This window comes from Stenotrophomonas sp. 10L48 (assembly GCF_056395105.1).
This window is the reverse complement of sequence record NZ_JBFTIX010000008.1, coordinates 282,449-338,312: the sequence shown is the minus strand read 5'-3', so window position 1 is coordinate 338,312 and position 55,864 is coordinate 282,449. Positions and strand designations below refer to the sequence as shown.

Here is a 55,864-nt window from a genome sequence, read left to right as displayed (position 1 = left end):
GCCGACCACCTGAGCCTGGGACTGCACTGAGGACACCCCATGAGTAGTCACGCAACCGCAAACCGTTCCTCTTCCGTGGCTTCCCGCCCGGCCCTGCTCGATGCCGCCGGCCTGCGCCGCGCGCTCATCGAGGCCGTACGCAAGCTGTCGCCGATGCATCTGGTGCGCAGCCCGGTGATGGCGGTGGTGATGGCCGGCACGATCGTCGCCGCGATCATCACCCTGACCGGCAATGCACCACTGGGCTTCGGCCTGGCGGTGACCGCGATCCTGCTGGTCACCGTGCTGTTCGGCAATTTCGCCGAGGCCGTGGCCGAAGCACGTGGCCGTGGCCAGGCCGCCTCGCTGCGCCGCGCCCGCCAGGACCTGGTGGCGCGTCGCCTGGCGTCGGCGCAGGCCGGTGCCAGCGAGACCCAGGTGCCCGCCGCGGAACTGCGCCCCGGTGATCATGTGATCGTCAGTGCCGGCGAGCTGGTGCCGGCCGACGGCGAGATCGTGCAGGGCCTGGCCACCATCAACGAAGCGGCGGTGACCGGCGAGTCGGCACCGGTGCTGCGCGAGGCGGGTACTGATCGCTCCGGCGTGATCGGCGGCACCAAGGTGCTGTCCGACCAGATCGTCGTGCGCATCACTGCCGAGCCGGGACACAGCTTCCTGGACCGCATGATCGCGCTGGTGGAAGGCGCCAACCGTCAGAAGACCCCGAATGAAATCGCGCTGACCCTGCTGCTGGCGGCGATGACGCTGACCTTCCTGGTGGTGGTGGCGACGCTGCCGGCGATCGGTGCGTCGGTGGGCGTCAAGGTGGATCCGCTGCTGCTGATCGCGCTGCTGGTGTGCCTGATCCCGACCACCATCGGTGGCCTGCTGCCGGCCATCGGCATCGCCGGCATGAACCGCGCGCTGGCGGCCAACGTGCTGGCCAAGTCGGGCAAGGCGGTGGAAGTGGCCGGTGACGTCGACGTGCTGCTGCTCGACAAGACCGGCACCATCACCTACGGCGACCGCCAGGCCAGCCACTTCCACGCACTGGCCGGAATCGACGCCGACCAGCTGCGTGAGGCGGCGCTGCTGTCATCGCTGGCCGACCCGACCCCGGAAGGCAAGTCGATCGTGCGCCTGGCCCGCGAACAGGGCTGCACCACCGCCGAGCCGGACCAGGCCGACTACCTGGCCTTCAGTGCGCAGACCCGCATGTCCGGTGTCGACCTGATGCACGGCCGGCAGATCCGCAAGGGCGCTGCCGATGCGATCCGCGCCCATGTGCAGGCGCTCGGCGGCACCGTACCGGCCGAACTGGCCGGGCGCGTGGACCAGGTCGCGCGCAACGGTGCCACGCCGCTGGTAGTGGCCGAGGGTCGCCATGTGCTGGGCGTGATCGAGCTGTCGGACGTGGTCAAGCACGGCATGCGCGAGAAGTTCGCACAGCTGCGGGCGATGGGCATCCGCACGGTGATGATCACCGGTGACAACCCGCTGACGGCTGCTGCGATCGCCGCCGAAGCCGGCGTGGATGACTACATCGCCGAGGCACGGCCCGAGGACAAGCTGGCCCGCATCCGTGCCGAGCAGGCCGGTGGCCGCCTGGTGGCGATGGTCGGCGACGGTACCAACGATGCGCCGGCGCTGGCCCAGGCCGACATCGGCCTGGCGATGAATTCGGGCACGCAGGCGGCCAAGGAAGCCGGCAACATGGTCGATCTGGATTCGGATCCGGCCAAGCTGCTGGCGGTGGTGGAGGTGGGCAAGCAGCAGCTGATCACCCGCGGCGCGCTGACCACGTTCTCGCTGGCCAACGATGTGTCCAAGTACTTCGCGATCCTGCCGGCGTTGTTTGCCGCCACCGTGCCTGCGATGGCCGCGCTGAACGTGATGCAGCTGTCGAGCCCGCGCAACGCGGTGCTTGCGGCGCTGATCTTCAATGCCCTGGTGATTCCCGCCCTGATCCCGCTGGCGTTGCGCGGTGTGCGCTTCCGCCCGGCCACCGCAACGGCGCTGCTGCGCCGGAACATGCTGGTGTACGGCCTGGGTGGCGTGCTGCTGCCGTTCGCGGCGATCAAGTTGATCGACCTCCTTCTTGTCCTGGTATTCGGCGCATGAACCGTTCTGACTCCCCTTCCCTTTCCCGCGAGCTGAAGCGCGAGGCGCGCGTGGCCACGCTGCAGGATGGCGCCAGCTGGCGCCCGGCCATCGGCCTGGGCGTGGCCACCCTGCTGCTGGCCGGTGCGGTCTACGCCGGCATCGCCACCGGTTTTGCCGGCCTGTCCTTCCCGGCGCAGGCCGAAGGCAGCCTGCTGCGCGATGGCCGCGGCCAGGTGCGTGCGTCGGCATGGCTGTCGCAGCCGTTCACCGGCGATGGCTACTTCCAGGCGCGACCGTCGGCCGCCAACTACGACCCGATGGCGGCGGCCGGCTCCAACCTGGCCCGCAGCAACCCGGCGCTGGCCGAGCGTGTGGCGGCGAGCACCGCAGCAGTGGCCGCGCGCGAAGGCGTCACGCCCGCGCAGGTGCCTGCCGATCTGGTCACCCAGTCCGGCGGCGGGCTGGATCCGCAGTTGTCGCCGGCGGCAGCGCAGCTGCAGGTGGCCCGGGTGGCGCGTGCGCGTGGCCTGCCCGTCGAGCAGGTGCAGGCACTGGTGAAGGCCAACACGCAGGGCCGGCAATGGGGCGTATTCGGCCAGCCACGGGTGAACGTGGTGACGCTGAACTTCGCACTGGACCACGCGGCACGCGCGCCGTGATGCAGGGCTGCACCCGCTGCGCGCACAATGGCGGCCATGACAGCGGCTCCCATGACTGATCTGCGGACCCGCCAGGCCAACGCCCTGGTGGAAGGACTGCAACGCGAAGCCGGTGGCAAGCTCACCGTGTTCCTGGGCGCTGCGCCCGGCGTCGGCAAGACCTACGCCATGCTGACCCGCGCGCAGGAACAGCTGCGCCGTGGCGTGGACCTGGTGGTCGGGCTGGTGGAGACCCACGGCCGTGCCGATACCCAGGCCCTGCTGGAAGGCCTGCCACGGCTGCCGCTGAAGGACGTGGCCTACCATGGCCACGACCTGCAGGAGATGGACCTGGACGCCGTGCTGGCGAGAAAACCAGCGCTGGTGCTGGTGGACGAGCTGGCCCATCGCAATGCGCCGGGCAGCCGCCACGAACGGCGCTGGCAGGACGTGATGGAACTGCTGGACGCCGGCATCGACGTCTGGACCACGGTCAACATCCAGCATCTGGAAAGCCTCAACGATGTGGTGATGCGCATCACCGGCGTGCGTGTCAGCGAGACCGTGCCCGATGGCGTGCTCGACCGCCTGCATGACATCGTGCTGGTCGACCTGCCGCCGCGCGAACTGATCGCGCGCCTGCAGCAGGGCAAGGTGTACGTGCCCGAGCAGGCCGCGCAGGCCCTGCAGGCGTTCTTCTCGCCGGCCAACCTGACCGCATTGCGCGAGCTGGCGATGCAGGAGGCCGCCGACCGTGTCGACAGCAGCCTGCGCGAAGCCCGCGCCGCGCGCGGCGAGAGCAATCTGCCGTTGCGGCGTGGCGTGCTGGTGGCGATCGACGGCGGTGGCCAGAGCGAATACCTGGTGCGGGTGGCACGGCGCATCGCCGAACGCCGCGATGCACCGTGGACGGTGGTGACGGTGCAGGGGCGCCGCCAGGACGAAGCGACCCGGCGCGAGATCGATGCTGCGTTCGCGCTGGCCCGCCGCCTCGGCGGCGAAGCCGAGCTGCTGCATGGTTCAAGCATCGCCGATGCATTGCTCGACCACGCCGCGCACAACGGCGTATCGACGCTGGTGCTGGGGCGTACCCGCGAACGGCCGCTGGCGCGGATGTTCAACCGCACCCTGACCCAGCAGCTGATCCAGCGCGGCGCGCACTACGAGATCACCATCATCAGCACGCCGCAGGCGCGTGCGCGTTCCCGTCGAGAGGGGCTGCTGCCACCGATGCGCGGGGTCAGCCACGAGCCGTTGCAGGCCCTGATCGCCACCGCCCTTGCCTGCGCGGTGGCGTGGCTGGTCGAACGCTGGGTGGGCATGGCCGATCTGTCGATGGTGTTCATCGTGGCGGTGGTGCTGGTGGCTGCACGTACCCGCGCCAGCGTCGCGGTGATGGCGGCGATCCTGTGTTTTCTCGCTTACAACTTCCTGTTCATCGCGCCGCGCTTCACCTTCGCCATCGGCGCGCGGCAGGGCGTGATCACCGTGTTCCTGTTCCTGGCGGCGGCGCTGGTGGCCGGACGCCTGGCGTCGCGCCTGCGCATGCAGGTGATCGCACTGCGCGCGGCCAACCGCCATGCACGCGCACGCCAGCAGCTGGGCCGGCAGCTGGCCAGCGCGGCCGGCAATGGTGAAGTGGCACAGGCCGGCCGGCATGCGCTGGAACAGGCCATGGACGTACCGGCCTGGCTGCGGATCGGCGCCGATACCGCCGCCGGTGGCCGCAGCCTGCCCGGTGATACCGATCTGGCGGCGGCCGACTGGGCCCTGCGCCATGGCCAGCCCAGTGGCCGCTTCACCGATACCCTGGCCGGCGCGCAATGGTGGTTCCTGCCGCTGCTGGACGGCGAAGACCGCGCGATCGGCGTGGCCGGCCTGTACCTGCCGGGTGCGCAGGCGCGGCTGCTGCCCGAACAGCGCCAGCTGGCCGAAGCGATGGTCGACGACATCGCCCAGGCCGCGTTGCGCACGCGCCTGGTGGCCGAGCTGGAACAGGCGCATGTGAGCAACGAGACCGAGCGGCTGCGCTCTGCCCTGCTTTCCTCGGTGTCGCACGACCTGCGTTCGCCGCTGGCAGCGATGATCGGCTCGGCCGACAGCCTGGCCAGCTACGGTACGGCGATGGATCTGGCCGACCGCCGCGCGTTGCTGGACACCATCCTGGTCGAAGGCGAGCGCCTGGACCGCTACATCCAGAACCTGCTGGACATGACCCGGTTGGGCCACGAGGGCCTGAAGATCAACCGCGACTGGATAGGCGTGGACGAGCTGATCGGTTCGGCCGCCCGACGCCTGCAGCGCTACCAGCCGAAGGTGCGGCTGGAGCTGGATATTCCGGCAACGCTGGCACCGATATGGGTGCATCCGGCACTGGTGGAACAGGCGGTGTTCAACGTGATGGAGAACGCTGCCAAGTTCTCGCCAGCCGATGCCGCCGTGCAGGTGCTGGCGCGCGAACTGGACGGTCAGCTGCGCATCGACGTGATCGATGCCGGCCCCGGCATTCCCGACGACGAGCGCGCGCGCATCTTCGACATGTTCTACAGCGTCGAACGCGGCGACCGCGGCCGCCACGGCACCGGCCTGGGCCTGACCATCTGCCAGGGCATGATCGGCGCACACGGCGGCAGCGTGCAGGCGCTGCCCGGGCGCGACGGTCGCGGTACCCTGATCCGCATTACCCTGCCCCTGCTCAAGCCAGCCTCCCACGATGAGTCCGACCCCGACTGATGCCAGCGCGCCGGCCCCGCGCGTGCTGGTGATCGACGATGAAACACAGATCCGCCGGTTCCTGGACATCAGCCTGCGCGCGCAGGGCTACCAGGTGCGCCAGGCCGCGACCGGCCAGGAAGGCCTGCAGATGGCTGCCAGCGAGGACATGGACCTGGTGATCCTGGACATCGGCCTGCCGGACATGGAAGGCCACGAGGTACTGGAGCAGCTGCGGCAGTGGAGCCAGGTGCCGGTGATCATGCTGACCGTGCGTGCCGGCGAAACCGAGAAAGTGCGTGCACTGGACAACGGCGCCAACGACTATGTGACCAAGCCCTTCGGCACCCAGGAACTGATGGCGCGGGTGCGGGCGCTGCTGCGCACACGCAGCGTGCCGACCGATGGCACGCCGCCGGTGTTCGACGATGGCCACCTGCACGTGGACCTGGTGCGCCGTGAAGTGGCGATCGATGGCGAGCTGGTGGCATTGACCCGCAAGGAGTACGCATTGCTGTCGCTGCTGCTGCGCAATGCCGGGCGGGTGGTCACCCAGCCACAGATCCTGCAGGAAATCTGGGGGCCCACCCACCAGCACGACACCCACTACCTGCGCATCCTGGTCGGCAAGCTGCGGCACAAGCTGGGCGACTCGGCGCTGGATTCGCGCTACCTGTTCACCGAACCGGGCGTGGGGCTGCGGTTCAAGGGGTGAGGCGTGCCGACCCTCGGTCGGCACCCACCAGACAAGTAGATCCACGCCATGCGTGGATGGACATCATCGAAGAGCATCCACGCTTGGCGTGGATCTACTGTGTCGACCAAGGTCGACACCCACCAACAGCACCGGGAAATTGTCAGAGGTGGGGCGGTGTCGGAGTGCGGGGTGTCAGCCGCATGGATGCGGCTGCCAAGCCTACAAGGACGTACTTGCGGCGTCCCCGCACTCCGACACCGCTCCACCAACCCACGGAGTGCCCGCTGTTGCTGTTGAGGTTGCCGGCCAGCGGCCGGCACTACCGCGGGTGCCGGGCGCAGCCCGGCCTCACCTCAGAACCCCAGCGGGGTGTCGCCCAGCACCGGCTGCAGCTGGCTGCGGAACAGCGCCTGGATACGCTCCAGTGCTGCTTCGTCGTTGCCTTCGAAACGTAGCACCAGCACCGGCGTGGTGTTGGAGGCGCGAACCAGGCCCCAGCCGTCGGCGAAGTCCACCCGCAGGCCGTCGATGGTCGACAGGCGGCCGCCGACATACGGGTTGTCCGGCGACTGCGCAGCGGCCACCAGCATCGCCACCAACGCATGCGGGGTGCCCTCGGCCACCGGCACCTTCAGCTCCGGCGTCGCCACCATTTCCGGCAGTTCGGCCAGCACTTCGTCCGGCGTTTCCTCGCGCTGGGCCAGGATCTCCAGCAGGCGTGCAGCGGCATACAGGCCATCGTCAAAGCCGAACCAGCGTTCCTTGAAGAAGAAGTGGCCGCTCATCTCGCCCGCCAGTTCGGCGTCGGTCTCGCGCATCTTCGCCTTCATCAGCGAGTGCCCGGTCTTCCACATCAACGGGCTGCCGCCGTTGCGCAGCACGTGATCGGACAACCTGCCGGTGCACTTCACGTCGTAGATCACCATCGCGCCCGGGTTGCGCATCAGCACGTCGGCGGCGAACAGCATCAGCAGACGGTCGGCGTAGATGATCTTGCCTTCACTGGTGACCACGCCAAGGCGATCGCCATCACCATCGAACGCCACGCCGAGGTCGGCGCCAAAGCGCTTGACCGTCTGCACCAGGTCTTCCAGGTTGGCCGGCTCGCTGGGATCGGGGTGGTGGTTGGGGAAGGTGCCGTCGACATCGCAGTACAACGGGATGACTTCTGCGCCGATCGCTTCCAGCAGCTGCGGGGCGAAGGCACCGGCCACGCCGTTGCCCGCGTCGGCCACCACTTTCAGTGGTCGGTCCAGCTGCACGTCATCGGCAATACGCTGGATGTAATCGGCGGCGACCTCGCGCTGCTGGTAATCACCCGGCTCCGCAGCCTGCACCAGACGGCCTTCGACAATGCGCTGGTAAAGGTCGGTGATCGCATCGCCGGACAGGGTCTCACCACCGATGACGATCTTGAAACCGTTGTAGTCCGGCGGATTGTGGCTGCCGGTGACCGCTACACAGGTACCGGTGCGCAGATGGAAGGCGGCGAAATACACCACCGGGGTCGGCGCCAGGCCGATATCGATGACCGCACAGCCGGCACGCCGCAGGCCTTCGGCAAGACCGGCCGACAGTTCGGGACCGGACAAGCGCCCATCGCGACCGATCACCACCTCGCGCAGGCCCTGCTCAAGGGCGACGGTGCCGATGGCCTGGCCGATCAGCGCGGCGGTGCGCGCCGTCAGCTGGCTGCCCACGACGCCGCGGATGTCGTAGGCGCGGAAGATGCCTGCAGCCAGCTCGTCGGCCGGAACCGGTGGCGGTGGAGGTGGCGCAGCCTCGGCCACCGTCTCGCCGGGCACAGTTGGCGGGACCATCTGCAGGCTTTCGCGCAGGGTCGGGCCGTGATCGGCGTCGGCCACCGCGCTGCGCCGGCTGGGCAGCGGCAGTGATTTCGGCAGCCGGCCACGACCTACCACCAGCAGTACCGCGATGAAGCCCAGCAGCAGGGCGACAATCGCGCTGGCGAGGGCTCCCAGCCCCAGCGGGCCGGGTTCCACATTGGGCACCCCGGCGGCCAGCCGCAACGGCGTTCCCGCCACCGGGCGCGCCATTGCTTCGGCGCTCTCGGACAGGCCGGTATCGCCCTGCACCACGATGTTGTGTGCTCCCTGGCGCAGCGCCAGGAAGCCATTGCCGGGGGCGCTCACCTGATCCAGCGGCGCGGTCAACCGCAGCAGCGGCTGGCGGACATACACCACCGCCGGCCCGACACCGGCCAGTTGCACCGGCGCGGCCAGACCCAGGCGGTTGCCGCCGCCATCGTGGACCACGCGCAGGGTTGCCTTGCCTTCGGCCAGCGCAGATTCCAGCAGGGCCAGGCGTGCGAATCCAAAAGTGGCCGCATCGGCATAGCCTGCGGCCAGGTCAGCGCCCAGCACCTCCACCTGCTCGACGCCGGTCCAGCTTTCCCGCAGCGCCAGCGCGGCGCCGGCGGCATCACCGGCCTGCAGCGCCTGCTGCACGCGGTCGCCCTTCAACTGCTGCTGCAGCTGCTGCAACTGGCCGGAGGCAGCCTGCTGCAGCCCTTGCACGGCCTGGTCGCGCGCCTGTTCCAGCGCGTCCCCGCTGGCGGCCTGCCGCCACTGCTGCACCGCGCTCCAGCCGAACCAGGCGGCCAGCAGTACCAGCAGCACGCCCAGCAATGGCGCGCTGCGTCCCAACGTCGTTCCCCGCTGTGCTTCCCCGATGCCGCTCATCGATGTCCCCTGTCAACGCACCCCGGTATGGCCGAATCCACCCGTTCCCCGCACGCTGTCGGTGAAAGTATCCACCACCTGCAGGCTGACGCGGGCAATCGGCACGATCACCAACTGGGCGATGCGATCGCCCGGCTCGATGGTGAAGGCCTCGCGGCCACGGTTCCAGACACTGATCAGCAGCGGCCCCTGGTAGTCGGCGTCGATCAGGCCGGTGCCGTTGCCGAGCACGATGCCATGGCGATGGCCCAGGCCCGAACGCGGCAGGATCACTGCGCACAGATGAGGATCGGCGATATGGATGGCCAGGCCGCTGGGAACCAGTGCGGTATCGCCCGGCTGGAGGGTCAGCGCGGTTTCCAGCGCCGCGCGCAGATCCATGCCGGCGCTGGCTTCGGTGGCATAGGCCGGCAGCGGCCAGCTGTCGCCGAAGCGGGGGTCGAGCAGCTTTACCTGCAACGGTTGCGGGGAGAGTCCGTGGGTGTTGCTTGCCTGGGTCATGCCTGAAGCCTCCGCGCGATCAGCGCCAGCAGTTGTTCGGCCAGCTCACGCTTGGAAGTAGCCGGGAATACCTGTTCGCCATCCTGCCAGAAGGCCGTGGCGGCATTGTTGTCGCTTTCGAAACCACCGCCGCTGATGCCCACCTGGTTGGCGATCACCAGGTCCAGGCGCTTGTCGACCAGCTTGCCGCGCGCATATTTCTCCACATCGTGGGTCTCGGCGGCAAAGCCGACCACCAGCTTCAACGACTGCGTCTGCGCGGCAACCTCGGCCAGGATGTCCGGGGTGCGCACCAACTCGATCACCAGCGACTGGCTGTCGGCGGTCTTCTTCAGCTTCTGCGCGGCCACCTGGCGCGGGGTGTAGTCGGAAACGGCGGCAGCACCGATGTAGATGTCGGCCGGCAGCGCATCCAGCACCGCTTCGCGCATCTGCGCGGCAGAGCGCACATCGATGCGCTGCACGCCGGGCGGCGTCGGCAGCTGCACCGGGCCGCTGACCAGCACCACCTGGGCACCGAGCCCGGCGGCAGCGGCGGCCAGCGCGTAGCCCATCTTGCCGCTGCTGCGGTTGCCCACGTAACGCACCGGATCGATGTCTTCATAGGTCGGGCCAGCGCTGATCAGCAGTCGCAGGCCCTGCAGGGCGCGCGTTTCCGGCGCTGCGGCAGCGGCAGCGCCGTTGGCGGCCAGGGCGGCGACGATGTCGGCCGGCTCGGCCAAACGACCGGGGCCGGATTCGCCTTCGGCCAGCGGCCCATCGACCGGACCGATCACCTGCGCGCCGCGCTGGCGCAGCAGGGCGATATTGGCCTGGGTGGCCGGATGCAGCCACATCCGATGGTTCATCGCCGGGCACACGGTCAGCGGTGCGGTGCTGGCCAGGCACAAGGTGCTGACCAGGTCGTCGGCGTGGCCCTGGGCCAGGCGGGCCAGCAGGTCGGCGGTGCCTGGCGCGATCACGATGCGATCGGCCCAGCGTGCCAGTTCAATGTGGCCCATGGCCTGTTCGGCGGCGCTGTCCCACAAGGTAGTGCGGGTCGGCTGGCCGGAAAGGGCCTGGAAGCTGAGTGGGGTGACGAACTGCTGGGCGCCGGCCGTCATCGCCACCTGCACCAGCGCACCGGCATCACGCAGGCGTCGAACCAGTTCCAGGGCCTTGTAGGCCGCGATCCCGCCACCGACACACAAGAGCAGTTTCTGGCCTTCCAGCGCGCGGGTCCGCGTCGGGGAAGCGTTGGGAGAATCAGCCACCTGGAATTCCTGTGCAAACGAGGGCGTTAGCTTACCCGAAGGCCAGCAACCTCCCGGTGCACGCGGCACATAGCGGGCGGCTATCAGCACATGGGCGGGGGCCGATGGAGTTTTCCGGGTTTGCTGCGCGCCGATTCGGAACTTTCCTATACCTCTTCGCGTCCCCGCTTTGCAGAATCATTGCTGGCCACCGAGGTGTGCCGTTCGATTTCCCAGGAGTTCCCCGTGCAACCGCGCATCATCATTGCCGACGACCATCCGGTCGTCCTGCACGGCATCCGAATCGTGCTTGAGCGTCACCAGATGGACGTGGCCGGTGCCGCTGCCGACGGTGCCGGACTGCTGCAGCTGCTGGTCCAGCAGCCCTGCCACGCCGTACTCACCGACCTGTCCATGCCCGGCCCCGGCCCGGACGGCCCTGAACTGCTGGCCGAGCTGCGCCAACGCCATCCCGACCTTCCCGTGGTAGTGCTGACCGGGGCCAGGCACCCGGGCTTGCTCGATGGCCTGCTGCGCGATGGCGTACACGGCCTTGTCGACAAGAGCGCCGACTTCGCCGAACTACCGCAGGCCCTGCATGCCGCCATGGCCGGGCAGGTGTTCGTTTCCGACCAGCTGCGGCGCCACCTGCAGGCCCGCGATCTGCTGTTCCCCCATCCACCGGCTGCGTTGTCGACACGCGAACTGGAAGTGCTGCAACTGCTGACCGATGGCCTGAACATCAATGCCATCGCCGACCGCAGCGGGCGCAGCCCGAAGACGATCAGCCGGCAGAAGGCCGAAGCCATGCGCAAGCTGGGCCTGCAGACCAACCAGGAACTCTACGACTACCTGCAGACCCGGCGCGACTGAGGGCTTGGCCGACCCGCAGGTGCGGCAAGGGCTTATGGGAGCGGTCGGCGATGATCGCCATGATGGGTGCCATGCCCATCCATGAATGGCCCGAAGAAGAGCGCCCCCGCGAGAAGCTGCTGGCCCGCGGTCCCACTTCACTGTCCGACGCCGAACTGCTGGCCCTGTTCCTGGGTTCCGGCATTGGCGGCCGGGACGCCGTACAGACCGCGCGCGACCTGTTGCTCGCCCACGGCCCGTTGCGCGTGCTGCTGGACCGCTCCGCCCGCGAACTATCGAAACTCCCCGGGTTGGGGCCGGCTCGCAGCTGCACGCTGGCCGCAGGGCTGGAGCTGGCCCACCGCTACCTGGCCGCTGAACTGCAACAGGGCGAAGCGGTCGGCAACAACCCTGCCGCCGTCGGCCGTTACCTGCAGCACCGTCTGCGTGGGCAGGCACGGGAACTGTTCGTGGTCCTGTTCCTGGACAACCGCCACCGCCTGATCGCCTGCGAGGAACTGTTCGCCGGTACCATCAACGCGGCCCCGGTCTACCCCCGTGAAGTAGTGCGCAGAGCCCTGCTGCACAACGCCGCCGCGGTCATCCTCAGCCATAACCATCCCTCTGGCGACCCGGAACCCTCGGCCGCCGACGCGCAGATCACCGAGGAACTGCAACGGGCCTTGGCACTGGTCGACATCCGCCTGCTGGACCACTTCGTGGTCGGCGAGGGGCGTCCGGTTTCGTTTGCTGAACGGGGTCTTCTGCCACCGCTCCAGGCCCGCCTGGTCGGATGAGCCCCGCAGCAGCACGCCGCGACGCGTGCCCTGGCAGGCAGGCCCCGGTCAGCGTTGAGGCCGGCATCTGCGCTAAAATGGGCGATTCCGCCGCTCATTCTCACAGCAGGCCTCGTGAAAAATCTCCTCCGCGCCCTGATCAGCCAAGGCATCGAAGCCTTGCGCGCCAATGGCACCCTGCCCGTCGACTCCCTGCCGCCGGACTTCGTGGTCGAGCGCCCGAAGACCCGCGACCATGGCGACTTCGCCACCAACGCCGCGATGCTGCTGGCCAAGGCCGCGCGCAGCAATCCGCGCGCACTGGCACAGGCGCTGGTCGAGGCACTGCCGCGCAGCGAAGACGTCAGCAAGGTCGAGATCGCCGGCCCCGGCTTCATCAATTTCCACCTGGCGCCGGCCGCGTACCAGCGTGAAGCCGTCACCGTCATCAAGGAAGGCGCCGATTACGGCCGCAACCTGTCCGGCAATGGCCGCACGGTAGGCGTGGAGTATGTGTCGGCCAACCCGACCGGTCCGCTGCATGTCGGCCACGGCCGCGCCGCGGCCATCGGCGACTGCGTGGCACGCGTGCTCGATGCCAACGGCTGGAATGCCAAGCGCGAGTTCTACTACAACGATGCCGGCGTGCAGATCGAGAACCTGGCGCTGTCGACCCAGGCCCGGGTGAAGGGCATTGCCCCGGACCAGGAAGGCTGGCCGGAAGGCGGCTACCGCGGCGACTACATCGCCGACGTGGCACGTGCCTACATGTCCGGCGCCAGCGTCGACCTGGAAGGCACCCTGGTGGTCGGCGCCAAGGACCCGGACGACCTGCAGGCGATCCGCCGCTTCGCCGTGGCCTACCTGCGCAACGAGCAGAACCTGGACCTGGCCGCGTTCGGCGTGGATTTCGACATCTACTTCCTGGAAAGCTCGCTGTACGCCGATGGCAAGGTCGCCGAGGCAGTGGCCAAGCTGCAGGCGTCGGGCCATACCTATGAGGAAGGCGGCGCGCTGTGGCTGCGCAGCACCGACTTCGGTGACGACAAGGACCGCGTGATGCGCAAGTCCGACGGCACCTTCACCTACTTCGTGCCGGACGTGGCCTACCACCTGTCGAAGTGGCAGCGCGGCTACGAGCGCGCGATCACCGAACTGGGCGCGGACCACCACGGTTCACTGGCGCGCGTGCGTGCCGGCCTGCAGGCCATGGAAGTGGGCATCCCGCAGGGCTGGCCTGAATACGTGCTGCACCAGATGGTCACCGTCATGCGCGGCGGCGAGGAAGTGAAGCTGTCCAAGCGTGCCGGCAGCTACTTCACCCTGCGCGACCTCATCGAAGAAGCCGGCCGCGACGCGACCCGCTGGTTCCTGATCGCACGCAAGCCCGATTCACAGCTGACCTTCGACATCGACCTGGCCCGTCAGCAGAGCAACGACAACCCGGTGTTCTACGTGCAGTACGCACATGCCCGTGTCTGCAGCCTGCTGCGCCAGGCGCAGGAGAAGGGTCTGGTCTACGAACAGGGCACCGGCCTGTCCAATCTGGGCCGCCTGGCCGATGACGCATCGCTGGCCCTGATGAACGAGATCTCGCGTTATCCGGAAGTGGTGGAAGCGGCCGGCGTGGCGCTGGAACCGCATCTGGTCGCGCAGTACCTGCGCGAATTGGCGCACGCCTTCCACACGTGGTATCACGGGACGCCGGTGCTGGTGGACGACGCGACCGATCGCAATGCCAAGTTGACCCTGGCCTGCGCGGCGCGCCAGGTACTGGCCAACGGCCTCGACCTCCTGGGCGTTTCCGCCCCGGAAAAAATGTAAGCCTCAGGAGACGCAGTAGACATGGCAGCACGACGCGGCAAGACACAGGCTCGGCGCAACAGCAGCCAAGGCACGCCCGGATGGGTGTGGCTGGTTGCCGGCGTGGCGATCGCCGCCGTGGTGTTCCTGGCGGCGCCGAACCTGTTCAAGGGCGAGGGCGATGGCTTCCTGCGCGCCGGTCCGCAGCCGAACCCGAACGCGCAGCCGGCGCCGGTGGCCGATGGCGAAGGCGATGTCGGCACCCAGCCGGCCGCACAGCCGGTCACGCCGAAACCGGCTGAGCCGGAAAAGCCGGCCGCCACCCAGTACGACTTCTACACCCTGCTGCCTGGCAAGGAAGTGGAGATGTCCGACGCCGAACTGGCCGCCAGCGCGCGCGCCGAGGAACAGCGCCGGAGCAAGGCCGAAGCGCAGCGCGCGCAGGCCGCACTGGAAGGCAAGCCCGTGCCGGCGGCGGTTGCGGCCGCAGCCCCTGCGGCGACGGCGAGCGTTGCCAGCACCGCGCCGGTGACCGCCACCAGCCGTCCGCTGCCGACGCCGGTGAGTGAACGCCCGACGACCGCCGCGCCAGCGGCCACCACCGCGCCGGCCAGCACCAGCACCGTTGCCGCCGCTCCTGCGGCACGCAGCGAAACCGCGCCGGCCACCGCCAGCACTGCAGCAGCCCCGGCACCGGCCGACAACGCCCGCTACATCCTGCAGGCCGGTGCGTTCGGCGCGTCCGGCGATGCCGAAGCGACCAAGGCCAAGCTGGCGATGATGGGCCTGGCCGCACGCGTGGAGTCGGCGCAGATCAACGGCAAGACCGTGTACCGCGTACGCATGGGGCCCTATGGCACCGCCGGTGAGCTTTCCGAAGCCAAGCAGAAGCTGGATGGCACCGGCCTGCAGGCGATGGCGATCAAGGCGCAGTAAGCGTGCAGGCATAATGAAAAAAGCCGGGCATTGCCCGGCTTTTTTTTTGCCCGTGCAGCGCCGGGCTCGACGCTGCAGACAGCGGATCAGCTCTCGCGGGCAACCTGGAAACCGGCGAACGACTGGCTGACCGGCATCAGTTCCAGGCGATTGATGTTCAGGTGCGGGGGCAGGCTCGCCACCCAGAAGATCTGCTCGGCGATGTCTTCGGCGGTCATCGGGTTGGCGCCGGTGTACAGCTTGTCCGACGCAACCTGGTCGCCATGGGTGCGGACCACGGTGAACTCGGTTTCGGCCATGCCCGGCTCGATGGTGGTCACGCGTACACCGGTACCGTGCAGGTCCGAACGCAGGCCCAGCGAGAACTGGCTGACGAACGCCTTGGTGCCGCCATAGGCGTTGCCGCCCGGATACGGATAGACACCGGCCACCGACGAAATGTTGATGATGGCGCCCTTGCGCTCCACCAGCTGCGGCAACAGGCGATGGGTCAGGGTGACCAGCGCGGTGATGTTGGTGTCGATCATCGTCGTCCAGTCCTTCAGACTGGCGCTCTGCGCCGGCGCGGTGCCCTGGGCCAGACCGGCATTGTTGACCAGCAGATCGATGTCACCGAAGGCCGGCGGCAGCGCCAGCAGTGCCGCTTCCATCGCGACCGGATCACGCACGTCGAACACGGCCGCGTGCACCACCTCCTTGCCGTAGCGCTCGACCAGCGGCTGCAGGCGTTCGCTGCGACGGCCGGTGGCGATCACTTTCCAGCCCGCCTGGGCGAAGCGGTGTACGGCAGCGGCGCCGAAGCCGGAAGTGGCGCCGGTAATCAGGACGGTTCGGGTCATCAGACAACTCCGTGGGAAACCAGACCGCCATTCTGGCACCGTCGGCCCACGGCTGCGTTGCCTGATCGGCCCGCTGCGGTGCGCGCGGTCAGCGCAGGCGGAACACGCGTGCCTTCGGCAGATCTTCGTCGACCTGCAGGAACCAGCGTCCGGCGATACCCGGAATCACCTCGATCTGCGGTGCCTGCAGGGTCTTGCGCAGCTTCATCTGGCCCTTCATCACCTGCCACTGCTGACCGTTGTCGAGGGTGAACACCGAGCCCGGCTGCCAACCCGCGACGTCGCCGACCACGCGCGCGCTGACTGGCCCCTCTTCCAGGCCCAGGTGCATCGCCGCCGGGGCGGGAACGTTGGCCGGCAACGGCGCGCCGGTGTTGGCCGCAACCGCCGCCCGCGTGGGTACGGGCGTAGATGCCTCGGCCTCGCGCAGCACGCGGTTCAGGGTCTGCAGCTGGGTCGCGTCCAGGCCCACTTCGGCCAGCTGGGCCGCGCTGAGACGCTGCTCCACGGGCACGAAACGGTCCTGGGCGGTGGCGGCGAAGCTGCTGGCGGCCAGCAGAACGGAAAGGAGGTACCGGCGCATCGGAGAGGGTCTCTGCAGAACAGCGCTCACGATGCTGCAATCCGGTGACAGTCCGGTTACAGCCGCAGGGCCGGTACAATGGGCCATGATCAATAATGATGTACTGCGCAGCGTGCGCTACTCCCTGGACCTCGGCGACCACCACGTGGTGACCCTGTGCCAGATGGCCGATCCGGCGTTCGAAGTGGATGTCGACCAGGCCAAGGCCTGGCTGCTGCGTGAAGACGAGCCGGGTTTCCAGCCGATGAGCGACAGTGCGCTGGCGCACTTCCTCGATGGCCTGATCCTGCACCTGCGCGGTCACGATGAGGGCCAGGCGCCGCGCGCGGTGGAAACCCGCATCGACAACAACCTGGTGTTGAAGAAGCTGCGCGTGGCCTTCCAGCTGCGCGATGTCGACATGATGGAGATCTTCACCAGCATCGGCTTCAACGTCTCCAAATCCGAACTCGGCGCGCTGTTCCGCCAGCCCGGCCACAAGAACTACCGGCGCTGCCTGGACCAGATGCTGCGCAACTTCCTCAAGGGCCTGAGCCTGCGCCTGCGCAGCTGAGCACGGCGTCGACGAAGGCGCGTGCGGCCGGCGTCGGCAGGCGCTGCCAGACCAGATGTACGCGCCGGGTCGGGGTCGGTTGCAGCGGCACCTGCACCACCCCTTCAAAACCGTCGGCGATCCGCACTGGCACGATGCCCACCGCAAGGCCGTGGCGGACGAAGCGCTCGACCAGTTCCATCAGGTTGACCTCGAAACGCACCTGATGCGGCAGGCCCGCTGCGGCGAACGCATCATCGGTCTGCCGGCGCGCGCCGGTCCCCCGCGGGAAATCGACCAGGGCCTCATCCTGCAGCGCCGCCAACGGCAACCGCTGGCGCGTGGCCAGCCGATGCTGCGGCGCCAGCACGGCCACCAGATCCTCTTCCTGCAGCATCTGGTGGCAGACGCCCTCCAGATGGGCCGACGGCGCCAGCCCCACCAGCGCCACGTCCAGTGCGCGCGACTGCACCTGCTGCAGCAGGGTCTCGCTCTTGTCCACCCGCAACTGGAACTCCACCTGCGGGTGCTGCTGCTGGAAGGCAGCCAGCATGGCCACCACGTCGACGCCGGTCAGCGACGAGATCTGCCCGATCGCCAGCAGTCCGCGCACGTCACCACTGACGGCAGCGACGTCGGCACGCAGGTGGCGCAGGCTGGCCAGCACCTGCCGGGCGTGCACCAGCAACGCCTCTCCCGCCGCGGTGGCGCGCACCTGGCGCGGCAGCCGCTCGAACAACACCGTGCCCAGCTCCTGCTCCAGATGGGCAATCTGATGGCTCAGGGCCGACTGCACGACGTGGCAGCGCGCGGCCGCACGGGTGAAGTTGCCCTCTTCAGCCAGGGCCACGGCGAACTCGAGCTGCTTCAGGTTCACACCCGTATCTCAATTCCAGATGACAGCGATGATGATGATTCATTTCCATCATGACCGCAGCAGGCAGACACTGTGCTGCCCTGCTTCACGGAACATCGCGTGTCTCCTTCCCTTCCTCCCCTGCAGCGCTGGCAGATCCTGTTGATGTCGGTCGCCACCGGCGTCGCGGTGGCCAGCAATTACTACGCGCAGCCGTTGCTGCATACCATCGCCGATGCCTTCGGCGTGCCTTTCGGCCAGGTCGGCATGGTGGTGACCGCTGCGCAGTTGAGCTACGCCGCTGGCCTGATCCTGCTGGTGCCGTTGGGTGACCTGTTCGAGCGCCGCCGGCTGATCGTGGTGATGACGTTGCTGTCGGCCAGCGGGCTGGTGATCAGCGCGTGCGCGCCGTCGTTGCCATGGCTGCTGGCCGGTACCGCGATCACCGGGTTGTTCTCGGTGGTGGCGCAGGTGCTGGTGCCGTTCGCCGCCACCCTGGCCGCACCGGAGCATCGCGGCCGCGTGGTCGGCACGCTGATGAGCGGGCTGCTGCTGGGCATCCTGCTGGCACGCACCGTGGCCGGGCTGCTGTCGAGCCTGGGCGACTGGCGCCTGGTCTATGCGATCGCTGCAGGAACGCTGGTGCTGACCGCGCTGGCCCTGCAGCGCGGCCTGCCGCGTTTCCACCACAGCGCCGGGCTGAGCTACTTCGCGCTGCTGCGCTCGATCGGCACGCTGTTCGTGCAGGAACCGGTGCTGTGCCAGCGCACGCTGCTCGGCGCGTGCAGCTTTGCGATGTTCGCGATCTTCTGGACGCCACTGGCCTTCCTGCTGGCGCAGCCGCCGTATGCCTACAGCGACGCCACCATCGGCCTGTTCGGGCTGGTCGGTGCCGCCGGTACGCTGGCTGCCGGCCTTGCCGGGCGCATGTCGGATCGTGGCCAGACCGGCCGGGCCACGGCCATTGCGCTGGTGCTGTTGCTGCTGTCCTGGCTGCCTCTGGGGCTGTCGGCGTATTCGCTGCTGGCGCTGCTGGTCGGCGTGGTGGTGCTGGACCTGGCCGCGCAGCTGCTGCATGTCAGCAACCAGAACCTGATCTACGCACTGCAGCCGGAGGCACGCAACCGCCTCAATGCCGGTTACATGACCGGCTATTTCATCGGGGGTTCGCTGGGCTCGCTGCTGTCGGCACAGGTCTACCAGCGTTTCGGCTGGACCGGCGTGTGCGTGGCCGGTACCGCGGTGGCGGTACTGGCCCTGCTGGTGTGGCTGCCCAGTGCCTGGCGCGCACGCCAGGCCGCGTCGGCCGACTAGAAGCTGCCCTGCAGCGCCAGTTCCCAGCGTCCACCGGCATTGCCCGGGAACAGACGCTTGGCGGCGCTGTCGGTGTCATGCACGGTGGCGCGCAGTTCCCAGGCCGGCGTCAACGTGGCAATGGCACTGAGCTGGCCATGCAGGTAGTCCGGCCCCTGCGCGGTGGCCAGCCAGTACTGCCCCACCGCCGCTTCCAACCGCACGCGCTCGTTCAACGGCACCCGCACGCCCAGCTGTGCGTAGGTGCCGCGACGGCCGCCGGCCAGGGCATCGTTGGAGTGGGCAACCTGCAGCCAGGCGCGTTGCTTCCAGGTGGTGGTGACATTGAGTTCGGTCCAGTCCAGTGCGCGGCCAGTGCCCGGATAGACATACCGGGTGAGGTTCGCATCCAGGCTCCAGTCCGGCGACAGCGCGCCGGACCAGCCGGCGACGAGATCGAACTCGCTGCGTGCCCCGCTGTCCGGCGTGAACGAGACATTCGATCCCCATGCGCTGGCATACCAGCCCGAACCCACCGTCACCTTTGCCCCCACCTGCGCGGCCGGATCGCCCTCGCTCTGCGAACTGCCGCGCCAGACATAGTCGCTGGTCAATGCCGCCGTGCCACTCACCTGCACCTGCGCCTGCACGCTGCCGGCGCACAGCAGCCCCGCCAGTGCGGCCGCGCTGGCCATGATCATCCCCTTGCTCTTCACTGCACTCACTTCCTCGTCGAAGGCGGTCTGTCCGCCGGGACGGCAGTGTCGATGGCAGGGCCGTAACGGTTCGATGGCGATGCTGCCGTGCCAGCGCAAATTCAGCGTAAATCCGCGCTGCGGTGGGCGCGGTATCATGCGGGCCTATTTCCAGGAACCAACCACGTGGACGCCATCCTGACCCCGGTATCGATCGGCGAGCTGATCGACAAGATCACCATTCTCGAGATCAAGGCCGAGCGCATCGACGATGCGACCAAGCTGGCCAACGTGCGCACCGAGCTTGACGGCCTGCTGCCGCTGCTGCAGCAGCAGCTTGACGCGCAGCCGGCACTGGCCGCGCTGAAGACGCAGTTGAAGGCCATCAACGAGCGCATGTGGGAGATCCAGGACCAGCTGCGCGACAAGGAAGCGGCGCAGGTATTCGACGAGGCGTTCATCCAGCTGGCGCGCGGCGTGTACGGCACCAACGGCGAACGCGTACAGGTGAAGAACGAGATCAACCGTGTTGCCGGTTCGGCGTTGGTCGAGGAAAAGCAGTACCAGGGCGAGTAAGCGCGCCCGTCAGCCACACTCCAGCAGGTGGCGGATGCGGAACAGTTCGACATCGCTGCGGATGCCGAGCTTCTGGTAGGCCGCTTTCTTCTGCGTGCTGATCGTGCTGGCCGAGCGCTGGAAGCGCCGGGCCACTTCGCCGGTGCTGCACCCCTGCAGCACCAGCCGCAGCACTTCGCGTTCACGCCGGCTCAGTGGCGTCAGGCTGGGCGCCGACATGCGCCGCGCGCGCGATCGATTCAGCTGCGTGCGCAGCTCCGGGGGCACGAACCGCCCACCGCGGGCCACCACGTCCACCGCGCGCAGCAGCATTTCCGGCGTGGTCGCCTTGGACAGGAAGCCGCGTGCGCCGGCCTGCATCGTCGTGGCCACGGTGCTGGCATTGCAGTGCGCCGACAGCACCAGTATCGGCAGGCTGGGCCAGCGCCGGGACAATCCGCGCAGCAGCTGCAACCCGTCGCCAAGATCCCCCAGCGGCAGCGCATCGATCACCAGCAGGTCAACGCAGCCGGGTTCGCGTTGCAGCAGTTCCACCAGGTCATCTTCGTTGGCGTAGCTGCCGCGCACGTGCACGCCGCTGTGCTGGTGCAGCAGCACTTCCACCCCCAGCCGCAGCACCGGATGCGGATCCAGCAGCGCCAGACGGCGCGGCCGGTCGGGGAGCAGCGGTGGGAGTACGGGCGGCATCGCGGTGTATCCGGCAGCACGGGATATCCACCGTAGGCCGCCACTGGCGGTGGCGGAATCCAATTCATTGCAATGCAACATGACGCCGCGCATCGCAGTCAGACTCTGTTCTGATTCCCACAACGCAACAGGCCCGGCAATGCCGGGCCTGTTTCAGCACGAACAGCGCGCGGGCGCGCCGTAGATGCAATTACCAGCTGAAGCGCGGGCCGACGGTGTATTCCTTGTCGCCGTGGCGGTTCATCTTCAGCTCGCCGTTCAGGCCCCAGTTCTGGTTCAGCTTGACCTGACCACCCAGACGGCCGTACCACTGGCTGTCGATGTCGACGCCGTGCTTCTTCGAATAATCTTCGTAACCGACCAGGCCGTAGACCTCAGCGTGGGCACCGAACGCGGTACGGATACCGGCTTCAGCGCTGTAGCCGTTGAAATCCAGGCCGTGCTTCTGGTCGAACTTCTGGTAGGCGACGCGGGCAACGAAGTCGGTCGACGGAGCGATTTCGACGTTGTAGCCGGCACCGACCTTCCACTGGTCAACCTTGATGTTGGTGTGGTCGACTTCCTGACGGCTGTACTCGCCGAAAGCGTGGAAGTTCGGCAGGAAGCCGTAGGAACCCTTCACGCCCCAGCCATCAGCCTTGATGCCGTCAACGTCGGTCTTGGCGTAGTCAGCCTCGGCGTAGTTGTAGGACAGGTTCTCGGCGGCCGAAGCGGTGAACGGCAGGGCAGCGGCCAGAGCCAGAGCAATCAGCGAATTCTTCATGGGGGTACACCTTTACTTTCTTATGGTGTGCAGCAGCGCCAGGGCGCCATCGCATCGGGAATGTAAATTCTCCGTTATTCGCCACAACGCTCCCTGAAAACAGCGGTCTTCGCATTGCTGAATTTTTTGCATTGATTCAGCAAGGCTCAGGCATACGCGCGCGGTACGCGCACGCGCTTCGATTCAATGGCGCGGCAATCGATGTCGATTTGCCGCGCCCTGAAGCGTCGACTCAATGAAGGCCGTGCACCTGGCACGGTCCATTCCGGAGGCAAGCGATGAGCTACATCGATGGTTTCGTCCTGGCGGTGCCCACCGCCAACAAGGAGAAGTTCCTCGCCCACGCGCGCAGCGGCGACGTGGTGTTCCTCGAACACGGCGCGCTGCGCGTGGTCGAGTGCTGGGGCGATGACGTGCCGCACGGCAAGACCACCGACTTCTTCGGCGCGGTGAAAGCCACGGCGGAGGAGACCGTGGTGTTTTCCTGGATCGAGTGGCCGGACAAGGCCACCCGCGATGCAGGCATGCAGAAAATGATGGAAGACCCGCGGTTGGACCCGTCGAAGAATCCCATGCCGTTCGACGGTGCACGGATGATCTACGGCGGATTCGAGCCGATCTTCGAACTCAAGCGCTGACCCGGGCGGGCGTCCTCAGCGGGCGCCCGCTTCATCCTCACCGGCCGCGTGGCCGGCACCCAGCGCAGCACCGGCACCAACACCCAGCCCGCCCATTCCGGCACCCATGCCGCCGCCACCGCCGCCACCTCCACCGGTGCGACCGCCCTTGGCGTCGCCCTCGTTGCGGCCCTTGCCACTTCCGCCACCGCTGCCCGCAGGGCGGGTAGGCCCTTGGCGCGGGATCTCCAGGTCGGCCGGTACCGGCGCAAGGTCCAGCGCCTCGCGGACGAAGTCGCGCAGCGAGATCACCAGTTCGTGTGTGTGCACCGCACGCCCCTGTGCCAGTTCACTGGCAGCGCGCGCGGCCAGCCGTACCTGCTCGTCGGTGCCCAGCAGCAGGATGTCCGACAAGGCCGCTTCGACCGCATCGCGGATGCGCCGGGCCCGATCCGAGCCCGGCTCGGCGATGCCTTCTTCGTGGGCCCGCTGGCGCAGGTCGCGCAGGTGGGTTGGATCGACCCCCAGCTCACCGGTGAAGGAGCCGCCCAGCGTCTTGTAGGCCGCCATCAAGGTACGCAGCCGCTCATTGATCTGCCGATTCTCTCGTTCGCGGCGCTGCTGCAGGGTCTGCATCACCAGCAGGCGGATGCCCACGCCGAGCAGGGTGATCAGGACCAACCCGGCCAGGGTGGACAGCACGCCCTGCCAGGAACTGAAATCGATGCCGCGCATGGTCAGGGCTCCTGCGGAAGACCTTCATCTTGCCCCAGGCTGCTGCCGCAGATCCACGCCAGGCAATGATCAGTCCCCCCCCCCGAAAACGCAGAAGGCCCTCCCGCCCGATGAGCGGAAGGGCCTTCAAACCACGCGCGATTACTTGCGCTTGGCAGCCTTGCGCACGGCCTTCTTGGCCGGAGCCTTCTTGGCCACGGCCTTCTTCAGCGGTGCAGCCTTCTTGGCGACCGTCTTGCGGGTAGCAGCGACCTTCTTGCCGACAACCTTCTTGGCAGCAGCGGTCTTCTTGCCGACAACCTTCTTGGCAGTGGCGGTCTTCTTGCCGACGACCTTCTTGGCAGCGACGGTCTTCTTGCCGACGACCTTCTTGGCAGCGACGGTCTTCTTGCCGACGACCTTCTTGGCAGCGACAGTCTTCTTGCCGACGACCTTCTTGGCAGCGACGGTCTTCTTGGCCGCAGCCTTCTTGGCGGTAGCGACCTTCTTGCCGACGACCGTCCTGGCGGCCACGGTCTTCTTGGCCACAGCCTTCTTGGCGGTAGCGACCTTCTTGCCGACAACCTTCTTGGCAGCAGCGGTCTTCTTGGCCACAGCCTTCTTGGCGGTCGCAACCTTCTTGGTGGCGGCCTTCTTCACGGTAGCGACCTTCTTGCCGGCAGCCTTGGTGGTCTTCTTGGCAGCAGCAACCTTCTTGGTCACGGTCTTGCCGGCAGCCGCCTTCTTCTTGGCCACTTCCTTCTTCAGGGCAGCAGCTTCGGCCTTGGCGTTCTTCTTGGCCGCTTCCAGCTTCTTCTTGGCGTTGGCAACGGTCTTGCCGACCGACTTGGCAGCCTTCTCGGCCTTCTTGGCAACGGTCTTCTCGACCTTGGCCACGACCTTCTTGGCCTTGGCGACGCGGGTGGTGGCAGCCTTGCGGGCGCGCTTGACGGTCTTCTTGACCGACTTCACTGCGTCTTCGGCGGCGTGGGCGATGGTCTCGCCGACGTTGGTGGCGGTTTCTTTCACGTTCTCGACGGCGTCGGTCACGACCGACACACCATTACCGTTGCTCATGTTGCCCTCCTAGGGGCCTGGATTGTCAAAACGGGGCGATGCTATACCGACAATGGCTATCGTGGAACGGGCACGGCCGGCCAATCGCATCCTGTGCGACGCAACTGGAGTAAGCGATAGCGGCGGCGGACGTGCCCCGCAGTCAGGAAATCCCTTTTTTTAAGCAGTGTGCTGCGCAGCCTGCCTGCTGCTGGCGTGCCGATGCAGGCACTGGCAGCAGCCACACATCCGCGCAGCACTGAGCGTCATCGCAAGGTCGGGATGCGCGGAACTGCGCAAGTGTCGCGGTGTATCAGGGCGCTGCCGGCGTGCCTTGCGGCACTCGCTCGCGGCTGTCGCGAACAGCGTTGTGGTGCGCGCGTCAGCTTTCCGGCGCCTGCGGTGAGGGTCGGATTTTCATGGGGCATTTATCCAGATCGCGACACACTCATTCAGCTTGTTCTACCGTATGCGTCAACGGCCCCAACCTCAGCCTGCGAACCGACTCCCATGCGACCGCTTCCCACCCTGCTTACGCTCGCAATCGCCGCTGCCTTCGGCGGCTTCGTTGCCACCGGCCTCAATGCGCACCTGGACAACCGTGCCGATGCCGCTCCGCTGCCGGCGGTACTGCCCACCTCCGCAGCGCTGCCGGCCGCGGTCGCCGGGCAGGCGGTGCCTTCGCTTGCACCGATGCTGGAAAAGGCGATGCCGGCGGTGGTCAGCGTCAACACCAAGCAGGTGGTGCGGGTACGCAACCCGTTCTTCAACGACCCGTTCTTCCGCCGCCTGTTCCCGGACATCCCGCAGGAGCGGATCAACGAGTCACTCGGTTCGGGCGTCATCATCGATGCCACCGAAGGCCTGGTGCTGACCAACCACCACGTCATCGACAACGCTGATGACGTGCAGGTGACACTGGCCGATGGGCGCACGGTGAAGGCCGAGTTCCTCGGCTCGGACCGCGACACCGACATCGCGCTGATCCGCATTCCGGCGCAGAACCTGACCGACATCAAGCTGGGCAACAGCGACCAGCTGCGGGTGGGCGACTTCGTGGTCGCCATCGGCAATCCGTTCGGTTTCAGCCAGACGGTCACCTCGGGCATCGTCTCGGCGGTGGGCCGCAGTGGCATCCGCGGGCTGGGCTACCAGAACTTCATCCAGACCGATGCATCGATCAACCCCGGCAATTCCGGTGGCGCACTGGTCAACCTGCAGGGCCAGCTGGTGGGCATCAACACCGCCAGCTTCAACCCGCAGGGCAGCATGGCCGGCAACATCGGCCTGGGCCTGGCGATTCCGTCGAACCTGGCCCGCAGCGTGGTCGACCAGCTGGTCAAGCATGGTGTGGTGGTGCGCGGCACGCTGGGCATCGAAAGCCAGAACCTGAGCGCGCAGATCGCGCAGGGCCTGGGCCTGGGCGAAACCCGTGGCGCCCTGGTAACCCGCGTGCTGGCCGGTTCGGCCGGTGCCGCCGCAGGACTGAAGCCGGGCGACGTGGTGGTATCGGCCAACGGCCAGCGCGTGGACAGTGCCGAAGCACTGCACAACGTGGAAGGCCTGGCGGCGGTGGGCAGCGTGCTGACTCTGGACGTTCGCCGCGAAGGCAAGCCGCTGCAGATCAAGGCAACGCTGAAGGAACAGGCGCGCGTGGTCAGCGGCGAGAGCCTGGACCCGCGCCTGACCGGTGCCAGCTTCGTCGACCTGCCCGAATCGCTGCGTCAGTCTGGCGTGGGCGGCGTGCTGGTCAGCGAGGTCAAGCGCGGCAGCCGCGCCGCGACCAATGGCCTGCAGCAGGGCGACATCATCACCGACGCCACGGTGGGCGAGTTCGCCGACCTGGCCAGCTGGCGCGCCAATTTCCAGCAGCGCCCGCCCACCCTGGTGCTGCGCGTGCTGCGCAACAATGGCCAGCAGCAGGGCCAGTTGGTGATGCGCTGATCGCCTGGCCGTAACGCCCCCTATACCCACGTGATGCTATTGCTGTACGTCCAGGTCGGCCAAGCGCCGATCGCCCGTTCCCCCATCGCAACAGGAGTGATTCGATGAGCCCCACCAATACCGAGAACCTGAAGGACCACCTGGGTGAAGCCGGTTCCCACCTGAAGCAGGCCGCCAGCGCTGCCGGCGGTGCGATCAAGGGCGCTACCGGCGCCGCGACCGATGAACTGCGCATCGGCAAGGCCAACGTCAAGGCTGAACTTTCCGACAGCGCGCTGTCGGGCCTGGCTGCTGCCGAGTTCGGTGGTGCCGCCGCCAAGGAACAGGTCGACGCGCTGATGGACAAGGGCAAGGACCTGATCGACAGCGCTGCTGAGCTGATCCGCGAACGTCCGCTGGCCTCGTTCGGCGTGGCCTTCGCTACCGGCTGGATCATCGCCAAGCTGGCCCGCGGCAGCGACAAGTAAGCTGCGGCGTGAGCGAAGACACCACGCAACGTCCTGATCCGGCGGCCACGCCGCCGTTGGACGAAAGCATCCGCCAGGTCGGCGCAGCCGGCCAGGCGACTGCCGATTCGGCCAAGCACTCACTGCGTTCGCTGCGCCGGTTGGCGTCGGCGGACTTCGCGCTGGCGCGCAGCGCATTCGGCCGCGCATTGGCCTGGGCCGGCGTCGCCATCGTGTTCGGTGCGTCGGCCTGGCTGTTGCTGGCCGCCACCCTCATCGCCCTGCTGCAGAGCTTCGGCCTGAGCTGGCTGCAGGCCCTGCTGATCACCTCGCTGCTGAGCCTGGCCGTCACCGGCTATGCGATCTGGCGCGTTTCCTACTTCTTCCACCACACCGGCATGCACGCCACCCGGCGTCAGTTGTCCCGGTTGGGCCTGTTCGATGAGCCCACCGATGATGATCCCGATGCCGGCGTGCAGATCCCGGAGGGCAAGCCATGAAGTTCGGTGCACTGCAGCGGCGTGTGAAACGTTGCGAACAGGTGATGGCCGTGCGCCTCGGCGAGACCCAGGACCACTGGAACGTGCTCAGCCAGGTCTGGCGACAGGGCTGGTCGCCACTGCGCATCGTGGTGGTGGGTCTGGCCGGCGGATTCATCGCCGGCAAGCTGGAGGTTCCGGGCAAGGTCAACGGAGCGCGTTGGCTGCAGATGGTCGGTTCGGTGTCCAGCCTGTTCGCCAGCGCCCAGGCCGCGTTTGCTTCGGTGGTGGCGGCGCAGGCGGCGGAAACCGCAGACGATGCCGCCGACCAGGTGGATGAGGCGGCCGGGCCGCCACCCGCCGCTGCGGCACGACCGGCAGCACGCCCGGTGGCCGAGCCCGAGCTGCGTGAGCCCCGTCCGGCCGAAGCGGCGACCGAGATGTCCGAACGTTGACGAACCTTACCCGCCGCGTTGATCGCGGCGGGCCGATAATGGGCTTCTCTTTCTGGTCGGTGCGTCGATGAGCGAGTCCCTGTTGTCCCCGTCGTCGCCTGCGCCGGACGAGTCCGCACCCCTGCCGCCGCCCTCGCGCCCACGTGGCCCGATGTCGCTGGTGATCCTGGCGACCCTGGCCGTGGCGTTCACCCTGTGGGCGGCGCAGGACATCATCCTGCCGGTCCTGCTGGCGATGTTCTTCGCCCTAGTCGGCAACCCCATCCTGCGCCTGCTGCAGAAGCTGTGGATTCCGCGCGCGCTCGGCGCCCTGCTGGTGCTGGGCGCCGGCCTGGGCGTGACCGGTGCGCTGGCGGTGCAGCTGATCGGCCCGGCGATGGACTGGGCACAGGAAGCACCGCAGCAGCTGCGCAAGGTTGCGCGCCAGGTGCAGGACCTGACCAAGCCGGTGCAGCAGGCCAACCAGGCCGCAGAGAATTTCGCGCGCGTGGCCGGCGGCGACGGCAACCGCAAGGTGCAGGTGATCCGCACCCAGCTGGACGACCCCTACCGGATGCTCACCCGTGCGCCGCGGCTGGCCGCCTCGGTGCTGGCCGTCGTGCTGCTGACGCTGTTCTTCATGATCTACGGCCAGAGCCTGCAGCGTGCAGCGATCGCCCTGTTCCCGAACCGGCAGCAGCAGCGTTTCACCAGTGACATCCTGCGCTCGATCGAGCATGAGGTGTCGCGCTACGTATTGACCATCAGCGTGATCAACACGGTGGTCGGCCTGCTGTTGGCCGGGGTGCTGATGCTGCTGGGCATCGGCCTGCAGGAGGCGCTGCTGTGGGGAACCGTGGCGGCGCTGCTGAATTTCGCGCCCTATGTCGGTCCGCTGCTCGGCGTCGCATTGATGCTGCTGATGGGCTTTGTCGAGTTCCGCGACCCGCTGCAGGCACTGCTGCCTGCGGCCGCCTACCTGGCCCTGCATACCCTGGAAGGGCAGCTGGTGACGCCGATCGTGCTTGGTCGGCAGATGAAACTGTCACCGCTGGTGCTGATCCTGGCGCTGATGGTGTTCGGCTGGGCCTGGGGCATGATCGGCCTGCTGCTGGCGGTGCCGCTGCTGGTCTGCATCAAGCTGGTGCTGGCGCGGCTGGACGGCATGCACGGCTGGGCGCGGCTGCTGGAGTGAGGCGCGCTCCATCGACGGGCGTGCGGGGAGAGGAACGGTGGGACGGCGAAGGCTGGCAGAATATGCGCCCGCTTTTTCCCAGGATGGAACCCTCCCCATGTTCTCTTTCGCGCGTCGATGCCTCGCCCTGACCTGCCTGGCCGCCCCCGCCTTCGCCGCCGCCCCGCCCAGTGCGGAAGTGGCCCGCACCCAGCTGGTGGAGGCCATCACCTGCCAGCGCCATCTCACGCCCGAACAGTTCGATGCCATGGCCAAGGTGCTGATGCCCGCCGGGGCCAAGACCAGGGACGAGTACGACGACGGCTACACACTGGCCTCGCCGCTGATGGTGCTTGGCCTGCCGGTGACCCATGTGACTTCCTACGACGGCTCCAGCGGCGAGGATGGCGTGGACAGTTACACGGCGTACTTCGGCAGCGCGGAAATCAGCAAGGTCGCCGCCTTGGCGAAGATGCCGCCGCCGGTGGCCGGTGGCTACCGGCGCGAAGTGGGCAGGCATGACCTGAGCGTCGATCGCGTCGATGGCCAGACCGTCCTGTACTGCTCCTACGACCTGCGCAGCCACTGACGGCGGCGGCGCCTGCCCGCCGCGCGCATGAAAGCCCGCGCGGGCAGGCGTAGAATGGCGGGGTGAAATTCCCTGTCCTTGCCATCACCCTCGACCTCGACGATACGCTGTGGCCGTTCGCTCCGATCGGCGCCCGCATCGACCAGGTCCTGTTCGACTGGATGCGCGAACACAGCCCCGCCACCGCCGCGATGTATCCGGTGGCGGCCATGCGCGAACTGCGCGAGCGCTCGTTCCGCGACAACCCCCACCTGCATTTCGACCTGAGCGCGCTGCGCCGGCTGACGATCCAGGAGGCGCTGGAAAACAGTGGCGCCAGCCTGGATCTTCTGGAACCGGCGTATGAAGTGTTCTACGCCGCGCGCAACCAGGTGGAGTGCTACCCCGATGCGCTGGACGCACTGGCGCGTATCGCCGCGCGGGTGCCGGTGGCCGCGTTGAGCAACGGCAACGCCGATCTGGAACGGATCGGCCTGGCCCATCACTTCAGCTTCCAGCTGGGCGCGCGCGAGCATGGCGCGGCCAAGCCGGAAGCGAGCATTTTCCACGCTGCCTGCGACCGCCTGGGCGTCGCCCCGGCGCAGGTGCTGCACGTGGGCGACCACGTCGAGATGGACGTGGCCGGCGCGATGGCTGCCGGCCTGCGCGGCTGCTGGATCAACCGCGAAGCGGCCACCTGGAACCATCCGCAGCTGCAGCCTGACCTGCAGTTCGACACCCTCACCGGCCTGGCCGATTGGCTCGATGCCAACCTCGACGCCGCCGACGCTGACGCATCCCGGAGTACCTGACGCATGAGCGAGATCACTGGCTTCACCGCCGACACCACCGCCGCACTGCCGCTGCACGTGCTGGACCGCAGCCAGTTCGAGGCGTGGAAGAACAGCCAATCTGCTGCCACCCAGGCGTGGTTGAAGTCGCAGGGCTTCACTGCGGGCGCGCATTCGGTTGCGCTGCTGCCCGGCGCCGATGGCCTGGCTGGCGCGGTGATCGGCGTCGGTGATCGTGCCGATGCCTACAGCTACGCCCATGCACCGCATGCCCTGCCGGAAGGTAGCGTGTGGCAGCTGGCCAGCGAACTGCCGGCCGCCGAGCAGGCGCTGCTGCAGCTGGGCTGGGGCCTGGGCAGCTACCGCTTCGACCGCTACCGCAAGCGCAACCGCGCGCCGGCCCAGCTGGTGGCTGCACCGACCGGCGAAGTGGCCGACCTGATCGCCGCCAGCCTGCGCGTGCGTGACTGGGTCAACACGCCGACCGAAGACATGGGCCCGCAGCAGCTGGAAGACGCCGCGCGTGCCCTGGCTGAAGCGCATGGCGCGCAGGTGGAAGCCATCACCGGCGACGAACTGCTGGCGCAGAACTTCCCGGCCATCCATGCGGTGGGCCGTGCCTCGCACCGTGCGCCGCGGCTGATCGTGCTGCGCTGGGGCAAGGAGACCGACCCGGCGCTGGCACTGGTCGGCAAGGGCGTGTGCTTCGATACCGGCGGCCTGGACATCAAGCCGGCCGATGGCATGCGCAACATGAAGAAGGACATGGGCGGCGCCGCACACGCGCTGGCCCTGGCCGGGCTGGTGATGGCCCAGCAGCTGCCGGTGCGCCTGACCCTGCTGGTACCGGCGGTGGAAAATGCGATCGGCCCGGATGCCTTCCGTCCGGGCGAAGTGATCGCCACCCGCAAGGGCCTGAGCGTGGAGATCGACAACACCGATGCCGAAGGCCGGGTGATCCTGTGCGACGCGCTGACGTTCGCCGGTGAGCAGAAGCCGGACCTGGTGCTGGACTTCGCCACGCTGACCGGCGCGGCACGCATCGCGCTGGGCCCGGACCTGCCGGCGCTGTTCAGCAACGATGACACGCTCGCCCAGCAGTGGCTGCAGGCTGGCGACGCCACCCGTGACCCGGTGTGGCGCATGCCGTTGTGGCGCCCGTACCTGCGTTACCTGAGCAGCGGCATCGCCGACCTGGCCAACGCCGGTTCGCGCATGGCCGGCTCGGTCACCGCCGCGCTGTACCTGGAACGCTTCCTGGAAGACGGACAGCGCTGGGCACATCTGGACGTGTATGCCTGGAACGATGGCGAGCGCCCGGGCCGCCCGGCCGGTGGCGAAGCCCTGGCCCTGCGTTCGGCCTGGACGATGCTGAAGGCACGTTACGGCTGATGGAGCCGCCGGGCATGGCCCGGCGCTGCCCATGCCGGTGGGTGCCGACCTTGGTCGGCACTGCATCAACCTGCAAATCTGACGAAAAATTGAATTTCGGCCCCGGCCGGGTTCTGCGAGGATGGTGTGGTCGCCCACCCACACATCCGTGAAGGCAGGACTCCGACCATGTCGCTCTTCCGCTACACCCGCGCCGGCCAGGAGCCGGGCGCGCCGCGCCGGCATTCGCCCTTGCCCTGGATCGCGCTGATCGCACTGATCCTGGGCATCGTTGCCCTCGCCTTCGCCTGGCTGGCCGGTTGGATCGGCCGCGACCGGCTGACCGCACAGCGCTTCACCGACACCATCGAGGCCACCGGCCCTGCACATCCCGGCTTCCGCCGCGCGCACAGCAAAGGGGTGTGCGTGAGCGGCTGGTTCGAACCCAGCGCACAGGCGCCCACGCTGTCCAGCGCACGGGTGTTCTCGCAGGCGAAGGTTCCGGTGCTGGGCCGGCTGTCGATCGGCGGCGGCGATCCGCACGGCGCCGATGGCAGCGCGCGCGTGCGCAGCATCGCCGTGCAGCTGGTGGGCGATGACGGGCAGGAATGGCGGATGGCGATGAACAGCTTCCCGTTCTTCGCCGTGCCCACCGCCGAGGCGTTCTACGAGCAGACCCGCGCGCAGATTCCGGATCCGGCCACCGGCAAGCCCGACCCGCAGAAGATGGCGGCCGTGCTGGCCAGATACCCCAGCGCACAGGCCTTCCAGCAGTGGGCCAAGAGCGCACCGTGGACCAGCAGCTGGGCCAACACCACCTTCAACAGCGTCAACAGTTTCTGGTTCACCAACGCGCAGGGACAGAAGCGCGCGGTGCGCTGGCGCTGGCAGCCGCAGGCGCCGCTGGTGGAGATGGATGCGGAGGCGCGCAAGCAGGCCAATGTCGATTTCCTCAGCCAGGAACTGCAGCAGCGCCTGGCCACCGGCCCGGTGCGCTGGAACCTGGTGGTCAGCCTGGCCGCGCCGGGCGATGCCATTGATGATCCCTCGGTGCCGTGGCCTGAATCGCGCGAACAGGTGGTGGCGGGCGTGCTCAGCCTCGACCGCATGCAGTCGCAGGAAGAAGGCGCCTGCGGCCAGCTCAACTTCGATCCGCTGATCGTGCCCAGCGGCGTGCGCGGCAGCGACGACCCGATCCTGGCTGCGCGCTCGGCGGTGTATTCGCAGTCGTTCAACCGCCGCGAGCGCGAGCGCGCCAGCGGTGCGGCGGCACAGACGAAGGGGGAAGCACGATGAGTACCGGCAACGGCCACTTCAACCTGCTCGCCCGGGTGCTGCACTGGTCCATGGCGCTGATGATCATCGCCATGCTGTTCATCGGCGTGACCATGGTCGCCTCGCTGCACCTGCGCCCCATGCTGATCGACCTGCACCGGCCGCTGGGTATCGCCATCCTGCTGCTGGCGGTGCTGCGCCTGTACAACCGCCTGCGCCACCGCCCACCGCCGCTGCCAGCGGATCTTCCCGCGTGGCAGGTGCTGGCCGCGAAGGCTTCGCACTGGATGCTGTACGCGTTGATGCTGGCGATGCCGCTGATCGGCTGGGCGATGCTGTCGGCCGGCGGCTACCCGATCGTGCTGGGCGGTGGCCTGCACCTGCCGCCGATCGTGCCGCACACGCCAGCGCTGTACGCCGCGCTGCGCAATGCGCACAGCCTGCTGGCATACGTGTTGTTCGCCACGGTGCTGATGCACGTGGGTGCGGCGCTGTTCCACCTGTGGGTGCGCCGCGATGGCGTGTTCCAGGCGATGGCACGCGGGAAGGATTGAATGGGTTCGCCGGGGGTTCCCGGCTGCCCTTTTCCGCGACTGCGGAGGGGTGTCACTTTTCTTTTCGCGCGAAAAGAAAAGTAACCAAAAGAAACGCGCCGCCAGCCGCGAGCCGGCGTGCTTCGCACGCCGGTGCCCTGTGCTCCTCGGTCCGTCGAGGGACGGCGCGGGAACTCGCTGCGCTCAGACACCCGCGCCTCTTCGCCCTCGCCGGACCTGCGGTGCTCGGCTCGCTTGAAGGCGGACCCAACGTCAAAAGCCGCAGCTGCACCCAGTAGATCCACGCCATGCGTGGATGCCTTTGCCGTTGATCTTGACCTTCCATTCCGCCTTCTAGCGAGCCGAGCATCGCAGGGGAATCAGGGGCGAAGAGGCGCCGATGTCTGAGCGCAGCGAGTTCGGCGCCGTCCCCTGATTCACCGAGAAGCGCAGGGTACTGGTGCGCAGCACCGGCTCGCGGCCGGCGGCGTGTTTCTTTTGGTTACTTTTCTTTTCACGCGAAAAGAAAAGTGACGCCCCGCTACAACCACCCCTTCTGCCGTGCCAGCCGATACGCCTCAATCCGGTTGGCCACGCCCAGCTTGCCGATGCATTCGGACAGGTAATTGCGCACCGTGCCGTGCGACAGCCCCAGCTGCTCGGCGATCTCACTGGCGGTGCGGCCCTCGCCTGCCAAGCGCAGTACGCGGCGCTCGCGGTCGGTCAGCGGGTCGGCCTGCGACCACGCATCCAGCGCCAGCTGCGGATCGATCGCACGGATGCCCTGCTTCACCTTGCGCAGTGCCTCGGCCAGGTTCTCGGCCGGTGCATCTTTCAGCAGATAGCCCAGTACACCCGCTTCCAATGCGCGACGCAGGAAACCGGCACGGGCGAAGGTGGTCACGATCACCACCTTGATCGGCAGTTCATGGCGGGCGATGCGCTGGGCCAGTTCCAGCCCGCTCAGCCCCGGCATCTCAATGTCGGTGACCAGGATGTCCGGCTGCAGCTGCTGCAGCATGCGCCAGGCGGCTTCGCCGTCGGCAGCACTGCCCAGTACCTCGATATCCGGTTCCAGGCCCAGCAACGCCGACAATGCGCCACGCACCATCGCCTGATCCTCGGCCAGCAGGATGCGGATCATGCCGCGCCTCCCTGTGCCAGCGATGCCGGCGACAGCGGCGTAGTCGCGGCCACCAGGGGCACGCGCACGGTCAGCAGCGTGCCTTCCCCGCGCGGCGACTGCAGCGTCAACTGGCCACCCAGCGCCGCTGCGCGCTCACGCATGCCACACAATCCGTTGCCCTCGGCCTGCACACCACCACGGCCGTCATCGCGTATCTGCATCACCAACTGTCGGTCCTCAAGCATGAAATCCACCTGCACCCGGGTCGCCTGCGCGTGGCGCACGATGTTGGTCGCCGCCTCGCGCAGCACCAGTGCCAGCCCACGCTCTACCTCCACTGGCATCGGTGGCGGCGGCATGTACTGCAGGTGTACCTGTTGGCATTCCAGCAGCAGGCGTGCCGAGGCCAGCTCGCCGGCCAGGTCGCTGGCGCGGATGCCGGTGACCGCACTGCGTACCTGCGCCAGCGCCTCGCGGGCAATCTCCTCGGCCTCGCCGATTTCCTGCCGGGCACGCGCGTCATCGCGGTCGTACAGCTTGCGCGCCAGTTCCAGCTTCAGCGTGATCAATGACAGCGTATGCCCCAGCAGGTCATGCAGATCACGGCCGATGCGCTCGCGCTCGGCGGTGGTCGCCAGGCGCCGCACCTCGTCCTGGGACAGCTGCAGGGCAACGTCGCGCTGATGGCTCAAGGCCTCCACGTTGACCACCAGCCCGACAATGAACGACACCGCCGGCATCCACACCATGGCCTGCCACGGATAACCGAAGTAGAGCGCGGTGCTGCAGAACAGGAGATTCAGGCCAGTGAGCTGCAACAGGTACACCCACCAGCCGCCGCGGCTGCTCATGCGGATCATCACGCAGCCGAACACGAAGTAGCTCAGTCCCGACGGATACCACGGCAGCAGCACCAGGGCCATCGCAATCATGCCCAGCGCGTAGCGCCAGGCGTGGTGCCGTGGCGCCAGCATCACCCTGGCATAGAACAGCAGGAACAACGGATAGCTGGCCAGCGTCAGCAACAACCAGCGCAGCGTGAAGCCATTCCCGAGCACCGGGGTAAGGAAGATCCAGACCGACCACAGCAGGTGGATCGCACCACTCCAGGGCGACTTGCCACGCCGCAGCAGTTCGGCCACCGCCGAATCCGGGGCAGGGCGCAGCAGGGACGCAAGCCAGCTCGGTGGCACGGAAGATTCCAGGCGGGGACGATCGCTGCCGATCATGCCAGTTCAGCCGACCCGGCGCAGGCGCCGACACGCCTGCGCCACCAGTTCATCCACCTGCAGCATCGGCGGCAGGCTGGTGCTCTGCAGCATCACGCCGAGGCCGAGCCGCTGATCGCGCTGCTGCGGATCACCGCCCAGCAGCTCGACCTGGCCGGCGTCGGCACGGCGCAGGCCCAACAGCACGCTGATCGCGGTACTCTTGCCGGCACCGTTGCGGCCCAGCAGGGCCAGTACCTGGCCAGCGCGCACCTGCAGGTCGATGCCGTGCAGGGCGGTATGGTCGCGGTAACGCACCTGCACCTGCTGCAGGCGGGCCAGCGACGGAGCGATCGTATCCATGGGCGGTACCGGTAGCGGGGACGTTGCCATCCTGTGCCGCCGTGGTCACATTTCGCAGTTGCCGCCGTCAATGACATCGGATGACAGCTGTCACTGCCATCGCCGATGCACCTGCCTTCATGCTGTGCCGCACGCTCCACCGCCGGAACCGCCGCTGCCTGCCCTTCCGGTCACACCCGCCCGAACGCCTGTGATGGAACGAATGAACGCTTCTGCCGAGCTGTTGAAGGAACTCCGTATCGACCGCAAGTCGCCACCGCCCGCCTCCAGTGGCGGCAGTGGTGGCCGCCGCTGGCTGTGGATCGCCGTGGCCGTGATCATCGTGCTGCTGGCCGGTGGTGCATTCGCACTGTTCGGCCGCGCGCCCACCGTGGAAGTGGACACCGCGCCGGCGGTGGCCATCCAGCAGGGCAGCGCCAGCAGCTCGGTGCTCGACGCCAGCGGCTACGTGGTCGCCCGGCGCATGGCCACGGTGTCGGCCAAGATCACCGGCAAGGTGCGCGAGGTGATGATCGAAGAAGGCATGCGGGTGGAACAGGGGCAGATCATGGCCACCCTGGACCCGATCGATGCCGACGCGCAGCGCAACCTGTACGCCTCGCAGCTGCAGGCCGCACGCAGCCAGGTGGTCGGCCTGGAAGCCCAGCAGAAGCAGGCCGCCGCTGAAGCCAGCCGCCTGCAGGCGCTGGTCGGCCAGCAGCTGGTCTCGCGTTCGCAGTACGACCAGGCCGTGGCCCAGCGTGACAGCCTGCGTGCGCAGCTGGAAACCGCACGACGCAACGTCAAGGTTGCCAACGACCAGCTGTCCATCGCCGACCTTGGCGTGGACAACAACATCGTGCGCGCGCCGTTCTCCGGCGTGGTCACCGCCAAGGCCGCGCAGCCCGGCGAAATCGTCTCGCCGCTGTCGGCCGGTGGTGGCTTCACCCGTACCGGCATCGGCACCATCGTCGACATGGAATCGCTGGAGATCGAAGTCGAGGTCGGCGAAGCCTTCATCGGCCGCGTGCAGCCGAAGATGCCGGTGGAAGCCACGCTCAACGCCTACCCGGACTGGAAGATCCCGGCCGAGGTGATCGCCATCGTCCCCACCGCTGACCGCGGCAAGGCCACGGTGAAGGTACGGGTCACACTGAAGGTGAAAGATCCGCGCATCGTGCCGGAGATGGGCGTGCGGGTCAGCTTCCTGGAACAGGCCAAGCCGCAGACCGAAGCCAAGCCACAGGGCGTGCGCGTTCCGGCCACTGCGGTGGTCGAGCGTGAGGGCGCGTCGGTGGCCTTCGCACTGGGYGATGACAACCGTGTGCAGCAACGCACGGTCGAGGCGGGCCAGGCGATGGGCAAGGACCGCCAGATCCTCAAGGGCGTGAGCGCGGGGGAGTCGGTGGTGGTCAACCCGCTGGACACCCTGCGCGACGGCACCAGGGTCAAGCAGAAGCAAGCGCAGTAACGGCCCGGCGCCCGCATGGCGCCACCGGCAGTACCGCTGGAAAGCACCACTGTTCGACGCGTGCCGGCCGTTGGCCGGGACGCATCCCCGTTTCCCGCCTTTCGTGGAGAACCACCCATGTCGACCCTGGTTTCACTGCGCAACATCACCAAGACCTACCAGCGTGGCCCCGAAAAGGTGCAGGTGCTGCACGGCATCGACCTGGATATCGCCAGCGGCGATTTCGTCGCGCTGATGGGCCCGTCCGGTTCCGGCAAGACCACCCTGCTCAACCTGATCGGCGGTCTGGACAACCCCACCGGCGGCGAGATCAGCATCGAAGGCGAGCGCATCGACCAGATGAGCGGCGGCCAGCTGTCGACGTGGCGCAGCCATCATGTCGGCTTCGTGTTCCAGTTCTACAACCTGATGCCGATGCTGACCGCGCAGAAGAACGTGGAACTGCCGTTGCTGCTGACCCACCTCAGCGCGGCGCAGCGCAAGCGCAATGCCGAGATCGCGCTGACCCTGGTCGGCCTGGCCGACCGCCGCAGCCATCGCCCCAACGAACTGTCCGGCGGCCAGCAGCAGCGCGTGGCGATCGCCCGCGCGATCGTCTCCGACCCGACCTTCCTGATCTGCGACGAACCTACCGGCGATCTTGACCGCCAGTCCGCCGAAGAGATCCTGGGCCTGCTGCAGCAACTCAACCGCGAACACGGCAAGACCATCATCATGGTCACCCATGACCCGAAGGCTGCCGAGTACGCCACCCACACGGTGCACCTGGACAAGGGCGAGCTGGCCGACGCGCCGCTGGCCCACTGACGGAGGCCACAGCGATGAAATACTTCTCGTTGGTCTGGGCGCAGCTGTTCCGCAGCCGCACCCGCACCCTGTTGACCCTGCTGTCGGTGGTGGCCGCGTTCCTGCTGTTCGGCATGCTCGACTCGGTGCGCGTGGCGTTCTCGTCCGGTGGCAGCGTGGAAGGTGCCAACCGGTTGGTGGTGGCTTCGCGCCTGTCGATCACCCAGTCGCTGCCGATCCGCCTGGAAACGCAGATCCGCCAGGTCAGCGGCGTGCGCGATGTCACCTACGGCATGTGGTTCGGCGGCATCTACCAGGACCCGAAGAACTTCTTCCCCAACTTCTCGGTGGCGCCCAACTACTTCGATGTCTACCGCGAGCTGCAGATCGACCCGGCGCAGCTGCAGGACTGGCAGCAGACCCGTACCGGCGCGATCGTCGGCGAGACGCTGGCCAAGCAGTTCGGCTGGAAGATCGGCGACACCATCCCGCTGCAGGCCACCATCTTCCCGCGTGGCGGCAGCAACGACTGGCCGCTGGAACTGAAGGGCATCTATCGCTCGAAGGATCGCGCACTGGCGGCCAATGAAGAACGCCAGTTGATGATGAACTGGAAGTACTTCGATGAGTCCAACGACTACATCAAGAACCAGGTGAGCTGGTACACGGTGACGCTGGACAACCCGGAGCAGTCGTCGAGAGTGGCGCAGGCCATCGATGCGATCTCGGCCAACTCCGACCACGAAACCAAGACCCAGACCGAATCGGCGTTCCAGCAGGCGTTCGTGAAACAGTTCGCCGACATCGGCATGATCGTCACCTCGATCATGGGCGCGGTGTTCTTCACCCTGCTGCTGTTGACCGGCAACACCATGGCCCAGGCGGTGCGCGAGCGCGTTCCGGAACTGGCCACGCTGAAGACGCTGGGCTTCAAGGACGGCACGGTGCTGACCCTGGTGATGGTCGAATCGGTGCTGCTGATCGGCCTCGGTGGACTGATCGGCATGGGCCTGGCGGCGCTGATCCTGCCGGCCATCAGCCCCAAGAGCATGGGCATGCTGCCGCCGCACGTACCGACGCCGACCTGGCTGGTGGGCATCGTCCTGATCGTGGTGATCGGCATCGTGGTCGGGCTGCTGCCCGCACTGCGCGCCAAGCGCCTGAAGATCGTCGACGCGCTCGCCGGCCGCTGAAGAGGACACCGACATGAACAAGCTCAAGAAGTGGCTGGGGAACGCGGTGACCGTGCTGCTGCTGGTCGTTGGCCTGGTGGTTTGGATCAGCCTGCCGTGGATCGGCGTCGCTGCCATCGCGGTGCTGCTGGGGCTGTGGCTGGCGCTCACCCGCAGTGGCCGGCTGGCCCTGGCCGCCACCCGCATCGGCATCGCCAGCCTGCCGCAACGCTGGGGTGCCTCCTCGGTGATCGTGGTCGGCATCGCCGGCGTGGTCGGCGTACTGGTCGCGATGCTGGCGATGGGCGAAGGCTTCCAGGCCACGCTCAACAACACCGGCGATGACACCACCGCGATCGTGCTGCGCGGCGGTTCGCAGGCCGAGACCAACTCGGTCATCACCCGCGAACAGGTCCCGACGCTGTCCACCCTGCCCGGCATCACCCGCGATGCGCAGGGGCGGCCGCTGCTGTCGCCGGAACTCTCGCAGGTGGTCAACCTGGTGTCCAAGGCCGATGGCACCGACGTCAATGCACAGTTCCGCGGTGTCGGCCCGCAGGCGTGGGCCGTGCATGACAAGGTCAAGATCGTCGAAGGCCGCCGGTTCGCCGCCGGCCTGCGCGAGATCGTGGTCGGCCAGGGCGCCAGGAGCCAGTTCCGCGACATGGATGTTGGCAAAACGCTCACCCTGGGCAACCAGACCTGGACGGTCGTGGGCGTGTTCGCTACCGGCGATGCGCATGACTCGGAACTGTGGACCGACGCCGACACGCTGGCCACCACCTACCAGCGCAGTGCCTGGCAGTCGATCAGCGTGCGTACCGACGGCAAGGCCGGCTTCGAGCAGTTCAAGGCCGCCGTGGCCGCCGATCCGCGCCTGAAGCTGGACGTGGAAACCACCCGCGTCTACTACAGCAAGCAGGGTGGTGGGTTGACCAAGCTGATCGACATCCTCGGCAAGGTGATCGGCACCATCATGGCAGTGGGCGCCGTGTTCGGTGCGCTCAACACGATGTATGCCGCCGTGGCCACACGCGCACGCGAGATCGCCACCATGCGTGCGATCGGCTTCCGTGGCCTGCCGGTGGTGACTGCAGTGATGCTGGAAACCATGCTGCTGGCGCTGCTCGGTGGACTGCTGGGATGTGCGGTGGCGTGGCTGCTGTTCAACGGCTACAGCGTGTCCACCATCGGCAGCAACTTCAGCGCGGTGGTGTTCAAGTTCCATGTATCGCCGGAACTGCTGTGGAGCGGGTTGAAGTGGGCGCTGGGCATCGGCCTGGTGGGCGGGTTGTTCCCGGCGCTGCGCGCGGCACGCCTGCCGATCACCACGGCGCTGCGCGAGACCTGAGCATCACGCATTGATTTATTGAGCGTTGCGCAGGGGACGGGGCGAAAGCTCCGTCCCTTTTTCGTTCCCGGAATTCAGAAGTCCACCGACGTGGCTTCAGATGGCGGGGTACGCGAGGCCAGATGCTGACGCAGGGCTTCCTCCGGCGCACATGCCGTGCACAGCGGGTGCTGATCGCCCGTATGCCTGTCGAAGAAGATCGGTCCATTGCCGGCCAACGCATCCGATATCTCGCCGGATTGCAGGTAGCGCAGCGATTGGAAACAGAACAGCCAGCCTTCGACGACTTCATGCTCGTGCGTGATGACAACCGGTTCATCGTCGGTGGCAAGTGCAGCCTCCACTCGGCGGCGTGCCTCTTCGAGGTGGATCATCCCTTCATCTCCTTCTTTCGACGACAACGCGAAGAGCGTTTCATGCGGGACGGAGTACCACAACTGATAGCTACGTGCGTACTGCGATGCGTTGTTGCAACCACTCAAGCGTGCCGGGTTCGTGCCGCTATCGGTGCCTCTGCCCATCGCAAACGCATCGCGCGTGACGTTGCGCACAGTGCACCTGTGGATTGTTGGTTGCGATTCATTTTCGCGGCGTTACAGCGCGCGCGGACAAACAGTTACCGATGAAAACACTCTAGAATCCGGCCCCCACGTTGGTTTGCAGCACCCCACGCGTCCATAGAACGGACGCATGTTTTTTCTGAAACACGAGATTTCACGGATGTCCCTGAAGACCACCCCGCTGCGCAACGCGATCGTCATCGCGCTGGCCGCCAGCTGCACCACGCCCGCTTTCGCACAGGAAGCCGGCGATACCCCCACCAACCTCGACCGCATCGAGATCACCGGCTCGCGCATCCGCCAGGCCAGTGTCGAGACCGCGCAGCCGGTGGTGGCACTCAACCGCGCCGACATCGAGAAGAAGGGCTACGTCAACGTTGCCGACATCCTGCAGGACGTCACTGCAGCCGGCGCACCGAGCCTGAGCCGTTCGTCCTCGCTGAGCTCCTCGCGCGATTTCGGCGGCATGTATGTCAGCCTGCGCAACCTCGGCCCGGAACGCAGCCTGGTGCTGATCGACGGCCGCCGCATGGGCGTCAGCGCCGGCGGTTACTCCGACCTGGCCTCGATTCCGTCGGCGATCGTCGAACGCGTCGAAGTGCTGACCGATGGCGCCTCGGCGCTGTACGGCTCGGACGCCATCGCCGGCGTGGTCAACATCATCACCCGCAAGAACTTCGACGGTGGCGAAGCCAGCGTCTATGTCGGCCAGTACGGTGAAGGCGACGGCCAGAAGCGCTCCTACAGCGCCACCTTCGGCAAGACCTTCGACCGCGGCTGGTTCAGCGTCGGCGCCGAGCGCACCAAGGAAGACGAAATCCTCGGCGATGCGCGCGAGTTCAGCCGCTACCCGGGTGGCCCGCGCCATGCCGACGACGTCGACGCGCTGAGCCCGACCACCCAGTGGGGCACGGTCACCGTCGGTGGCAAGCCGCTGACCGTGGGCCCGGGCGGCGACCCGAGCAGCGCTGGCAACTTCCACACGCCGGATCCGGCTGACGGCGCCAACGCCAAGACCAACATGAGCCTGCTGAGCGGCCTGGAGCGCACCTCGGTGTTCGCCAACGGCGGCTTCTCGATCACCGACAACCTGCGCATCGTCGCCGATGCGCTGTACAGCAAGCGCGAGTCGACCAAGCACCTGGCCGGCTACCCGTACTCGGTCTCGGCTGCGCAGTCGCGCAACGGCACGCGCGCTGCGCTGTCCAAGGACAGCACCTTCAACAAGTGGGGCCAGGACGTGCTGTTCTCGCACCGCACCGAAGAGCTGCCGCGCGGTACCGAGAACACGCTGGAAACCAAGCGTGCCAGCCTCGGCCTGGAAGGCAGCTTCGAAACCGGTTCGCGCTACTGGGACTGGAACGTCAGCTACATGTACAACCGCAATGAAGGCGAGCGCGTTGGCACGGGCAGCATGTACCAGCCGAACGTCAACCTCGCCGTCGGCCCGTCCTTCATGGACGGCGACGTGGCCCGCTGCGGTACGCCGGGTGCGGTGATCGCCGGCTGCGTGCCGTGGAATCCGGCTGCGCCGATGGGCTACACCGGCCCGGGCTCGCTGGGCAACCAGGACGTGCAGGACTACCTGTTCACCCGCTTCGTCGACAAGATGCGCAGCACCACCAAGGTCGCCAGCGCCAACATCTCCGGCTCGCTGTTCAGCCTGCCGGCCGGCGACATCATGGGCGCGATGGGCTTTGAGCACCGCAGCGAAGAAGCCAGCTACACCCCGGACCTGATGGTGCAGAAGGGCCAGATCGCCGGCACCACCGGCCAGCCGACCCGTGGCGACTACTCGCTCAACGAGGTCTACCTGGAAATGCAGGTGCCGCTGCTGGCCGACATGGCCTTCGCCCGCGAGCTGTCGCTGGACCTGGCCGGTCGCTACACCGACTACAACACCTTCGGTTCGACCACCAACAGCAAGTTCGGCCTGAAGTGGAAGCCGATCGACAGCCTGCTGGTACGCGCCACCTACGGCACCGGCTTCCGTGCACCGACCGTGGACGATCTCTACGGCGGCGCGGTTTCCAGCCGCGATTCGTTCACCGATCCGTGCGATACGAAGTTCGGCATCGCCGCCAGCAGCCCGACCGTGGCAGCACGCTGCCAGGCGCTGAACGTGCCCGCCAACTTCCGTCAGCAGACCGGTTCGGACGGCAACCTTGCCAACCGCCCGGGCCAGCAGGCCACCTCCGATTTCAACTCCGGTTCCAACCCGGAACTGAAGCCGGAAACCGCCAAGACCTGGACCGTCGGCCTGGTCTACAGCCCGGAATTCGTGCAGGGCCTGGACGTCAGCCTGGACTGGTGGAAGATCCGCATCGACAACGCCATCGTGGGCGAGTCGGCTACCGACATCCTCAACCAGTGCTACGTGCAGGGCGTGGATTCGGCATGCGGTCGCTTCACCCGTTCCACCGCTGCGGCCACCCGCGGCCAGGTCTCGGCGCTGGATCGTTCGCTGGTCAACGCCGGCTACCGCGAAACCGCCGGCTATGACATCGGTGTGCGTTACCGCCTGCCGGAAACCGCATACGGCAAGTTCGCCATCAACTGGAACACCACCTACACCGACTACCTGGAGCAGCGCAACGACAGCGCCGCCACCACCCCGGTGGAGCAGCGCGTGGGCTGGGCCGGTGACTTCCGCGTACGTTCGACCTTCAACCTGGATTGGCAGTACGGCAACCTCGGCATCGGCTGGACCGCCCGTTACTACTCGGGCATGAAGGAAGCCTGCTCGTACGATCTGGGCGGTGGCCCGGACTGCAACATGGCCGACTTTGTTTCGCCGTATACCGATGCACAGCCGAGCCGCAAGGTGGGTTCCAACACCTTCCACGACCTGCAGGTGCGTTACAGCCTGCCGTGGGATGGCACCGTGTCGTTGGGCCTGAACAACGTGTTCGACCACCAGGGTCCGATCATGTACAGCCAGCCCAACAGCAGCTTCACCTACTACGGTGGCTTCGACATCGGTCGTTTCATGTACATGAAGTACCAGCAGCGCTTCTAAGCCTGCAACCGCGTTCCCGCCCCGGCCAACTCTCTCCTGGCCGTGGATGGAAGCAGAACGGCGCCCCTCGGGGCGCCGTTCTTTTTTGCGGCGTCGGATCCCTTTGCATCGCGAAGGGATCTGACCCCGGAGGCGCTACCGTTTCGCGCCGCGCATCGCCCGTACGTTGTCACCGACGTACAGGACCAACCCGGCCCAGATCGCCGCAAAACCAATCGCCTTGCCGGTGTCGAACGCTTCGTGGAAGAAGAACACGCCCAGCAGCAGCTGCAGGCTCGGTGCGATGTACTGCAGGATGCCGACCAGCGACAGCGGGATGCGCTTGACCCCGTAGGCGAAGCCGATCAGCGGCACCGCCGTGATCACCCCGCCGAAAATCAGCATCAGGTCGTTTGCCCAGCCCCAGCCACCGAAGAAGCCACCGCCATGGCCGTTTTCCGACCACAGCGCGAAGCCCAGCGCGGGCAGGAACAGGTACAGGCTTTCCACGCCCAGCCCGGCCACCGGATCGACCGACACCAGCTTGCGCAGCAGGCCGTACAGGCCGAACGAGCACGCCAGGCCCAGCGCGATCCACGGCGGCGTGCCCGCATCGATGGTCAGCCAGGCCACGCCCACCGCGGCGATGGCTACCGCCAGCCACTGCACGCGGCGCAGGCGCTCCTTCAGCACCAGCACGCCCAGCAGAACGTTCACCAGCGGGTTGATGAAATAGCCCAGGCTGGTTTCGATCACATGCCCTGCGTTGATCGCCCAGATGTACAGGCCCCAGTTGAAGGCGATGGTCAGGCTCGATACCGCCAGGATCGGCAGCGCGCGCGGTTGCGCGGCGATCTTCTTCCACCAACCCAGCCGTGATGCGATCAGCAGCCAGGCCACCACCAGCACGGTGCTCCAGATGATGCGGTGGGCGATGATCTGGAACGAAGGCACTTCGTTGAGCAGATGCCAGTACACCGGCACCAGCCCCCACAGCACGAAGGTGGAGGCAGTGATCAACAGGCCCCGTCGCTGTTCTTTCTCGTCCATGCTCATCGCTTGCGTGTCCTTGCCATCGTCAGTACCACCACACCCAGAAGTATCACCGCCATGGCCAGGAAGTCGCGCCAACCAAAGCGTTCACCATTCAATGCAGCCCCCAACAGGACAGCAATCACCGGATTGACGTAGGCATAGCTGCCGGCCAGCGCCGGGCGCACGTTCTGCAGCAGCCAGACGTAAGCGGTGAACGCCACGATCGAACCGAACACGCACAGGTAGGCCATCGCCAGCAGGCCACCGCTGTCGGGCAGGGTGGTGGGGCGCTCGCCGACGACCAGGCCGATCAGCACCAGCAGCACGCCACCGCAGATCATCTGCCCGGCGGCCGTCATGAACGGCCCCGGCAGATCCTGCCCGCGTGCCCACACCGAGCCGAACGCCCAGCCGACCGGCGCGATCAGCAGCAGCACCAGCCCGGTGGGCGATGCGGTCAGGCTGCTGCCGGCGTTGAGCCAGACCACGCCGACGAAGCCAACGGCGATGCCCAGCCATTCGCCCTTGCTGGCATGCTGCCCGCGCAGGGCCGAGAACAGCGCCATCCACAACGGCACCGAGGCCACCGCGGTAGCGGCCAGGCCGGATGACACCTCGCGTTCGGCCAGCACCACCATGCCGTTGCCCAGCACCAGCATGGTCACGCCCATGATGACCAGGTTGCGCCACTGCCGCAGGGTGGGTCTGGGCATCTTCCAGAACAGGCGCAGCGCCAGGTACATCAGGCCGCCGGCAATGATGAACCGGCTGCCGGAGACCATCGTCAGTGGCAGCGCGCCGCCATGCAGGGCCTTGGCGATACCCAGGTAGGTCGAGCCCCAGACCACGTAGACCAGCAGCAGTGCCAGCACGACAAGGCCGCCCCGTGGGGCAGCCGCAGACGGAACGGGGGGAGCCGACATGACGCACCAGGGAGCTGGGGGAACACGGATTTTAGGACGTTTTGGTTATGGTCCGGCAGCCCATGTAGTGGCACGCTGTCATCCATCCATGCCCCGCCCGCCCCTTCCGGCACCCGGCGTTGACGTGGGTTGCAGTACCAAGGAGGCTGGCCGGCAGCGCACCGCGCGCCTGGCAGCGCAATTTCCCGCATGGACGCACCGCATCGAGGATCCCCACCCGGATGAGCACTACGTCCCAATCCGCTGTCCCCAGCACCGACGGCGCCGCCCTGCGGCGTTCCATCTCCAACACCCTCAAAGGCTCCGCCGGCAACCTGGTGGAGTGGTACGACGTCTACGTGTACTCGGTGTTCGCCGTGTACTTCGAATCGCAGTTCTTCTCGCCTGAAGACAAGAACTCCACCCTGTACGTGTGGGCGATCTTCGCCGCGACCTTCCTGATGCGCCCGATCGGCGCATGGTTCTTCGGTCGCTTCGCCGACCGTCATGGCCGTCGCCTTGCATTGACCGTGTCGGTCACGCTGATGGCCTTCTGCTCGTTCATCATCGCCATCACCCCCACCGCTGCCAGCATCGGCATCTGGGCGGCGATCATCCTGCTGTTCGCGCGCCTGCTGCAGGGCTTCGCCACCGGTGGCGAGTACGGTGCCAGCGCCACCTACATGTCCGAGGCCGCCATTCCGGGCCGCCGCGGCTTCCTGTCCTCGTTCCACTACGTCACCCTGGTGGGCGGCCATGTGCTGGCACAGCTGACCCTGTTCGTGATGCTGACGTTCTGGGCCAAGCCGGAAATCTCCGAGTGGGGCTGGCGCATCGCCTTCGGCATCGGTGGCATCGCCGCCGTGGTCGTGTTCTGGCTGCGCCGTGGCATGGACGAGTCGCTGTCGGAATCCTCCATCGAAGCCGCGCGCGAGGGCAAGGACAAGAAGTCCGGCTCGATGTACGAACTGTTCGTGCACCAGTGGCGTCCGCTGCTGCTGTGCTTCCTGATCACCGCCGGTGGCACCATCGCCTTCTACACCTACTCGGTGAACGGCCCGAAGATGATCCAGAGCGCCTTCGCCGGCAACGACCCGATGACCGGCACCCTGATCAACCTGGGCGTGCTGGCCTTCCTGATGGTGTTGCAGCCGGTCGGCGGCTGGCTGTCGGACATCATCGGCCGCAAGAGCCTGCTGGTGTTCTTCGGTGTGGGCGGCGTGCTGTACAGCTGGTACCTGATCACCCAGCTGCCGCACCAGCACGATGCCACCCTCGCCTTCCTCACCCTGGCACTGGGCTTTGTCATCCTCACCGGCTACACCTCCATCAACGCCGTGGTGAAGGCAGAGCTGTTCCCCACCCACATCCGTGCGCTGGGCGTGGGCTTCGGCTATGCATTGGCCAACTCGCTGTTCGGCGGCACCGCACCGCTGCTGTACCAGGGCGCATTGAAGACCGGCCACGTGGACTGGTTCGCCATCTACGTCACCGCGACGATCGCGGTATCGTTGGTGGTCTATGTGTTCTTCCTCACCAACAAGGGCCCCAACTGGCTCGACGGCACGCGCAAGTAAACGCGCCGTAGTGATCGCGGCCACCGGTGCAATGCCGGTGGCCGCCGCGTCTCCTGCCACGCCGCTGGTATGGCTCGCACTGGGCCTGGGCGCGGCGACCCTGCTGGCATGGCTGATCCGCCGGCCCGACGCCCAGGCGAGTTGGCCACGTATCGGCTTCGGTATTGCCCTGCTGGCGTTCTGCGTTGCCCTGGTGTTGCAGCTGGCAGTGGATCTGGGCAGCGGTGCCAGCACCCTGCATCTGCGTCTGAGCCGGGGCATCAACCCCGCACCGGTGGCCAGCCTGCGTACGATGGTGGCGTGTTACCTGGGCGCGCTCGTCGCCGCCGGTTGGGGCGCGTGGAAGCTGCTGCGGCCACGTGGCTGAAGATGCGGTAGTGCCGGCCGCTGGCCGGCAATTGCACATCCTTTCGGAAGGTTCATGAGGTTGCCGGCCAGCGGCCGGCACTACCATACGTAAGGTTGCCGGCCAGCGGCCGGCATTGCCGTGCGTTTACCGGCGGGCGGCTTCGCTTTTCTCGCGGGCGCCGTGGAATTCCGATTCCTTCTCCCACTGCGGCCAGCGACGGCTGTTGGCCAGTTCGGCGCCCAGGTCATAGACCAGCAGGGTGTCGGCCGCGTGGCCCGCCGGATCCCAGCTCGGCGTCCATGCATCGCAGGCCTGGTGGTAGCAGTCGGCGAAGTACTTCTCGCGCAGCGCGCGACCGGCCTCGACGCCGCCCTCAAGCTTGTCCAGGCCCGGGCCGATGGTGATCGCCGGAACGCCCAGGCGGGCGAAGGCGAAGTGGTCGGCACGGTAGAAGAAGCCGGCTTCCAGGTTCGGATCCGGGCTGTAGCTGCGGCCACGGGCCTTGGCCACGCGTTCCAGGTCGCCTTCCAGCGACACCCGGCCCTTGCCCCACGAGGCGATGTCACGGGTGGCACCATCCGGGCTGAACATCTCGATGTTCAGCACCGCAGCGGTCTTGTCCAGCGGCGCCAGCGGGTGCGCGGCGTAGTAGCTGGCGCCCAGCAGGCCCTTCTCTTCGGCGGTCAGGGCGACGAAGTACAGGGTGCGCTGCGGCTGCGGGCCGGCGGCGAACACCCGGCCCAGTTCCAGCACGGTGGCCACGCCGGTGGCGTTGTCGATCGCACCACGGCGGATACGATCACCCCTGGCGTCGGCCTGGCCGATGCCGAAGGCATCCCAGTGCGCCGAGAAGATCACCGCCTCATCGGCGTGCTCGCCGCCGGGCAGCTTGGCCACCACGTTGCGGGTCACCACCTGCTCGCGCTTGAGCGCGAAATCGACGCTCAGCTTCGCGTTGTCCAGCGCAACCGGGCGGAAGTCCGCACTCATCGCCTTGCGCTTCTCTGCATCGAAATCCAGGCCGGCGTCGGCGAAGATCTGTTCGGCCAGCTCACGCTGCATCCAGCCACGCAGCGGCGTATGCTGGGCCATCGCCTCGGCCTGGCCGCGCTCGATGTCGAACAGCGGCGAGGTGCCCGAACTCTTCACCGTGGCCCAGCCATAGGCGGCCGGTGCGGTCTCGTGCACGATCAGCACGCCTTCGGCACCCCGGCGCGCGGCTTCCTCGAACTTGTAGGTCCAGCGGCCGTAGTAGGTCACCGCCTTGCCATCGAACGCACCTGGCGCGTCGGCTTCAAAATCGGCATCGTTGATCAATACCACGGCGATCTTGCCGTGCAGGTCCACGTCCTTGTAGTCGTTCCAGTGGCGCTCGGGCGCATCGATGCCGTAGCCGACGAACACCAACGGCGCCTCCTTGATCTGCACGCGCTTGCGCGGCTGCAGGCTCTGCAGGGTCACGTCCACGCCATTGGCCAGCGCGCGCTTGCCGCCCTTCAGGGCGAGACTGGCCTTGGCCTGGCCGTCCAGCTGCGCGCGCACCAGCGGCACCGGCTGTACCCAGCTGCCGTCCACGCCACCCGGCTGCAGGCCGTAGCTGCGGAACTGCTCGATCAGGTACTGCACGGTGCGTTCTTCGCCTTCGGTGGCCGGTGCACGGCCTTCGAATTCGTCCGATGCCAGCACGCGCACATGACGCGACAGCGCCTGCGGATCGATGCCGCCGCCGGGCAGGTCATTGGCCGCATGGGCCAGGCCACCGACGAACAGGCAGGACGACAGCAGCAACACGCGCATCGGGTTCACGGCAACACCACGGCTAGCTTGAAAGTCACCAGAGTGTAACGTGGTCGTGACATCGCGGCGCGGCCCGGGACCGTGTCATCCACGCATGGCGTGGATCTACCAGGGGCGCAGCGGATCTCCGCCGCCAGGGAGTGCGCAGGTCAGCGCGATACACGGTCCAGCCAGCAGGCCAGGCCCTGCGCGTTGAGTTCGATATCCATCGCCAGTACTTCGCCCACTGCAGCCTGGTCCAGCGCGCAGCCATGCTGCTGTGCACGCTCCAGGTACAGCGCCTGCAACGCGGCCAACAGGCAGCGATGACGATCGGGGCGACCGTCGCACTGGCGGCCGATTGCCGCCATCGCATCAATCTGTTCGAACAGATCCTCGGCCAGCTTTTCGACCTGTTCGACACGACCGTAATGGGTCAGGTACATCGCCCGCGGTGCGTAACCGAGCATGCGCTGGATCGACGCCTTCATCGCGTCCGGGTCGAACTGCACCGGCGATGAGGTGGGGAAGATGAAAGCGCCCTGCGCGCTGTCCAGCTCGCGGTAGGAGATACCGAAGGTATCGCCGGTGAACCAGCTGCGGCTGCGCGCATCCCACACGCAGTAGTGGTGCAGCGCGTGGCCCGGGGTATGCAGCAGCACCAGCTCGCGGCCGGCCAGGTCGATGCACTGGCCGTCGTCAGCCACCACCACGCGCTGCTCGGGAATCGCTTCGATGCGGCCATAGCTGCGGGCGATTTCCTCAGCGCCATAAACGGCCGTGGCACCGGCGATCAACCGGGTCGGATCGATCATGTGCGGCGCGCCGCGCGGATGCAGCACCGCGCGCGCATTGGGCAACTGCTGCATCAGCAGGCCAGCGCCACCGGCATGATCCAGGTGCACGTGGGTCAGCAGCAGCCAGTCCACCGCCTCCACGCCCAGCCCGTTGTCGGCCAGGGCCTGCAGCATCGCTGGCACCGACAGGCCGGTACCGCAGTCGACGAACGCGGCGCGACCGTTTTCGATGATCAGGTAGGCGGCATCGAAATCAGGCCGTTGGAAACCGGTATCGATGGTGTGGATGCTGGGATCGGCGGTCATCGACGCGCACCTGGCAGGATCGGGAACAGACACCCATGGTAGGCGCGCCGGCATGGCGTGATCGATGCGGCTTTGGTCGGATGGTGCCGGCCGCTGGCCGGCAACCCCSGGTTAGCCAGTTGAATGCAGTTGCCGGCCGGCGGCCGGCACTACGATCAGCTGCAGCGCAAAGCGAACCGCGGCCGCAGCAGCAGCGCCAGTACCAGCACCGCCAGGAACGCCCCATAGGCATACAGCACCGCCAGCACCTGCGGCCAGATGGGCCCGGCGCCCGGTTGTACCAGACCGATGTGGTGGCCCCACAGCATCGCCACGATGCTCAGGGCCAGCGCCAGTGCCAGCGTAGCGCCATCGAACAGGCGTCGCCGCGCGGTACGCGGCTGGCGCGGAAACAGCCAGTACAGGCTGCCCAGCAGGATGAACCAGGGCAGGAACAGCAGCAGCGACAACCAGGCCATCGCAGACTCCATGTCATCGCGCCGAAGGCGCGCGGACATCATGCCATGGGTGCACTGCCGTGGTAGTGCCGGCCGCTGGCCGGCATTTCGCCCTCAACAGCGCCGACCAAGGTCGGCATCTAGCTATCAGTCGGCGCGCAGCACAGCCAGCGCCGCCAGCACCGCATCCACCTCGGCTTCCAGCTTGAACAGGTCGCTCTGCAGCTGGTCACCCTGCTCGGCCTGCTTCAGCACCGCGATCAGCTGGCCGGCATCGCGCGGCGAGTCGAAGCCTTCGCTCTGGATCAGCAGCGTGCCGTCACCGGCGGTCAGCTTGAAGTAGAAACGGCCGTCCTTCTCGCGGTACTGCTTGAACAGCGGCGGAGCGGCGCGGGCTTCACCGGCATCTTCGCTGGCGATGTCGCCGGCATCGGACAGATCACGCAGGCCCACCGCATGGCGCAGTTCTTCCAGCAGCGGTGCCGCCAGCTGCTCACGCAACTGCTGGCCACGGCGCTTGAGCAGTGCTTCGATCTTCTCCGGCTCGGCCATCAGCGCGTTGTAGCGCTCGCGCAGCGGCGACAGTTCGCTGTCGATGCGCTCGAACAGCTGCTGCTTGGCATCGCCCCAGCTGATGCCATCGGCGAAGGCCTTGGCGAAGGCAGCGGTCTGCTCCGGGGTGGCGAACGCCTGGTACATCTGGAACAGCGCCGAACCTTCGGTGTCCTTCGGCTCGCCCGGGGCACGCGAGTCGGTCAGGATCGAGAACACCAGCTTCTTCAGCTCCTCGCGCGGCACGAACAGCGGAATGGTGTTGTGGTAGCTCTTGCTCATCTTGCGGCCATCCAGGCCCGCCAGGGTTGCCACCTGCTCGTCGATCACCACGTCCGGCAGCGGGAAATATTCCTTGCCGTACACATGGTTGAAGCGCTGGGCGAAGTCGCGCGCCATCTCGATGTGCTGGATCTGGTCACGGCCCACCGGTACCTGGTTGGCCTTGAAGATCAGGATGTCGGCCGCCATCAGCACCGGGTACATGAACAGGCCGGCGCTGACACCTGCGTCCTCGTCCTGGCCTTCCTCCCGGTTCTTGTCCACCGCCGCCTTGTAGGCATGGGCGCGGTTGAGGATGCCCTTGCTGGCGATGGCGGTCAGGAACCACATCAGCTCGGTGGTCTCGCGGATGTCACTCTGGCGATAGAACCACACGTGTTCCGGGTCCAGGCCACAGGCCAGCCAGCTGGCAGCGATCTCCAGGGTCGCGCGCTGGGTGCGCTGCGGGTCCTGCGACTTGATCAGGCTGTGCAGATCGGCCAGGAAGAAGAAGCTCTCGATGTCCGGCGCGCGGCTGGCCGCAATGGCCGGGCGGATGGCGCCAACGTAGTTGCCCAGGTGGGGCGTGCCGGAGGGGGTGATACCGGTAAGGACTCGGGTCGTCATGACTGCGTGCGGAAACCTTCTATGAACGCGGCCAGTTTACCGTGCACACGGTCAACCCCGTCAGGGCCTCCGGCGCGTTCATTCACCCAACCCCGCTGGAGACGCCCGATGAAACGCCTGCTGCCCCTGCTGCTTATCCTGCCTCTGGCCGGCTTCCGCCCGGCTCCGCTGCCCCCGCCGATGCCGCAGGACGGCCCGGTGCGCGTGGCCCTGGTCGACCGCGACCGCGGCACCGAGCTGCGCAGCTACCCGGCCGACGGCCAGCGCTGGGTGGCCGGTGAGCGCGGCCACCGCTATGCGGTGCGCCTGTACAACGACAGCCCGCGACGGGTGCTGGTGGTGCTGTCGGTGGACGGGGTCAACGCCATCTCCGGCGAAGACGCCGATCCCTCGCAGACCGGTTACGTGCTCAACCCTGGCCAGCGCGCCGATATCACCGGCTGGCGCAAGACCCAGGACGAAGTGGCCCAGTTCGTCTTCAGCAGCCCCAGCGGCAGCTATGCCAGCCGCACCGGCCGCCCGGACAACGTCGGCGTGGTCGGCGTGGCGGTGTTCGAGGAAGCGCGTCGCTGGTACCCGCGTCCGCAGCCGATCCTGCGCGGTCGCGCCGGGCCGGCACCGGCGTCGGCCGAAGCCTCGGCGGCGGCCGACGCCAGCGCCAGCCGCATTGAAGGCTATTCGGCCAAGTCGCAGGCACCCGCGCTGGGCACCGGGCATGGTGCGCGCGAAAGTTCTTCGGTGCGCGATACCGATTTCGAACGCGCCACCCGCAGCCCGGCACAGGTGCTGCAGCTGCGCTACGACAGCGCCCGCAACCTGCGTGCACGCGGCATCCTGCTCGATTCGCCCTCGCGCCTGGACCGCCAGCCACAGGCCTTCCCCAACCGCTACGTGCCCGACCCGCCGGCGCGTTGATCTGCACACAGCACAACGCCCGCACCTTCCGGCGCGGGCGTTGTCGGTGGGGGCATAACGCGGGCGTTCGACGCCCGGTTACTTGTAGTCCGGGTAATCCTTGTGCATCGCTTTCTCGAAATCACGCACTTCGGTTTCTGCGCGGTCCTTGGCCCAGCCATAGCGCTCCTGCAGGCGGCCCGCCAGATATTCGGCATTGCCCTCGGCCACATCGAAATCGTCATTGGTCAGATCGCCCCACTTCGCCTGGGCCTTGCCCTTGAGCTGGGACCACTTGCCGGAAATGATGTCTTTGTTCATTGCTGAGGCTTCCTTGGAATGCAACGGCGTTGTTACCGTGGCTGCAGCATCGCGCAGTGCACGTTGAAGCACGGTCAACCGGCCATGAAAGCGCCGCTCACCTGCTTGAATGGTTCACTACCGGTCGACACGCGGCGTCCACACGCAGCAAGCGCGCATGAAAAAGGCCGGGAAGATCCCGGCCTTTTCCGTAGTGCGCACCACCTCAGGCTCAGTTGCCCTTGGCGGCATCCTCAACCTTCTCACCAGCCTTCTGCACGTCCTTGCCGGCACCGGCAACGGTGTTGCAACCGGCCAGCAGGGCCACCGAGAACATCGACAACAGCATCAGGGCAACTACGCGCTTCATGGGCTTCTCCTTGGGTTTGCCGCTACACCGCTCAATCACGGGGTTCGGTTGTATTGATCGGGGCGGCAGGCTGGCTCGAAGCCAACACTGCCGCGTGAGGTGCAATCTGGCGGCAGGGGCGTGGAGCGCGTGTGAACGGTTCGTCCAACCGTTCAGGCTGGATCCTCTCAGTCGCGCATCAGGGTCGATTTCCCGAACAGGCTTTCGACCAGGTCCACAGCCAGTTCGGCGGTGCTGTTGTGGTTGTCCAGCAGCGGATTGAGTTCGACGATGTCCAGCGAGCCCATGCGGCCACTGTCGGCGATCATCTCCATCACCAGCTGCGCTTCGCGGTAGTTCACCCCGCCCGGGACGGTGGTGCCCACGCCCGGGGCAATACTCGGGTCGAGGAAATCGACGTCGAAGCTGACGTGCAGGTGGGTGTTCTCGTCGATGCCGGCCAGCGCCGCTTCCACGGTACGCTTCATGCCGTTCTCGTCGATGTAACGCATGTCGTAGACATCGACCTTGTGGGTCTTGATCAGGCGCTTTTCTTCCGGGTCCACCGAACGGATGCCGATCTGGTGCACCTGTGAAGGCTGGATCGCCGGCGAAGTGCCGCCCAGCCTGGTCAGCGCATCCGGGCCGAGGCCGCACAGGCAGGCCACCGGCATACCGTGGATGTTGCCCGACGGGGTCACCTCACTGGTGTTGAAATCCGAATGCGCATCCAGCCACAGCACGCGCAGGTCCTTGCCCTGCTCGCGGCACCAGCGCGCGACGGCAGTGATCGAACCGATGCCCAGGCAGTGGTCGCCGCCCAGCATGATCGGCATGCGGCCGGCCTGGAGTTCGGCGTAGCTGGCTTCCATCAGCGCGTGGTTCCACGCCACCACCTCGTCCAGGTGGCGATAGCCCTGCACCGGCGCAGTCCACGGGTTGCGCGGGCCGTCCAGGTTGCCGAGGTCGCGCACGTCCACGCCACGCGCTTCCAGTGCTTCGGGCAGGCCCGCCACGCGCAGGGCTTCCGGCCCCAGCCGGGCGCCGCGATGGCCCGCCCCGATGTCGGTGGGGACGCCGATCAGGGTAACGGCGGGATGATGGGCCATGGGTGCCTCCTGCGAACGAAAAAGAAGCACAGTCTAGCCAGACGCATGTGACACCACTCGCGGCGGTGCAGCAGGAAATGGCGGCGCCATGGCGCAAGTGGGCAACGGGCAACCACGCGTAGGACTTACCCGGCCTTGTGAATCAGAAATTCTTCCGCCTGTGATGGGGCTCACCACACTGACGGATACGGCTCTATCGCTTTCCCGTCAGCGCAGCGAAGGTGCTCGCCCCAAAATAGAGGCAAGGATGTTCCTGCGTTGAATCGAAGAAAACTCTTACCCAGCTTCTCGACGCTGTTCAGCAAGCGATTATGTATCGGCACGCTGACAGTGTTGACGGCGTCCTGCTCGGTATCTGGCGGCGACACCTCGGCAGGGCACGCGCCACTTCTGGAGATGAAGCGTGCCGCATCAACCCATGA

56 protein-coding genes (2 of these 56 cut by a window edge) are annotated in these 55,864 nt (G+C 67.2%); 32 read left to right on the top strand and 24 right to left on the bottom strand.

Annotation, left to right across the window (positions count from 1 at the left end):
- The 5 genes in view from kdpA to AC1DCU_RS15710 are tightly spaced (at most 51 nt apart) and all read left to right on the top strand, a layout consistent with a single transcriptional unit that may run on beyond the window.
- Positions 1–30, top strand: the 3' end of a protein-coding gene (gene kdpA, locus AC1DCU_RS15730; protein WP_032977028.1) for a potassium-transporting ATPase subunit KdpA. It extends 1,680 nt beyond the left edge of the window; 30 of the gene's 1,710 nt are visible here — the last part of the coding sequence; its start codon lies off the left edge, out of view; it ends in the stop codon at positions 28–30.
- A 9-nt stretch (positions 31–39) separates the two neighbouring features.
- On the top strand, positions 40–2,100 hold the full coding sequence (gene kdpB, locus AC1DCU_RS15725; RefSeq protein WP_025879421.1) for a potassium-transporting ATPase subunit KdpB: 2,061 nt from the start codon (positions 40–42) through the stop codon (positions 2,098–2,100).
- Entirely contained in the window at positions 2,097–2,741 is a 645-nt protein-coding gene (gene kdpC, locus AC1DCU_RS15720) for a potassium-transporting ATPase subunit KdpC (protein ID WP_442251797.1), read from the top strand. The genes kdpB and kdpC overlap by 4 nt, the downstream gene beginning before the upstream one ends.
- Positions 2,742–2,792: 51 nt before the next feature.
- Positions 2,793–5,453: a sensor histidine kinase gene (locus AC1DCU_RS15715; protein ID WP_025879419.1), complete on the top strand. Its 2,661-nt coding sequence runs from the start codon at positions 2,793–2,795 to the stop codon at positions 5,451–5,453.
- Positions 5,434–6,147 carry a response regulator transcription factor gene (locus AC1DCU_RS15710; RefSeq protein ID WP_025879418.1) on the top strand — a complete coding sequence of 238 codons (714 nt, stop codon included), beginning with the start codon at positions 5,434–5,436 and terminating at the stop codon, positions 6,145–6,147. Before AC1DCU_RS15715 ends, AC1DCU_RS15710 begins: the two co-directional genes overlap by 20 nt.
- Before the next feature lie 335 nt (positions 6,148–6,482).
- On the opposite strand, the gene AC1DCU_RS15705 is transcribed toward AC1DCU_RS15710, so the two are convergent.
- From AC1DCU_RS15705 to coaBC, 3 genes are read right to left on the bottom strand one after another with little or no spacing between them, the layout of a single operon-like run.
- Complete coding sequence (locus AC1DCU_RS15705; RefSeq protein WP_282280743.1) at positions 6,483–8,831, bottom strand: phosphomannomutase/phosphoglucomutase; 2,349 nt, start codon at positions 8,829–8,831, stop codon at positions 6,483–6,485.
- 12 nt (positions 8,832–8,843) lie between these two features.
- Positions 8,844–9,332 (bottom strand): dUTP diphosphatase, encoded by a 489-nt coding sequence (gene dut / locus AC1DCU_RS15700; RefSeq protein ID WP_025878378.1) that lies wholly within the window; start codon positions 9,330–9,332, stop codon positions 8,844–8,846.
- Complete coding sequence (gene coaBC / locus AC1DCU_RS15695; protein ID WP_059064131.1) at positions 9,329–10,585, bottom strand: bifunctional phosphopantothenoylcysteine decarboxylase/phosphopantothenate--cysteine ligase CoaBC; 1,257 nt, start codon at positions 10,583–10,585, stop codon at positions 9,329–9,331. The genes dut and coaBC overlap by 4 nt, the downstream gene beginning before the upstream one ends.
- A gap of 225 nt (positions 10,586–10,810) precedes the next feature.
- Between coaBC and AC1DCU_RS15690 the strand changes: the two genes are divergently transcribed.
- From AC1DCU_RS15690 to AC1DCU_RS15675, 4 genes are all read left to right on the top strand, one after another.
- Positions 10,811–11,437, top strand: coding sequence for a response regulator (locus AC1DCU_RS15690; protein WP_025878376.1), 627 nt, complete (start codon positions 10,811–10,813; stop codon positions 11,435–11,437).
- Positions 11,438–11,508: 71 nt separating this feature from the next.
- Complete coding sequence (gene radC, locus AC1DCU_RS15685; RefSeq protein WP_032977045.1) at positions 11,509–12,213, top strand: RadC family protein; 705 nt, start codon at positions 11,509–11,511, stop codon at positions 12,211–12,213.
- A gap of 114 nt (positions 12,214–12,327) precedes the next feature.
- Positions 12,328–14,016 carry an arginine--tRNA ligase gene (argS, locus tag AC1DCU_RS15680; protein WP_025878374.1) on the top strand — a complete coding sequence of 563 codons (1,689 nt, stop codon included), beginning with the start codon at positions 12,328–12,330 and terminating at the stop codon, positions 14,014–14,016.
- 21 nt (positions 14,017–14,037) lie between these two features.
- Positions 14,038–14,931: an SPOR domain-containing protein gene (locus AC1DCU_RS15675; RefSeq protein ID WP_032977036.1), complete on the top strand. Its 894-nt coding sequence runs from the start codon at positions 14,038–14,040 to the stop codon at positions 14,929–14,931.
- Positions 14,932–15,017: 86 nt separating this feature from the next.
- On the opposite strand, the gene AC1DCU_RS15670 is transcribed toward AC1DCU_RS15675, so the two are convergent.
- A complete protein-coding gene (locus tag AC1DCU_RS15670; RefSeq protein ID WP_025878372.1) occupies positions 15,018–15,770 on the bottom strand; it encodes an SDR family NAD(P)-dependent oxidoreductase in 753 nt (250 codons plus the stop codon).
- Between the two features lie 88 nt (positions 15,771–15,858).
- The gene (locus AC1DCU_RS15665; protein WP_099844680.1) at positions 15,859–16,353 is read right to left on the bottom strand and encodes a hypothetical protein; all 495 of its coding nucleotides are present in this window, start codon (positions 16,351–16,353) and stop codon (positions 15,859–15,861) included.
- 85 nt (positions 16,354–16,438) lie between these two features.
- On the opposite strand from AC1DCU_RS15665, the gene AC1DCU_RS15660 reads away from it, so the two are divergent.
- On the top strand, positions 16,439–16,906 hold the full coding sequence (locus tag AC1DCU_RS15660; RefSeq protein ID WP_025878370.1) for a YehS family protein: 468 nt from the start codon (positions 16,439–16,441) through the stop codon (positions 16,904–16,906).
- Here AC1DCU_RS15660 and AC1DCU_RS15655 read toward each other — a convergent pair.
- On the bottom strand, positions 16,875–17,762 hold the full coding sequence (locus AC1DCU_RS15655) for a LysR family transcriptional regulator (RefSeq protein WP_059064129.1): 888 nt from the start codon (positions 17,760–17,762) through the stop codon (positions 16,875–16,877). The genes AC1DCU_RS15660 and AC1DCU_RS15655 overlap by 32 nt on opposite strands.
- 144 nt (positions 17,763–17,906) lie before the next feature.
- On the opposite strand from AC1DCU_RS15655, the gene AC1DCU_RS15650 reads away from it, so the two are divergent.
- Complete coding sequence (locus AC1DCU_RS15650; protein ID WP_428700737.1) at positions 17,907–19,055, top strand: MFS transporter; 1,149 nt, start codon at positions 17,907–17,909, stop codon at positions 19,053–19,055.
- Here AC1DCU_RS15650 and AC1DCU_RS15645 read toward each other — a convergent pair.
- Positions 19,052–19,750: a TorF family putative porin gene (locus tag AC1DCU_RS15645; protein ID WP_080150464.1), complete on the bottom strand. Its 699-nt coding sequence runs from the start codon at positions 19,748–19,750 to the stop codon at positions 19,052–19,054. The two genes, AC1DCU_RS15650 and AC1DCU_RS15645, sit on opposite strands and share 4 nt — an antisense overlap.
- A gap of 165 nt (positions 19,751–19,915) precedes the next feature.
- Here AC1DCU_RS15645 and AC1DCU_RS15640 point away from each other — a divergent pair, with 165 nt between their 5' ends.
- Positions 19,916–20,305, top strand: a complete 390-nt coding sequence (locus tag AC1DCU_RS15640; protein WP_025878366.1) for a DUF6165 family protein — start codon at positions 19,916–19,918, stop codon at positions 20,303–20,305.
- Between the two features lie 9 nt (positions 20,306–20,314).
- Here the strand turns inward: AC1DCU_RS15640 and AC1DCU_RS15635 are convergent, their stop codons facing one another.
- Positions 20,315–20,992, bottom strand: coding sequence for a response regulator (locus AC1DCU_RS15635; RefSeq protein WP_033832821.1), 678 nt, complete (start codon positions 20,990–20,992; stop codon positions 20,315–20,317).
- A 190-nt stretch (positions 20,993–21,182) separates the two neighbouring features.
- Positions 21,183–21,755, bottom strand: coding sequence for an OmpO family porin (locus AC1DCU_RS15630; RefSeq protein ID WP_025878364.1), 573 nt, complete (start codon positions 21,753–21,755; stop codon positions 21,183–21,185).
- A 278-nt stretch (positions 21,756–22,033) separates the two neighbouring features.
- On the opposite strand from AC1DCU_RS15630, the gene AC1DCU_RS15625 reads away from it, so the two are divergent.
- Positions 22,034–22,393, top strand: coding sequence for a DUF1428 domain-containing protein (locus AC1DCU_RS15625; RefSeq protein ID WP_025878363.1), 360 nt, complete (start codon positions 22,034–22,036; stop codon positions 22,391–22,393).
- Positions 22,394–22,408: 15 nt separating this feature from the next.
- Here AC1DCU_RS15625 and AC1DCU_RS15620 read toward each other — a convergent pair whose 3' ends face one another.
- Positions 22,409–23,107, bottom strand: a complete 699-nt coding sequence (locus AC1DCU_RS15620; RefSeq protein WP_059064128.1) for a hypothetical protein — start codon at positions 23,105–23,107, stop codon at positions 22,409–22,411.
- Between the two features lie 141 nt (positions 23,108–23,248).
- On the bottom strand, positions 23,249–24,163 hold the full coding sequence (locus AC1DCU_RS15615) for a histone (protein WP_313116509.1): 915 nt from the start codon (positions 24,161–24,163) through the stop codon (positions 23,249–23,251).
- A gap of 489 nt (positions 24,164–24,652) precedes the next feature.
- On the opposite strand from AC1DCU_RS15615, the gene AC1DCU_RS15610 reads away from it, so the two are divergent.
- The 10 genes from AC1DCU_RS15610 to AC1DCU_RS15565 all read left to right on the top strand — a co-directional run bounded on the left by AC1DCU_RS15610 (position 24,653) and on the right by AC1DCU_RS15565 (position 33,178).
- Complete coding sequence (locus AC1DCU_RS15610; protein WP_025878360.1) at positions 24,653–26,086, top strand: Do family serine endopeptidase; 1,434 nt, start codon at positions 24,653–24,655, stop codon at positions 26,084–26,086.
- Between the two features lie 104 nt (positions 26,087–26,190).
- Complete coding sequence (locus AC1DCU_RS15605) at positions 26,191–26,553, top strand: hypothetical protein (RefSeq protein ID WP_025878359.1); 363 nt, start codon at positions 26,191–26,193, stop codon at positions 26,551–26,553.
- A gap of 8 nt (positions 26,554–26,561) precedes the next feature.
- Positions 26,562–27,032 (top strand): phage holin family protein, encoded by a 471-nt coding sequence (locus AC1DCU_RS15600; RefSeq protein WP_442251799.1) that lies wholly within the window; start codon positions 26,562–26,564, stop codon positions 27,030–27,032.
- Positions 27,029–27,466, top strand: a complete 438-nt coding sequence (locus AC1DCU_RS15595; protein ID WP_025878357.1) for a hypothetical protein — start codon at positions 27,029–27,031, stop codon at positions 27,464–27,466. The genes AC1DCU_RS15600 and AC1DCU_RS15595 overlap by 4 nt, the downstream gene beginning before the upstream one ends.
- Before the next feature lie 67 nt (positions 27,467–27,533).
- Positions 27,534–28,640, top strand: coding sequence for an AI-2E family transporter (locus AC1DCU_RS15590; protein ID WP_025878356.1), 1,107 nt, complete (start codon positions 27,534–27,536; stop codon positions 28,638–28,640).
- 97 nt (positions 28,641–28,737) lie between these two features.
- Positions 28,738–29,208 carry a hypothetical protein gene (locus tag AC1DCU_RS15585; RefSeq protein ID WP_032978295.1) on the top strand — a complete coding sequence of 157 codons (471 nt, stop codon included), beginning with the start codon at positions 28,738–28,740 and terminating at the stop codon, positions 29,206–29,208.
- Positions 29,209–29,270: 62 nt separating this feature from the next.
- A complete protein-coding gene (locus tag AC1DCU_RS15580) occupies positions 29,271–29,999 on the top strand; it encodes an HAD family hydrolase (RefSeq protein ID WP_025878355.1) in 729 nt (242 codons plus the stop codon).
- A gap of 3 nt (positions 30,000–30,002) precedes the next feature.
- Positions 30,003–31,370: a leucyl aminopeptidase family protein gene (locus AC1DCU_RS15575; RefSeq protein ID WP_032978292.1), complete on the top strand. Its 1,368-nt coding sequence runs from the start codon at positions 30,003–30,005 to the stop codon at positions 31,368–31,370.
- Positions 31,371–31,538: 168 nt separating this feature from the next.
- On the top strand, positions 31,539–32,645 hold the full coding sequence (locus AC1DCU_RS15570; protein ID WP_025878353.1) for a catalase family peroxidase: 1,107 nt from the start codon (positions 31,539–31,541) through the stop codon (positions 32,643–32,645).
- Positions 32,642–33,178, top strand: a complete 537-nt coding sequence (locus AC1DCU_RS15565; protein WP_025878352.1) for a cytochrome b — start codon at positions 32,642–32,644, stop codon at positions 33,176–33,178. The genes AC1DCU_RS15570 and AC1DCU_RS15565 overlap by 4 nt, the downstream gene beginning before the upstream one ends.
- 520 nt (positions 33,179–33,698) lie before the next feature.
- On the opposite strand, the gene AC1DCU_RS15560 is transcribed toward AC1DCU_RS15565, so the two are convergent.
- Genes AC1DCU_RS15560 through AC1DCU_RS15550 form a run of 3 tightly spaced genes read right to left on the bottom strand, consistent with a single transcriptional unit; the run spans position 33,699 to position 35,854 of the window.
- On the bottom strand, positions 33,699–34,301 hold the full coding sequence (locus tag AC1DCU_RS15560) for a response regulator transcription factor (protein ID WP_025878350.1): 603 nt from the start codon (positions 34,299–34,301) through the stop codon (positions 33,699–33,701).
- Positions 34,298–35,512 carry a sensor histidine kinase gene (locus AC1DCU_RS15555; protein WP_478013594.1) on the bottom strand — a complete coding sequence of 405 codons (1,215 nt, stop codon included), beginning with the start codon at positions 35,510–35,512 and terminating at the stop codon, positions 34,298–34,300. Before AC1DCU_RS15555 ends, AC1DCU_RS15560 begins: the two co-directional genes overlap by 4 nt.
- A 6-nt stretch (positions 35,513–35,518) precedes the next feature.
- The gene (locus tag AC1DCU_RS15550; protein ID WP_025878348.1) at positions 35,519–35,854 is read right to left on the bottom strand and encodes an ATP-binding cassette domain-containing protein; all 336 of its coding nucleotides are present in this window, start codon (positions 35,852–35,854) and stop codon (positions 35,519–35,521) included.
- Positions 35,855–36,056: 202 nt separating this feature from the next.
- Between AC1DCU_RS15550 and AC1DCU_RS15545 the strand changes: the two genes are divergently transcribed.
- From AC1DCU_RS15545 to AC1DCU_RS15530, 4 genes are all read left to right on the top strand, one after another.
- Positions 36,057–37,304: an efflux RND transporter periplasmic adaptor subunit gene (locus tag AC1DCU_RS15545; protein WP_442252254.1), complete on the top strand. Its 1,248-nt coding sequence runs from the start codon at positions 36,057–36,059 to the stop codon at positions 37,302–37,304.
- Between the two features lie 117 nt (positions 37,305–37,421).
- Positions 37,422–38,111 carry an ABC transporter ATP-binding protein gene (locus tag AC1DCU_RS15540; protein ID WP_025878346.1) on the top strand — a complete coding sequence of 230 codons (690 nt, stop codon included), beginning with the start codon at positions 37,422–37,424 and terminating at the stop codon, positions 38,109–38,111.
- A 14-nt stretch (positions 38,112–38,125) separates the two neighbouring features.
- Positions 38,126–39,283: an ABC transporter permease gene (locus AC1DCU_RS15535; RefSeq protein ID WP_282280299.1), complete on the top strand. Its 1,158-nt coding sequence runs from the start codon at positions 38,126–38,128 to the stop codon at positions 39,281–39,283.
- A 13-nt stretch (positions 39,284–39,296) separates the two neighbouring features.
- Complete coding sequence (locus tag AC1DCU_RS15530) at positions 39,297–40,613, top strand: ABC transporter permease (protein WP_025878344.1); 1,317 nt, start codon at positions 39,297–39,299, stop codon at positions 40,611–40,613.
- Between the two features lie 74 nt (positions 40,614–40,687).
- Here the strand turns inward: AC1DCU_RS15530 and AC1DCU_RS15525 are convergent, their stop codons facing one another.
- Positions 40,688–41,164, bottom strand: a complete 477-nt coding sequence (locus AC1DCU_RS15525) for a YrhB domain-containing protein (protein ID WP_313444134.1) — start codon at positions 41,162–41,164, stop codon at positions 40,688–40,690.
- Positions 41,165–41,333: 169 nt separating this feature from the next.
- On the opposite strand from AC1DCU_RS15525, the gene AC1DCU_RS15520 reads away from it, so the two are divergent.
- Entirely contained in the window at positions 41,334–44,192 is a 2,859-nt protein-coding gene (locus tag AC1DCU_RS15520) for a TonB-dependent receptor plug domain-containing protein (protein WP_218788439.1), read from the top strand.
- A gap of 135 nt (positions 44,193–44,327) precedes the next feature.
- Here the strand turns inward: AC1DCU_RS15520 and rarD are convergent, their stop codons facing one another.
- Positions 44,328–45,227 carry an EamA family transporter RarD gene (gene rarD, locus AC1DCU_RS15515; protein WP_025878342.1) on the bottom strand — a complete coding sequence of 300 codons (900 nt, stop codon included), beginning with the start codon at positions 45,225–45,227 and terminating at the stop codon, positions 44,328–44,330.
- Complete coding sequence (gene yedA, locus AC1DCU_RS15510) at positions 45,224–46,129, bottom strand: drug/metabolite exporter YedA (RefSeq protein WP_025878341.1); 906 nt, start codon at positions 46,127–46,129, stop codon at positions 45,224–45,226. The genes rarD and yedA overlap by 4 nt, the downstream gene beginning before the upstream one ends.
- 221 nt (positions 46,130–46,350) lie before the next feature.
- Between yedA and AC1DCU_RS15505 the strand changes: the two genes are divergently transcribed.
- Together AC1DCU_RS15505 and AC1DCU_RS15500 are read left to right on the top strand one after the other, a co-directional pair.
- Complete coding sequence (locus AC1DCU_RS15505) at positions 46,351–47,685, top strand: MFS transporter (RefSeq protein ID WP_032978271.1); 1,335 nt, start codon at positions 46,351–46,353, stop codon at positions 47,683–47,685.
- 31 nt (positions 47,686–47,716) lie between these two features.
- Positions 47,717–48,052 carry a hypothetical protein gene (locus AC1DCU_RS15500; RefSeq protein WP_051501712.1) on the top strand — a complete coding sequence of 112 codons (336 nt, stop codon included), beginning with the start codon at positions 47,717–47,719 and terminating at the stop codon, positions 48,050–48,052.
- A 126-nt stretch (positions 48,053–48,178) separates the two neighbouring features.
- Here AC1DCU_RS15500 and AC1DCU_RS15495 read toward each other — a convergent pair whose 3' ends face one another.
- From AC1DCU_RS15495 to AC1DCU_RS15480, 4 genes are all read right to left on the bottom strand, one after another.
- Entirely contained in the window at positions 48,179–49,831 is a 1,653-nt protein-coding gene (locus AC1DCU_RS15495; protein ID WP_033832813.1) for a M28 family metallopeptidase, read from the bottom strand.
- Between the two features lie 149 nt (positions 49,832–49,980).
- The gene (locus AC1DCU_RS15490) at positions 49,981–50,913 is read right to left on the bottom strand and encodes an MBL fold metallo-hydrolase (protein WP_282280303.1); all 933 of its coding nucleotides are present in this window, start codon (positions 50,911–50,913) and stop codon (positions 49,981–49,983) included.
- A gap of 155 nt (positions 50,914–51,068) precedes the next feature.
- Positions 51,069–51,371, bottom strand: coding sequence for a hypothetical protein (locus AC1DCU_RS15485; RefSeq protein ID WP_093820732.1), 303 nt, complete (start codon positions 51,369–51,371; stop codon positions 51,069–51,071).
- A 126-nt stretch (positions 51,372–51,497) separates the two neighbouring features.
- Positions 51,498–52,790 carry a tryptophan--tRNA ligase gene (locus AC1DCU_RS15480; protein ID WP_025878334.1) on the bottom strand — a complete coding sequence of 431 codons (1,293 nt, stop codon included), beginning with the start codon at positions 52,788–52,790 and terminating at the stop codon, positions 51,498–51,500.
- A 108-nt stretch (positions 52,791–52,898) separates the two neighbouring features.
- On the opposite strand from AC1DCU_RS15480, the gene AC1DCU_RS15475 reads away from it, so the two are divergent.
- Entirely contained in the window at positions 52,899–53,705 is an 807-nt protein-coding gene (locus AC1DCU_RS15475) for a hypothetical protein (RefSeq protein WP_025878333.1), read from the top strand.
- 78 nt (positions 53,706–53,783) lie between these two features.
- On the opposite strand, the gene AC1DCU_RS15470 is transcribed toward AC1DCU_RS15475, so the two are convergent.
- The 3 genes from AC1DCU_RS15470 to rocF form a co-directional block, all read right to left on the bottom strand.
- Positions 53,784–54,005: a CsbD family protein gene (locus AC1DCU_RS15470; protein WP_025878332.1), complete on the bottom strand. Its 222-nt coding sequence runs from the start codon at positions 54,003–54,005 to the stop codon at positions 53,784–53,786.
- 211 nt (positions 54,006–54,216) lie between these two features.
- The gene (locus AC1DCU_RS15465) at positions 54,217–54,354 is read right to left on the bottom strand and encodes an entericidin A/B family lipoprotein (protein ID WP_019661832.1); all 138 of its coding nucleotides are present in this window, start codon (positions 54,352–54,354) and stop codon (positions 54,217–54,219) included.
- 167 nt (positions 54,355–54,521) lie between these two features.
- Positions 54,522–55,442: an arginase gene (rocF, locus tag AC1DCU_RS15460; protein WP_032978254.1), complete on the bottom strand. Its 921-nt coding sequence runs from the start codon at positions 55,440–55,442 to the stop codon at positions 54,522–54,524.
- A 258-nt stretch (positions 55,443–55,700) separates the two neighbouring features.
- Here rocF and AC1DCU_RS15455 point away from each other — a divergent pair, with 258 nt between their 5' ends.
- Positions 55,701–55,864, top strand: partial view of an SEL1-like repeat protein gene (locus AC1DCU_RS15455; RefSeq protein ID WP_442251465.1) — the 5' end (the start) only. It continues 781 nt past the right edge of the window; 164 of the gene's 945 nt are visible here — the first part of the coding sequence; the start codon lies at positions 55,701–55,703; its stop codon lies off the right edge, out of view.

Bases quoted from the DNA above. Each gene is read 5' to 3' on its own strand.
- kdpB (WP_025879421.1), top strand. From the start codon at position 40: ATGAGTAGTCACGCAACCGCAAACCGTTCCTCTTCCGTGGCTTCCCGC.
- kdpC (WP_442251797.1), top strand. From the start codon at position 2,097: ATGAACCGTTCTGACTCCCCTTCCCTTTCCCGCGAGCTGAAGCGCGAG.
- AC1DCU_RS15715 (WP_025879419.1), top strand. From the start codon at position 2,793: ATGACTGATCTGCGGACCCGCCAGGCCAACGCCCTGGTGGAAGGACTG.
- AC1DCU_RS15710 (WP_025879418.1), top strand. From the start codon at position 5,434: ATGAGTCCGACCCCGACTGATGCCAGCGCGCCGGCCCCGCGCGTGCTG.
- AC1DCU_RS15705 (WP_282280743.1), bottom strand. From the start codon at position 8,831: ATGAGCGGCATCGGGGAAGCACAGCGGGGAACGACGTTGGGACGCAGC.
- dut (WP_025878378.1), bottom strand. From the start codon at position 9,332: ATGACCCAGGCAAGCAACACCCACGGACTCTCCCCGCAACCGTTGCAG.
- radC (WP_032977045.1), top strand. From the start codon at position 11,509: ATGCCCATCCATGAATGGCCCGAAGAAGAGCGCCCCCGCGAGAAGCTG.
- AC1DCU_RS15675 (WP_032977036.1), top strand. From the start codon at position 14,038: ATGGCAGCACGACGCGGCAAGACACAGGCTCGGCGCAACAGCAGCCAA.
- AC1DCU_RS15670 (WP_025878372.1), bottom strand. From the start codon at position 15,770: ATGACCCGAACCGTCCTGATTACCGGCGCCACTTCCGGCTTCGGCGCC.
- AC1DCU_RS15665 (WP_099844680.1), bottom strand. From the start codon at position 16,353: ATGCGCCGGTACCTCCTTTCCGTTCTGCTGGCCGCCAGCAGCTTCGCC.
- AC1DCU_RS15660 (WP_025878370.1), top strand. From the start codon at position 16,439: ATGATCAATAATGATGTACTGCGCAGCGTGCGCTACTCCCTGGACCTC.
- AC1DCU_RS15650 (WP_428700737.1), top strand. From the start codon at position 17,907: ATGTCGGTCGCCACCGGCGTCGCGGTGGCCAGCAATTACTACGCGCAG.
- AC1DCU_RS15635 (WP_033832821.1), bottom strand. From the start codon at position 20,992: ATGCCGCCCGTACTCCCACCGCTGCTCCCCGACCGGCCGCGCCGTCTG.
- AC1DCU_RS15630 (WP_025878364.1), bottom strand. From the start codon at position 21,755: ATGAAGAATTCGCTGATTGCTCTGGCTCTGGCCGCTGCCCTGCCGTTC.
- AC1DCU_RS15625 (WP_025878363.1), top strand. From the start codon at position 22,034: ATGAGCTACATCGATGGTTTCGTCCTGGCGGTGCCCACCGCCAACAAG.
- AC1DCU_RS15620 (WP_059064128.1), bottom strand. From the start codon at position 23,107: ATGCGCGGCATCGATTTCAGTTCCTGGCAGGGCGTGCTGTCCACCCTG.
- AC1DCU_RS15615 (WP_313116509.1), bottom strand. From the start codon at position 24,163: ATGAGCAACGGTAATGGTGTGTCGGTCGTGACCGACGCCGTCGAGAAC.
- AC1DCU_RS15610 (WP_025878360.1), top strand. From the start codon at position 24,653: ATGCGACCGCTTCCCACCCTGCTTACGCTCGCAATCGCCGCTGCCTTC.
- AC1DCU_RS15605 (WP_025878359.1), top strand. From the start codon at position 26,191: ATGAGCCCCACCAATACCGAGAACCTGAAGGACCACCTGGGTGAAGCC.
- AC1DCU_RS15595 (WP_025878357.1), top strand. From the start codon at position 27,029: ATGAAGTTCGGTGCACTGCAGCGGCGTGTGAAACGTTGCGAACAGGTG.
- AC1DCU_RS15590 (WP_025878356.1), top strand. From the start codon at position 27,534: ATGAGCGAGTCCCTGTTGTCCCCGTCGTCGCCTGCGCCGGACGAGTCC.
- AC1DCU_RS15585 (WP_032978295.1), top strand. From the start codon at position 28,738: ATGTTCTCTTTCGCGCGTCGATGCCTCGCCCTGACCTGCCTGGCCGCC.
- AC1DCU_RS15575 (WP_032978292.1), top strand. From the start codon at position 30,003: ATGAGCGAGATCACTGGCTTCACCGCCGACACCACCGCCGCACTGCCG.
- AC1DCU_RS15570 (WP_025878353.1), top strand. From the start codon at position 31,539: ATGTCGCTCTTCCGCTACACCCGCGCCGGCCAGGAGCCGGGCGCGCCG.
- AC1DCU_RS15565 (WP_025878352.1), top strand. From the start codon at position 32,642: ATGAGTACCGGCAACGGCCACTTCAACCTGCTCGCCCGGGTGCTGCAC.
- AC1DCU_RS15560 (WP_025878350.1), bottom strand. From the start codon at position 34,301: ATGATCCGCATCCTGCTGGCCGAGGATCAGGCGATGGTGCGTGGCGCA.
- AC1DCU_RS15555 (WP_478013594.1), bottom strand. From the start codon at position 35,512: ATGATCGGCAGCGATCGTCCCCGCCTGGAATCTTCCGTGCCACCGAGC.
- AC1DCU_RS15550 (WP_025878348.1), bottom strand. From the start codon at position 35,854: ATGGATACGATCGCTCCGTCGCTGGCCCGCCTGCAGCAGGTGCAGGTG.
- AC1DCU_RS15540 (WP_025878346.1), top strand. From the start codon at position 37,422: ATGTCGACCCTGGTTTCACTGCGCAACATCACCAAGACCTACCAGCGT.
- AC1DCU_RS15535 (WP_282280299.1), top strand. From the start codon at position 38,126: ATGAAATACTTCTCGTTGGTCTGGGCGCAGCTGTTCCGCAGCCGCACC.
- AC1DCU_RS15530 (WP_025878344.1), top strand. From the start codon at position 39,297: ATGAACAAGCTCAAGAAGTGGCTGGGGAACGCGGTGACCGTGCTGCTG.
- AC1DCU_RS15520 (WP_218788439.1), top strand. From the start codon at position 41,334: ATGTCCCTGAAGACCACCCCGCTGCGCAACGCGATCGTCATCGCGCTG.
- rarD (WP_025878342.1), bottom strand. From the start codon at position 45,227: ATGAGCATGGACGAGAAAGAACAGCGACGGGGCCTGTTGATCACTGCC.
- yedA (WP_025878341.1), bottom strand. From the start codon at position 46,129: ATGTCGGCTCCCCCCGTTCCGTCTGCGGCTGCCCCACGGGGCGGCCTT.
- AC1DCU_RS15505 (WP_032978271.1), top strand. From the start codon at position 46,351: ATGAGCACTACGTCCCAATCCGCTGTCCCCAGCACCGACGGCGCCGCC.
- AC1DCU_RS15500 (WP_051501712.1), top strand. From the start codon at position 47,717: ATGCCGGTGGCCGCCGCGTCTCCTGCCACGCCGCTGGTATGGCTCGCA.
- AC1DCU_RS15495 (WP_033832813.1), bottom strand. From the start codon at position 49,831: ATGCGCGTGTTGCTGCTGTCGTCCTGCCTGTTCGTCGGTGGCCTGGCC.
- AC1DCU_RS15490 (WP_282280303.1), bottom strand. From the start codon at position 50,913: ATGACCGCCGATCCCAGCATCCACACCATCGATACCGGTTTCCAACGG.
- AC1DCU_RS15485 (WP_093820732.1), bottom strand. From the start codon at position 51,371: ATGGCCTGGTTGTCGCTGCTGCTGTTCCTGCCCTGGTTCATCCTGCTG.
- AC1DCU_RS15480 (WP_025878334.1), bottom strand. From the start codon at position 52,790: ATGACGACCCGAGTCCTTACCGGTATCACCCCCTCCGGCACGCCCCAC.
- AC1DCU_RS15475 (WP_025878333.1), top strand. From the start codon at position 52,899: ATGAAACGCCTGCTGCCCCTGCTGCTTATCCTGCCTCTGGCCGGCTTC.
- AC1DCU_RS15470 (WP_025878332.1), bottom strand. From the start codon at position 54,005: ATGAACAAAGACATCATTTCCGGCAAGTGGTCCCAGCTCAAGGGCAAG.
- AC1DCU_RS15465 (WP_019661832.1), bottom strand. From the start codon at position 54,354: ATGAAGCGCGTAGTTGCCCTGATGCTGTTGTCGATGTTCTCGGTGGCC.
- rocF (WP_032978254.1), bottom strand. From the start codon at position 55,442: ATGGCCCATCATCCCGCCGTTACCCTGATCGGCGTCCCCACCGACATC.